This is a genomic window from Neoroseomonas alkaliterrae (assembly GCF_014199195.1).
Taxonomy (GTDB): domain Bacteria; phylum Pseudomonadota; class Alphaproteobacteria; order Acetobacterales; family Acetobacteraceae; genus Neoroseomonas; species Neoroseomonas alkaliterrae.
This window is the reverse complement of record NZ_JACIJE010000007.1, coordinates 1-53,473: the sequence shown is the minus strand read 5'-3', so window position 1 is coordinate 53,473 and position 53,473 is coordinate 1. Positions and strand designations below refer to the sequence as shown.

Annotated in this window: 56 protein-coding genes; 31 read left to right on the top strand and 25 right to left on the bottom strand. The window is 74.9% G+C overall.

Going from position 1 to position 53,473, the window contains the following annotated elements; genetic code table 11:
- Window positions 1–11 precede the first annotated feature (11 nt).
- Entirely contained in the window at window positions 12–704 is a 693-nt protein-coding gene (locus FHS88_RS12965) for a TIGR04283 family arsenosugar biosynthesis glycosyltransferase (RefSeq protein ID WP_184485311.1), read from the bottom strand.
- Window positions 705–821: 117 nt separating this feature from the next.
- On the opposite strand from FHS88_RS12965, the gene FHS88_RS12960 reads away from it, so the two are divergent.
- Entirely contained in the window at window positions 822–1,973 is a 1,152-nt protein-coding gene (locus tag FHS88_RS12960) for a PA0069 family radical SAM protein (protein ID WP_184485309.1), read from the top strand.
- A 326-nt stretch (window positions 1,974–2,299) separates the two neighbouring features.
- Here FHS88_RS12960 and FHS88_RS12955 read toward each other — a convergent pair whose 3' ends face one another.
- The 3 genes from FHS88_RS12955 to FHS88_RS12945 form a co-directional block, all read right to left on the bottom strand.
- Window positions 2,300–3,814 carry a hypothetical protein gene (locus tag FHS88_RS12955; protein ID WP_184485307.1) on the bottom strand — a complete coding sequence of 505 codons (1,515 nt, stop codon included), beginning with the start codon at window positions 3,812–3,814 and terminating at the stop codon, window positions 2,300–2,302.
- Window positions 3,815–4,075: 261 nt separating this feature from the next.
- Window positions 4,076–4,615, bottom strand: coding sequence for a molybdenum cofactor biosynthesis protein B (gene moaB, locus FHS88_RS12950; RefSeq protein WP_184485305.1), 540 nt, complete (start codon window positions 4,613–4,615; stop codon window positions 4,076–4,078).
- Between the two features lie 107 nt (window positions 4,616–4,722).
- Window positions 4,723–5,529, bottom strand: coding sequence for a creatininase family protein (locus FHS88_RS12945; protein ID WP_184485303.1), 807 nt, complete (start codon window positions 5,527–5,529; stop codon window positions 4,723–4,725).
- A 72-nt stretch (window positions 5,530–5,601) separates the two neighbouring features.
- On the opposite strand from FHS88_RS12945, the gene FHS88_RS12940 reads away from it, so the two are divergent.
- Complete coding sequence (locus FHS88_RS12940; RefSeq protein WP_184485301.1) at window positions 5,602–6,558, top strand: sterol desaturase family protein; 957 nt, start codon at window positions 5,602–5,604, stop codon at window positions 6,556–6,558.
- Between the two features lie 117 nt (window positions 6,559–6,675).
- Here FHS88_RS12940 and FHS88_RS12935 read toward each other — a convergent pair whose 3' ends face one another.
- Together FHS88_RS12935 and FHS88_RS12930 are read right to left on the bottom strand one after the other, a co-directional pair.
- Entirely contained in the window at window positions 6,676–8,328 is a 1,653-nt protein-coding gene (locus FHS88_RS12935; protein WP_246419907.1) for a lytic transglycosylase domain-containing protein, read from the bottom strand.
- A 290-nt stretch (window positions 8,329–8,618) separates the two neighbouring features.
- Complete coding sequence (locus tag FHS88_RS12930; protein ID WP_184485297.1) at window positions 8,619–9,446, bottom strand: uracil-DNA glycosylase; 828 nt, start codon at window positions 9,444–9,446, stop codon at window positions 8,619–8,621.
- Between the two features lie 85 nt (window positions 9,447–9,531).
- Between FHS88_RS12930 and FHS88_RS12925 the strand changes: the two genes are divergently transcribed.
- The 3 genes from FHS88_RS12925 to FHS88_RS12915 all read left to right on the top strand — a co-directional run bounded on the left by FHS88_RS12925 (window position 9,532) and on the right by FHS88_RS12915 (window position 12,205).
- On the top strand, window positions 9,532–11,160 hold the full coding sequence (locus FHS88_RS12925; RefSeq protein WP_184485295.1) for an electron transfer flavoprotein-ubiquinone oxidoreductase: 1,629 nt from the start codon (window positions 9,532–9,534) through the stop codon (window positions 11,158–11,160).
- Between the two features lie 175 nt (window positions 11,161–11,335).
- Entirely contained in the window at window positions 11,336–11,566 is a 231-nt protein-coding gene (locus FHS88_RS12920) for a hypothetical protein (protein ID WP_184485293.1), read from the top strand.
- A 30-nt stretch (window positions 11,567–11,596) separates the two neighbouring features.
- Window positions 11,597–12,205, top strand: a complete 609-nt coding sequence (locus FHS88_RS12915; protein WP_184485292.1) for a glutathione S-transferase family protein — start codon at window positions 11,597–11,599, stop codon at window positions 12,203–12,205.
- A 73-nt stretch (window positions 12,206–12,278) separates the two neighbouring features.
- On the opposite strand, the gene FHS88_RS12910 is transcribed toward FHS88_RS12915, so the two are convergent.
- Window positions 12,279–12,902, bottom strand: coding sequence for a Tat pathway signal protein (locus tag FHS88_RS12910; protein WP_184485290.1), 624 nt, complete (start codon window positions 12,900–12,902; stop codon window positions 12,279–12,281).
- A 160-nt stretch (window positions 12,903–13,062) separates the two neighbouring features.
- Here FHS88_RS12910 and FHS88_RS12905 point away from each other — a divergent pair, with 160 nt between their 5' ends.
- Window positions 13,063–13,701 (top strand): NeuD/PglB/VioB family sugar acetyltransferase, encoded by a 639-nt coding sequence (locus tag FHS88_RS12905; RefSeq protein ID WP_184485288.1) that lies wholly within the window; start codon window positions 13,063–13,065, stop codon window positions 13,699–13,701.
- 58 nt (window positions 13,702–13,759) lie between these two features.
- Here FHS88_RS12905 and FHS88_RS12900 read toward each other — a convergent pair whose 3' ends face one another.
- Both FHS88_RS12900 and FHS88_RS12895 read right to left on the bottom strand, forming a co-directional pair.
- Entirely contained in the window at window positions 13,760–14,647 is an 888-nt protein-coding gene (locus tag FHS88_RS12900) for a fumarylacetoacetate hydrolase family protein (protein WP_221244418.1), read from the bottom strand.
- Between the two features lie 72 nt (window positions 14,648–14,719).
- Window positions 14,720–15,691 (bottom strand): M14 family metallopeptidase, encoded by a 972-nt coding sequence (locus FHS88_RS12895; protein WP_338146559.1) that lies wholly within the window; start codon window positions 15,689–15,691, stop codon window positions 14,720–14,722.
- Between the two features lie 156 nt (window positions 15,692–15,847).
- Here FHS88_RS12895 and FHS88_RS12890 point away from each other — a divergent pair, with 156 nt between their 5' ends.
- A complete protein-coding gene (locus tag FHS88_RS12890) occupies window positions 15,848–16,255 on the top strand; it encodes a CDGSH iron-sulfur domain-containing protein (RefSeq protein WP_184485286.1) in 408 nt (135 codons plus the stop codon).
- Between the two features lie 40 nt (window positions 16,256–16,295).
- Here the strand turns inward: FHS88_RS12890 and FHS88_RS12885 are convergent, their stop codons facing one another.
- Window positions 16,296–17,141: an MBL fold metallo-hydrolase gene (locus FHS88_RS12885; protein WP_184485284.1), complete on the bottom strand. Its 846-nt coding sequence runs from the start codon at window positions 17,139–17,141 to the stop codon at window positions 16,296–16,298.
- On the bottom strand, window positions 17,138–17,872 hold the full coding sequence (locus FHS88_RS12880) for a DsbA family protein (protein ID WP_184485282.1): 735 nt from the start codon (window positions 17,870–17,872) through the stop codon (window positions 17,138–17,140). Before FHS88_RS12880 ends, FHS88_RS12885 begins: the two co-directional genes overlap by 4 nt.
- Window positions 17,873–18,258: 386 nt before the next feature.
- On the opposite strand from FHS88_RS12880, the gene FHS88_RS12875 reads away from it, so the two are divergent.
- Both FHS88_RS12875 and FHS88_RS12870 read left to right on the top strand, forming a co-directional pair.
- Entirely contained in the window at window positions 18,259–19,659 is a 1,401-nt protein-coding gene (locus FHS88_RS12875; protein WP_184485280.1) for a gamma-glutamyltransferase, read from the top strand.
- Complete coding sequence (locus tag FHS88_RS12870) at window positions 19,659–20,822, top strand: pyridoxal phosphate-dependent aminotransferase (RefSeq protein WP_184485277.1); 1,164 nt, start codon at window positions 19,659–19,661, stop codon at window positions 20,820–20,822. Before FHS88_RS12875 ends, FHS88_RS12870 begins: the two co-directional genes overlap by 1 nt.
- 66 nt (window positions 20,823–20,888) lie before the next feature.
- Here the strand turns inward: FHS88_RS12870 and FHS88_RS12865 are convergent, their stop codons facing one another.
- Window positions 20,889–21,779: an MBL fold metallo-hydrolase gene (locus FHS88_RS12865; RefSeq protein WP_184485275.1), complete on the bottom strand. Its 891-nt coding sequence runs from the start codon at window positions 21,777–21,779 to the stop codon at window positions 20,889–20,891.
- An 87-nt stretch (window positions 21,780–21,866) separates the two neighbouring features.
- Here FHS88_RS12865 and FHS88_RS12860 point away from each other — a divergent pair, with 87 nt between their 5' ends.
- The 5 genes from FHS88_RS12860 to FHS88_RS21095 all read left to right on the top strand — a co-directional run bounded on the left by FHS88_RS12860 (window position 21,867) and on the right by FHS88_RS21095 (window position 25,689).
- Window positions 21,867–22,193: an ArsR/SmtB family transcription factor gene (locus tag FHS88_RS12860; protein WP_184485273.1), complete on the top strand. Its 327-nt coding sequence runs from the start codon at window positions 21,867–21,869 to the stop codon at window positions 22,191–22,193.
- A gap of 18 nt (window positions 22,194–22,211) precedes the next feature.
- Window positions 22,212–22,751 carry a rhodanese family protein gene (locus FHS88_RS12855; RefSeq protein WP_221244417.1) on the top strand — a complete coding sequence of 180 codons (540 nt, stop codon included), beginning with the start codon at window positions 22,212–22,214 and terminating at the stop codon, window positions 22,749–22,751.
- Window positions 22,752–22,825: 74 nt separating this feature from the next.
- The gene (locus FHS88_RS12850) at window positions 22,826–23,611 is read left to right on the top strand and encodes a sulfite exporter TauE/SafE family protein (RefSeq protein WP_184485691.1); all 786 of its coding nucleotides are present in this window, start codon (window positions 22,826–22,828) and stop codon (window positions 23,609–23,611) included.
- 129 nt (window positions 23,612–23,740) lie between these two features.
- The gene (locus tag FHS88_RS12845; protein WP_184485271.1) at window positions 23,741–24,472 is read left to right on the top strand and encodes an ArsR/SmtB family transcription factor; all 732 of its coding nucleotides are present in this window, start codon (window positions 23,741–23,743) and stop codon (window positions 24,470–24,472) included.
- A complete protein-coding gene (locus FHS88_RS21095; protein ID WP_184485269.1) occupies window positions 24,469–25,689 on the top strand; it encodes an MFS transporter in 1,221 nt (406 codons plus the stop codon). The genes FHS88_RS12845 and FHS88_RS21095 overlap by 4 nt, the downstream gene beginning before the upstream one ends.
- 46 nt (window positions 25,690–25,735) lie before the next feature.
- On the opposite strand, the gene FHS88_RS12835 is transcribed toward FHS88_RS21095, so the two are convergent.
- Window positions 25,736–26,812 carry an NAD(P)H-dependent flavin oxidoreductase gene (locus tag FHS88_RS12835; RefSeq protein WP_184485267.1) on the bottom strand — a complete coding sequence of 359 codons (1,077 nt, stop codon included), beginning with the start codon at window positions 26,810–26,812 and terminating at the stop codon, window positions 25,736–25,738.
- An 88-nt stretch (window positions 26,813–26,900) separates the two neighbouring features.
- Here FHS88_RS12835 and FHS88_RS12830 point away from each other — a divergent pair, with 88 nt between their 5' ends.
- The 3 genes from FHS88_RS12830 to FHS88_RS12820 all read left to right on the top strand — a co-directional run bounded on the left by FHS88_RS12830 (window position 26,901) and on the right by FHS88_RS12820 (window position 29,328).
- Window positions 26,901–27,524, top strand: coding sequence for a ribonuclease HII (locus FHS88_RS12830; RefSeq protein ID WP_184485265.1), 624 nt, complete (start codon window positions 26,901–26,903; stop codon window positions 27,522–27,524).
- A 102-nt stretch (window positions 27,525–27,626) separates the two neighbouring features.
- Window positions 27,627–28,718: a DNA methyltransferase gene (locus FHS88_RS12825; RefSeq protein ID WP_184485263.1), complete on the top strand. Its 1,092-nt coding sequence runs from the start codon at window positions 27,627–27,629 to the stop codon at window positions 28,716–28,718.
- 16 nt (window positions 28,719–28,734) lie between these two features.
- Complete coding sequence (locus FHS88_RS12820; RefSeq protein ID WP_184485261.1) at window positions 28,735–29,328, top strand: hypothetical protein; 594 nt, start codon at window positions 28,735–28,737, stop codon at window positions 29,326–29,328.
- 143 nt (window positions 29,329–29,471) lie between these two features.
- On the opposite strand, the gene FHS88_RS12815 is transcribed toward FHS88_RS12820, so the two are convergent.
- A complete protein-coding gene (locus tag FHS88_RS12815; RefSeq protein ID WP_184485259.1) occupies window positions 29,472–30,632 on the bottom strand; it encodes a glycosyltransferase family 87 protein in 1,161 nt (386 codons plus the stop codon).
- On the bottom strand, window positions 30,632–31,687 hold the full coding sequence (locus FHS88_RS12810; protein ID WP_184485257.1) for an NUDIX domain-containing protein: 1,056 nt from the start codon (window positions 31,685–31,687) through the stop codon (window positions 30,632–30,634). The genes FHS88_RS12815 and FHS88_RS12810 overlap by 1 nt, the downstream gene beginning before the upstream one ends.
- Here FHS88_RS12810 and FHS88_RS12805 point away from each other — a divergent pair.
- From FHS88_RS12805 to FHS88_RS12760, 10 genes are all read left to right on the top strand, one after another.
- Window positions 31,681–32,145, top strand: a complete 465-nt coding sequence (locus FHS88_RS12805; protein WP_184485255.1) for a DUF721 domain-containing protein — start codon at window positions 31,681–31,683, stop codon at window positions 32,143–32,145. The two genes, FHS88_RS12810 and FHS88_RS12805, sit on opposite strands and share 7 nt — an antisense overlap.
- Before the next feature lie 101 nt (window positions 32,146–32,246).
- Complete coding sequence (locus FHS88_RS12800) at window positions 32,247–32,843, top strand: DsbA family protein (RefSeq protein ID WP_246419905.1); 597 nt, start codon at window positions 32,247–32,249, stop codon at window positions 32,841–32,843.
- Window positions 32,840–36,937 (top strand): chromosome segregation SMC family protein, encoded by a 4,098-nt coding sequence (locus tag FHS88_RS12795; protein WP_338146558.1) that lies wholly within the window; start codon window positions 32,840–32,842, stop codon window positions 36,935–36,937. The genes FHS88_RS12800 and FHS88_RS12795 overlap by 4 nt, the downstream gene beginning before the upstream one ends.
- Window positions 36,938–37,052: 115 nt before the next feature.
- Window positions 37,053–37,352 carry an AtpZ/AtpI family protein gene (locus FHS88_RS12790; protein WP_184485251.1) on the top strand — a complete coding sequence of 100 codons (300 nt, stop codon included), beginning with the start codon at window positions 37,053–37,055 and terminating at the stop codon, window positions 37,350–37,352.
- 18 nt (window positions 37,353–37,370) lie between these two features.
- Complete coding sequence (locus tag FHS88_RS12785) at window positions 37,371–38,126, top strand: F0F1 ATP synthase subunit A (protein WP_184485249.1); 756 nt, start codon at window positions 37,371–37,373, stop codon at window positions 38,124–38,126.
- A 70-nt stretch (window positions 38,127–38,196) separates the two neighbouring features.
- Window positions 38,197–38,421: an ATP synthase subunit C family protein gene (locus tag FHS88_RS12780; protein WP_027284881.1), complete on the top strand. Its 225-nt coding sequence runs from the start codon at window positions 38,197–38,199 to the stop codon at window positions 38,419–38,421.
- 95 nt (window positions 38,422–38,516) lie between these two features.
- Window positions 38,517–39,119, top strand: coding sequence for a F0F1 ATP synthase subunit B family protein (locus FHS88_RS12775; RefSeq protein ID WP_184485247.1), 603 nt, complete (start codon window positions 38,517–38,519; stop codon window positions 39,117–39,119).
- Window positions 39,116–39,604: a F0F1 ATP synthase subunit B family protein gene (locus tag FHS88_RS12770; RefSeq protein ID WP_184485245.1), complete on the top strand. Its 489-nt coding sequence runs from the start codon at window positions 39,116–39,118 to the stop codon at window positions 39,602–39,604. The genes FHS88_RS12775 and FHS88_RS12770 overlap by 4 nt, the downstream gene beginning before the upstream one ends.
- A 143-nt stretch (window positions 39,605–39,747) precedes the next feature.
- Window positions 39,748–41,331, top strand: coding sequence for an ABC transporter substrate-binding protein (locus FHS88_RS12765; protein ID WP_184485243.1), 1,584 nt, complete (start codon window positions 39,748–39,750; stop codon window positions 41,329–41,331).
- Between the two features lie 211 nt (window positions 41,332–41,542).
- Window positions 41,543–41,875, top strand: coding sequence for a carboxymuconolactone decarboxylase family protein (locus tag FHS88_RS12760; RefSeq protein ID WP_338146572.1), 333 nt, complete (start codon window positions 41,543–41,545; stop codon window positions 41,873–41,875).
- Here FHS88_RS12760 and FHS88_RS12755 read toward each other — a convergent pair.
- From FHS88_RS12755 to FHS88_RS12710, 10 genes are all read right to left on the bottom strand, one after another.
- The gene (locus FHS88_RS12755; protein WP_184485239.1) at window positions 41,872–42,753 is read right to left on the bottom strand and encodes a polyphosphate kinase 2 family protein; all 882 of its coding nucleotides are present in this window, start codon (window positions 42,751–42,753) and stop codon (window positions 41,872–41,874) included. The genes FHS88_RS12760 and FHS88_RS12755 overlap by 4 nt on opposite strands.
- Window positions 42,750–43,982 (bottom strand): MFS transporter, encoded by a 1,233-nt coding sequence (locus FHS88_RS12750; protein WP_184485237.1) that lies wholly within the window; start codon window positions 43,980–43,982, stop codon window positions 42,750–42,752. The genes FHS88_RS12755 and FHS88_RS12750 overlap by 4 nt, the downstream gene beginning before the upstream one ends.
- Window positions 43,982–44,851, bottom strand: coding sequence for an endonuclease/exonuclease/phosphatase family protein (locus FHS88_RS12745; RefSeq protein WP_184485235.1), 870 nt, complete (start codon window positions 44,849–44,851; stop codon window positions 43,982–43,984). Before FHS88_RS12745 ends, FHS88_RS12750 begins: the two co-directional genes overlap by 1 nt.
- 8 nt (window positions 44,852–44,859) lie before the next feature.
- On the bottom strand, window positions 44,860–46,857 hold the full coding sequence (locus FHS88_RS12740; protein WP_184485233.1) for a DNA/RNA helicase domain-containing protein: 1,998 nt from the start codon (window positions 46,855–46,857) through the stop codon (window positions 44,860–44,862).
- A complete protein-coding gene (locus FHS88_RS12735; RefSeq protein ID WP_184485231.1) occupies window positions 46,854–47,732 on the bottom strand; it encodes an EamA family transporter in 879 nt (292 codons plus the stop codon). The genes FHS88_RS12740 and FHS88_RS12735 overlap by 4 nt, the downstream gene beginning before the upstream one ends.
- Window positions 47,733–47,741: 9 nt before the next feature.
- Window positions 47,742–48,116 carry an MGMT family protein gene (locus tag FHS88_RS12730; RefSeq protein ID WP_184485229.1) on the bottom strand — a complete coding sequence of 125 codons (375 nt, stop codon included), beginning with the start codon at window positions 48,114–48,116 and terminating at the stop codon, window positions 47,742–47,744.
- A gap of 41 nt (window positions 48,117–48,157) precedes the next feature.
- Window positions 48,158–49,324: a GNAT family N-acetyltransferase gene (locus FHS88_RS12725; protein WP_184485227.1), complete on the bottom strand. Its 1,167-nt coding sequence runs from the start codon at window positions 49,322–49,324 to the stop codon at window positions 48,158–48,160.
- Between the two features lie 52 nt (window positions 49,325–49,376).
- Window positions 49,377–49,667, bottom strand: coding sequence for a hypothetical protein (locus tag FHS88_RS12720; protein WP_184485225.1), 291 nt, complete (start codon window positions 49,665–49,667; stop codon window positions 49,377–49,379).
- Window positions 49,668–49,826: 159 nt separating this feature from the next.
- Window positions 49,827–50,291, bottom strand: coding sequence for a RidA family protein (locus tag FHS88_RS12715; RefSeq protein WP_184485223.1), 465 nt, complete (start codon window positions 50,289–50,291; stop codon window positions 49,827–49,829).
- Window positions 50,292–50,335: 44 nt separating this feature from the next.
- Window positions 50,336–51,835 (bottom strand): TSCPD domain-containing protein, encoded by a 1,500-nt coding sequence (locus FHS88_RS12710; protein WP_184485221.1) that lies wholly within the window; start codon window positions 51,833–51,835, stop codon window positions 50,336–50,338.
- A 168-nt stretch (window positions 51,836–52,003) separates the two neighbouring features.
- Between FHS88_RS12710 and FHS88_RS12705 the strand changes: the two genes are divergently transcribed.
- The 4 genes from FHS88_RS12705 to FHS88_RS12690 all read left to right on the top strand — a co-directional run.
- Window positions 52,004–52,363 carry an NADH-ubiquinone oxidoreductase subunit NDUFA12 family protein gene (locus tag FHS88_RS12705; protein ID WP_184485219.1) on the top strand — a complete coding sequence of 120 codons (360 nt, stop codon included), beginning with the start codon at window positions 52,004–52,006 and terminating at the stop codon, window positions 52,361–52,363.
- A gap of 19 nt (window positions 52,364–52,382) precedes the next feature.
- On the top strand, window positions 52,383–52,895 hold the full coding sequence (mlaD, locus tag FHS88_RS12700) for an outer membrane lipid asymmetry maintenance protein MlaD (RefSeq protein WP_184485217.1): 513 nt from the start codon (window positions 52,383–52,385) through the stop codon (window positions 52,893–52,895).
- Entirely contained in the window at window positions 52,892–53,125 is a 234-nt protein-coding gene (locus FHS88_RS12695) for a hypothetical protein (protein ID WP_184485215.1), read from the top strand. Before mlaD ends, FHS88_RS12695 begins: the two co-directional genes overlap by 4 nt.
- Window positions 53,122–53,473, top strand: a 352-nt coding sequence (locus tag FHS88_RS12690; protein ID WP_184485213.1) for a DUF2155 domain-containing protein, incomplete at its 3' end; no start/stop codon positions are given. The genes FHS88_RS12695 and FHS88_RS12690, both read left to right, overlap by 4 nt.

The following is a 53,473-nucleotide window of genomic DNA, read 5'->3' as shown; positions in this document are numbered from 1 at the left end:
GCGCGGCGCGCCTATCGCCGCCCGCGCGCGTAGAGGCGGGCGATGCGCTCCGGCGGCATGCCGGCGAACCACAGGGCGAGGCAGGAGAGGTTGCGGGCCGAGCGCGCAAGCCAGCCTTCCCGCCGCCAGCGCTCGGCGGAGGTGACGAAGGGCGGATCGAGCGCGGCAAGGCGCCCGCGGCCGATGCGCCGCACCAGGTCCACATCCTCCATGATCGGGATGTGCCGGTAGCCGCCGAGCCTGTCGAGGAAGCGGCGCGCGATCAGCAGCCCCTGGTCGCCATAGGGCAGGCCGAGGGCGCGGCAGCGCCAGGCGACGGCGCGTTCGAGGCGGCGCGCGGCGGGGCTCGCATCGTCGAGGGCGAAGCGGAAATGCGCCGCGCGCGCGGCGTTGGCGGGCTCGGCGATGAAGCGCGCGGCGGCCTCGGCCCAGCCGGGGCCGGGGATGGTGTCGGCATGGATCACGAGCAGCCAGGGCGCGGTGGCGGCGGCGGTGCCGGCGGCGATCTGGCTGCCACGGCCGCGCGGGGCGGCAAGGAGGCGGGCGCCGGCGGCCGTGGCGATGGCTGGCGTGGCATCGCTGGAGCCGCCATCGGCGACGACGATCTCCGCCACCTGGCCGCTCAGTGCATCGAGGGTGCGGCCGAGGCCCGAGGCGGCGTTGAGCGTCGGGATGACGGCGGCGAGTTCGCTCTGCGTTCTCATTCTGCCCAGGATCGCGTTAAGGACCGATTAACCACGCGTTCCCATTCTGTTCTTGACGCGGCGGCCGGCCCCGGGCCAGAGTGCCGGGGAACATACAGCGAACACGGGACCAGCGCCATGCCCGACGGCACGCCCCATCGCCTCCCGCCCGGCTCCGAGGCCTTCGCCATGCCCTCGCCCGCCCGCAAGGGCCGCGGCGCCGGGCTGAACCCGCCCATCCGCTTCGAATCCTCCGCCCGCCACGCCTTCGACGACGGCTGGGGCACGCTGGAGGCCGCCTTCGCCGACCTGCCCCCCTTGCCCACCACGCTCACGCCCGACAAGTCGAAATCCGCCCTCGCCTGGAACGACAGCCCCGATATCGGCTTCGACCGCGCGGTGAATCCCTATCGCGGCTGCGAGCATGGCTGCGTCTACTGCTACGCTCGGCCGTCGCATGCCTATCTCGGCCTCTCCCCCGGTCTCGACTTCGAGACGCGGCTGCTCTTCAAGCCCGATGTCGCGGCGCTGCTGGAGAAGGAGCTCCGCAAGCCCGGCTACGTGGCGAGGCCGATCGCGCTCGGCTCGAACACCGATCCCTACCAGCCCGTCGAGCGGACGCTGAAGCTCACCCGCGCCGTGCTCGAGCTGCTCGACCGCTTCGAGCATCCGGTGACGATCGTGACGAAATCCGCCGGCGTGCTGCGCGACATGGACATCCTCGGCGCCATGGCGAAGCGCAACCTGGTGCGCGTGTGCCTGTCCGTGACCACGCTCGACCCCCGCCTCGCGCGCATCATGGAACCCCGCGCCGCCACGCCCGAGAGGCGGATCGCGGCGATCCGGCAGCTCGCCGATGCCGGCATCCCCACCGCCGTGCTGGCCGCGCCCATGATCCCGGGCGTGAACGATGCGGAGCTCGAGTCCATCCTCGAGCGCTGCGCCGCCGCCGGGGCCGGCAGCGCCGGCTACGTGCTGCTGCGCCTGCCGCACGAGATCAAGCAGCTCTTCGAGGATTGGCTCGCCCGCCACATGCCCGAGCGCGCGGCGCGCGTGCTCTCCCTGATCCGCCAGACGCGCGGGGGCGCGCTCTACGACAGCCGCTTCGGCATCCGCCAGAAGGGCACCGGCGCCTACGCCGACCTGCTGGCGCAGCGCTTCGCCATCGCCGCGCGCCGGCTGGGCCTCGAGCGCCGCGGCGGCGGGGTTGCGGCGCTGGACTGCTCGCGGTTCCGGGTGCCGCCGGCGGAGGGCAGGGCGGCGCAGACGGCGCAGCTGGCGCTGTTCTGACCGGGGGCGCCTCGGCGGGCATCGCCGCGCTGCATCCGCGGCGATGGCATGTCGGCGGGCGCCGCGGGCCCGGCGCCTTGGCATGCAGGCGGGCGCGGGACCGCGGTTCTCGCTCCCTGGACTCGGGCGCGGCCGGGCGCGGAAGCGAAGACGGATGCGCGGCGGAGCGGCGGTTTCTCGTTGTCCGTCGGGGCGGTCATGGCGCCGGTATCGGCAGGCATCCCTGCGGAGGCCTCACGCCAGCGCGGGGCGCGCGGCGCGGCCCCGCGCGGAACCAGAGCCTGATGCCCTGCGGACAGCAAGGTTGATCCTTCGTCCGCAGGATATCAGTCGGCGCCCGATCGCCGCAGGCAATGCAGCACCAGCCCCTTCGGTATCGTGAGGATGGTCCTTTCCCATCCCGCAAGGGGCCGTTCGAGGGCGGTGGCAACCGGCCCCGGACCGTCGGGGCGCGCATAGGGCAGCAGAACCAGCGAACGGGATGCCGCGAGATGGGCATCCAGCGCCTCCGGCCCGATGACGGTGTAGCCGGCGATCCCCGCCATCGCCCAATCAGAAGCGAAGCCGGGCTGGCCTGGCCCGCGCACCAGGAACCGCTCGGGCGGAGCGGGGTGATAGAAGGCGAGGAACAGCAGTTGCAGCGACCCGTCGGCGAGAACCGGCCCGTCGCAGGCTTCCCCCGGCCCGATGCTGCGGGCCGCGAGGCGGTTGTCCTGAACGGGATGCCAGGTGGCGGTCCAGCCGCGCGTCTGCTGCAGCACGACCATGGCGAGGAACAGCATCGGCAGGACCACGGGGAGCCGGACCTTCCGCCCGGCCGGCGCGAGCGCCGCGGCTGCGAGCCCGAGGCAGAACGGCGCCATCAGGACGGTCGCGATGCGCGGGTGCAGGAGCAGGTTGTTCACGCCAAGGATCGCCCCGAGCAGGACGAACCCGCCCGCGGTGGAGGCCAGCACGAGCGCGGCGGCCCGCGGCATGCAGAGAAGGCCGGCCACGGCGAGCGCCAGGAGCGGTGCCGACAGCGCGAGGCGGGCCCCGAGGCCGAGATCGAAGCGCGCGAGGCTCTCGCCGCTCGCAAGCGCGATGAAGAAGCGCATCACGTCGTAGCGGCTCTGCGGGGCGAACTCGCCGATGGCGGTGCTGCGCGCGATCGTGACGTAGGCCAGAAGCTGCGGCACGCTCACCGCGAGGACGATCAGACCGCACACACCGACCAGGAGGACCGAGCGCCAGCCGCGCAGCACCGCCTGCACCGCGAGGCAGAGACCGCACAGCGCCGCGAAGATCACGGACATCGCGTGCGTGTGGACGAGCAGGATCGCGACGAGTCCGAACAGCGCCAGGAGGACGGCCTCGTATCGCCACGGATGTCCATCGCCCTCCGCGGTTCCGCGCCGGAGCGGCGCGAGCACATAGGCCAGCGTCAGCACCAGCGCGACCGCCTGCACGAGCCCCGATAGCACCACGGGCCGCGCCACCCCCCCGAGCAGGACCGAGAATGGCAGCAGGGCCGCGAGAATCCCCGCGAGGAGCCCGAGCGCCTGTCCGCGAATCATCCATCCGGCAAGGAAGGTGCATCCGGCCGCGAGGGCCATGGCGAGGGCGGAGGGCGCGCGCAGCGCGGCTTCGCCTTCCCCGACCAGGCGGATCCAGACACGGAGAAGAAGATAATAGAGCGGAGGATTGCCCTCGAGGACCGGACCCTCGCGCCAAAGAAAAGCAGGGTCGCTTCTTGACCACAGGAGCGAGAACAACTCGTCGAAATACAGCGGGTAGAAGGAAATCCCGAAAAATCGGATGACGATCGCTGAAACGGTGACGATGGCGAACAGAGACAACATGCGGCCCCGGAGGGTTGCGGGCGGCCACAGCGTTCCTTGTCCGGGGTTCATCGCACCGGCACCGCGCGGCAACCTTGCTTCGCGCCGCCGGAGCGCAGGCTGGATGCGCGGATCGCGCCCTGCCGGCACGGCGAGGGGCTACGCGTGCGCCTGACGACCTGACCTCTCGATGCGGGGCGAACCCCGGATCGGGGAACTCGGCACGGCGCGCGTGTCATCGGCGCCAGCCGCCGGCCCGCAAGGCCGCTCCCCGCACCGCCTCTACGCCGCCTTCAGGTGCTCCTTCAGCCGCGGCATCAGCTCCACGAGATTGCAGGGCCGGTGGCGGCTGTCGAGTTGCCAGCGCAGGATGTCGTCCCAGGCATCCTTGCAGGCCCCGGTCGAGCCCGGCAGCGCGAAGAGGTAGGTGCCCTCCGCCACCCCGCCGATCGCGCGGGACTGCATCGTGGAGGTGCCGATCTTCTGGTAGCTGAGCATCCGGAAGAGCTCGCCGAAGCCCTCGATCTCCTTCTCCAGCACGCGCTTGAAGGCCTCGGGCGTCACGTCGCGGCCGGTGATGCCGGTCCCGCCGGTGGTGATGACGCAATCCACCCCCGGATCGGCGATCCAGCGGCGGAGGATGGCCTCGATCGCATCCGCCTCGTCGCGCACGATCTCGCGCGCGACGCAGCGGTGGCCGCCGGCCTCGATGCGCTCCTGCAGGGTCTGGCCTGAGCGGTCGGTGCTCATGTCGCGCGTGTCGCTCACGGTCAGCACCGCGATGTTGACAGGCAGGAAGGGCAGGGATTCGTCGATCGGCATGGCGGCTGCCTCCTTCGGGCGCTGCTCCACGATGGTCCCGGGGCGGCCCCGGCGCAACAGGCCGGGGCGCCGCGGCGTGGCGCGGCGCATCGCGCCAGCCCCCGCCGCTACCGCCCGCGCTCGGCGCGGATCTGCGCCAACGCCGCGGCGATGCGGATGGCCAGCAGCGCCTCCCCGCGCCCGGCCGAGGCGCGCGCCGGGTCGCCGCTCGCGCCGAGCCGCGGCAGCTCGGCCGGGTCGGGCGGCAGGCGCGAGAGGTCCACGCCGGGCGGATGGATCGCCATCAGTTCCGAGGTGTCGCCGATGCCGGCATGGCTGCCGATGCTGGCCGCGGTCTCGCCCCGGGCGCGCAGCCAGGCATCCTGCTCGGCGATGGCGCCATACCAGCGCGAGACGGCGATCACCCGCACCCCCTCGCGCCGCCATTCGGCCGAGAGCCTGGTGGCGAGGCGTTCCTGCGGCCGCTGGCTCGCCCCGTTCTCGGCCAGCAGGCAGATGGTGCGGAAGCCCGCCGCGCGCAGGCTGCGCGCCACCCCTTCGAGCATGGCGGCGAAGGCCTCCTCGCTCACGCCGAGCGTGCCGGGGAAGCGCAGATTGCCCTCCGGCGGGTCGAGCCGGCCCTGGGGCGCGAAGGGCAGCACCGGCACCACCAGCGCGTCGCCCAGCTCGGCCGCGATCCGCCGCGCGGCATGGCGCGCGATGTGGTCGTGCTTGCCCAGGACCATGTGCGGCCCGTTCTGCTCGACACCCCCGCTCGGCACGATCACCGTGCGCCGGCCGGCGGCGATGGCGTCCCGGACCTCGATCCAGGTCATGTCCGCGATGTCGAGGCTCTCGGGCAGCCGCTGGGCCGCCGCCGGGGCTGCGAGCAGCAGGGCAAGGCCGATCATGGCCAGGGCGCGGGTCAGGTCCATGCAGTTCGCGCTTCCATCCTGGGGCCGGTTGGTCGTATCTCAATATACAAACATTGCCCGCAAGACGCGACGATGACCACCGCTTCCTACGACCCGCTGACCGCGACCTGGAACTGGCTCGCCCATCTGCCGGGGCTGCTGACGGATCCGGGCTCGCCCTTCTGGTGGCCGACCATCATCGCGGCGGGGCTCGCGCTCCTGGTGCTGGGGCTGGTCGGCCGCGCCTCGCTCGCCGAGATGCGCCGCCAGGCCATGCCCTGCGCGCCGCGCCGCTTCCTGCGGCAACTGGCGGTGGACACGGGATTCTTCGTGGTCAACTCCGCCATTCCCTTCCTCGCCGCCCCGGTGCTGCTGCTGCTGAGCGCGGCGGGGGCGACGCTCGGCGTGGTGCTGCTCGCGCCCGTCTTCGGCATGCCGGACCCGGCCGCGCGGCTCGCAACACCGCTCGCGATGCTGCTGGCCGCGCTGCTGCCCTTCATCGCGACGGATTTCTCGCTCTACTGGACGCACCGCATCTTCCACACCTTCCCGCTGCTGTGGCGCTCGCACCGCCTGCACCACGAGCCTGAGGTGCTGACGCCGGTCACCGCCTTCCGCTTCTGGCCGCACGAGCAGTTCGTGCACATCGCGGGCGGCACCTTCATGAACGGCTTCGCGCTCGGCCTCGTCGCGACGGCCTTCGGGGCGAATGTGGATCCGGTGACGCTGCTCGGCGTGAACGTGTTCACGCTGGTGTGGAACCTCGCCTTCTCCCACCTGCGCCACAGCCACGTCGCGCTGCCCTTCCCGCGCTGGCTCTCCTATGTGCTGGTCAGCCCGCACATGCACCAGGCGCATCATTCGGCGGACGTGGCGCAGCACGACAAGAACTACGCCACCGTCTTCGCGCTGTGGGACTGGATGTTCGGCACGCTCTACCTGCCCGGGAAGCACGAGCGCTTCCGCTTCGGCGTGGACGATCCCGCCCCCGCACCGGCCGCCGGGGCCGCGCCCGCGGTGGCCGACCTGCCGCCGACACCGGCGCGCTGACGGCCGGGGGCGGTCGCGCCGCCCTGCCGCACCGCGCGCGCGGCTGGCGAGGCGGCGGCGCGCGGAGCCGCCTTCCGAAGCGCGGCGGGGAACGGTGCTTGCCTTGCCCGCCGGCGGTCAGTTCAGCGCGACGCGCCGCCCCGGCGCGACCGCCGCACCCTCCCCGAAGCGCGGGAAGGCGCCGCGCGCCAGCGCCTCCAGGCTCGGCGCGGGCAGGCCGAGGCGGGAGGCGTAGATCCAGGAATAGGCCAGCACGCGCTGGACATGCTGGCGCGTCTCGGCGGACGGGATGGCCTCGATGAACAGGAACGGGTCGTCGCGGTGCCGCGCCGCGGGCAGCCAGCGTGCGAGGTTGCCCGGCCCCGCATTGTAGGCCGCGAGCAGGCGGATCAGGTCGCCGCCCACCGCCTCGTGCCGCGCGAGGTAGAGCAGGTAGCGCTGGCCGATCTCGAGCGACAGCGCCGGGTCGTGCAGGCGCTGCGCCCCCTCCCCGCGGAAGGAGGGATCGTTGGCGATGTAGGCCGCGGTCGCCGGCATCACCTGCAGCAGCCCGCGCGCCCCGGCGCGCGAGACGGCGGCGGGGTCGAAGTTCGATTCCTGCCGCGCCAGCGCATAGAGCAGCGCCGGGTCCACCTGGAAGCCCTGGGGCGGGGCGAGCCGCGGCAGCGGGAAGCGCTGCAGGTCGCGCGGGCGGCCATCGGCCCCCTGCGCCAGCCCCGCCACCTGGGCGCCGAGATGCGTCATCCCCGCGCGCGAGGTCACCGTCAGCATCGCCCGCAGCAGCGCCGCATTGCCGCGCGCGGCGGGCCAGAGGGCGCGCAGCTCGGCCTCCGCCCGCGCGGTCTCGCCGATCTGCAGCAGCGCGAGGGCGCGCCAGCCCCCGGCGGTCTCGGCCAGCGCCGCCGCGCCGCCCTCGGCCGGTTCGCCGTGCCAGGCGAAGCCGGGCGTCAGGCCGAGGGCGCGACGCGCGAGCAGCCCGTGGAAGGTGCGCGGCTCCTGCGCCGCCTGCAGCATCCAGGGCACGTAGAGGCTCGGCCGGCGCGCCCGCACCGCCGCCCGCGCCGTCCAGAAGGCGGCCGAGGCGCGCGCCGCGGCCGAGCCGCCCTCGGCCCGCGCCGCCGCCTCGAAATAGGGAAGCGCGACCTCGTAGCGGCCGAGGCCCCAGGCCGCGAGCCCGGCGGCGAAGGCGGCGCGGCCGGTGCGCTCGCGCCCGCCGCGCGCGGTCTCGCTCGCGAGGCGGAAGGCGGCCGCATCCTCGCCGCGGCGGAACAGTGCGAGCGCCACATCGGCGCGCAGCGCCGCCGCATAGGCCGGCGTCATGCCGCGGGTGCGGCGGATGAGCTCGAGCGCCCCGCGCGTATCCCCGGCGAAGGCGCGTTCGCGCACGGTGCGGTCCAGCGCCGGGTTGCGCACGAAGCCGCGGGCGGGGGGCTCGCTCTCCTCGGGCACCGCCTCGCCATCCTCGGGCAGGGCCGCATCGGGCGGGGCGGGGGGCAGGCTCGCCCCCTGCGGGCTGCGCGCGACGAGCAGCGCATGGATGCGCGGCGCGTCGGGCTGGTCGGCATGGCGTTCGAGCCAGGCGAGCAGCTCCTCCCGCCGCGGCGGGCTCGCCCCCGGGCGCAGCCAGCGGTCGGCCAGCACATGGCCATCGAGGCGCCGGTCGCGCAGCAGCGCGTGCTCGCGGATCGCGGCCTCGGCCTCGCCCTCGGCCTGCAGGCGGAAGACGCGGGCAAGCCGCGCCGCATCCGCCCCGGCGAGCGGGCGCGGCAACCCGGCCGCCCCGGCACCCGGCGCGGGAGCGGCTGGAGCGCCCGAGGCGGTCTGGTCGGCCCGTTGCGCCTTGGCCGGGAGGGGGGTCCCGAGCCAGAGGGGCGCGCCGATCGCCGCCACGAGGACGGCCGGCGCGCGCCGGGCCATGGGGCAGATCGCGCGCATGGCGACTCGCGACTACCGGTGGTTCTTCCGCGTGTGCAACTCCGATCTTCGGGATGAATCACGCGGATCGAGACCGCCCGTAACGGGATCAGCCGGTTGCGGGCGGCGGTGCAGACGGCGAATCGTCAAGCCGGCCCGCCATCGGCATCCATGCTGCGCCGCAGCAGAAGCAGATCGGCCCAGGCATCGCGCTTGGCCGCCGGGTTGCGCAACAGGAAGGCGGGGTGGAGCGTGGCCAGCGCCGGAACCTCCCCGGGGCCGTCGGCCGGCACGCGGTGCCAGCGGCCGCGCAGGCGCGTGATGCCGTCCTTCGCGCGCAGCAGCGCCTTGGCCGCGGTGCCGCCCAGCAGCACGATCCGCCGCGGCCGCGCCAGCGCGATGTGGCGCAGCACGAAGGGCAGGAACAGGGCGATCTCCCCGTCCGTCGGCGTGCGGTTGCCCGGCGGGCGCCAGGGCAGGATGTTGGTGATGTAGAAGCCGCCCTCCTCGCGCCGCAGCCCGATCGAGGCGAACATCCGGTCGAGCAACTGCCCCGAGGGGCCGACGAAGGGCCGGCCGAGCCGGTCCTCCTCCGCGCCCGGCGCCTCGCCGATCAGCATCAGACCGCTCTCCGGCGCGCCATCGGCGAAGACGAGGTTGGTCGCCGTCTCGCGCAGGGCGGACCCGTCGAAGGCGGCGATGGCCTCGCGCAGCGCGGCGAGGTCCGTCGCGGCGGCGGCGGCCTCGGCGGCGCGCCCGGTGGCGGGCGGCAGCGCGGCGATGGGCGGCATCGGCACGAGCACGGCCGGGCGGGCGGGCGGCGGCGCGCCGGGCGGGGGCGCGAGGGGCGCGGCCTCGGGCGCGGCCGCGCGCTGCGCGCTGCGCTCGGGCGGCGTCTCGGCAAGCGCCTCCGTCGCCCCCCAGTCGAGCTGCAGGGCCAGCGCCGCGAGCAGGGATGCGCGTTCCGCCTCCATCCCCGCCATATCGGGCGCGGGCGGGGTTCCGCGCAACCCGCGCTGCCGCTACATCAGCCGCGAAAGATCAGGAGATCCGGGCGCGATGGCCGAAGAACGCGAATCGATGGAGTTCGACGTGCTGATCGTCGGCGGCGGGCCCTCGGGCCTCGCGGCGGCGATCCGGCTGAAGCAGCTCAGCCCGGATGCAGCGGTCTGCCTGATCGAGAAGGGCAGCGAGATCGGCGCGCACATCCTCTCGGGCGCGGTGCTGGAGCCGCGCGCGCTCGACGAGCTGATCCCCGACTGGCGCGAGGATCCGCCGGCGCTCGCCACACCGGCCAAGGACGACCGCTTCATGTTCCTCACGGCGACGAAGGCCTGGAAGCTGCCGACGCCGCCGCAGATGCACAATCACGGCAACTACATCGTCTCCCTCGGCAATGTGTGCCGTTGGCTGGGTGCCAAGGCCGAGGCGCTCGGCGTCGAGATCTATCCGGGCTTCGCCGCCTCCGAGACCATCATCGAGGACGGCCAGGTGAAGGGCGTCGTCGCCGGCGTGATGGGCATCACGAAGGAGGGCGAGAAGGGTCCGAACTACCAGCCGGGGATGGAGCTGCGCGCGACCTACACCCTCTTCGCCGAGGGCTGCCGCGGCTCGCTGACCAAGAAGCTGTTCGAGACCTTCGGCCTGCGCGCGGGCGCGCAGCCCCAGACCTACGGCATCGGCATCAAGGAGCTGTGGGAGATCCCGAAGGAGAAGCACCAGCCGGGGCTGATCTGGCATTCCACCGGCTGGCCGCTGCCGCGCGACACCTATGGCGGCTCCTGGCTCTACATGCTGGGGGAGAACCTCGTCAGCGTGGGCTTCGTGGTCGGGCTCGACTACACCAACCCCTGGCTCTCGCCCTTCGAGGAGTTCCAGCGCTTCAAGCACCACCCGGCCGTGAAGCCCATGCTCGAAGGCGGCAAGCGCATCGCCTACGGCGCGCGCGCGCTGAACGAGGGCGGGTTCCAGTCCATCCCGAAGCTCGTCTTCCCCGGCGGCGCGATCATCGGCGATGCCGCGGGCTTCCTGAACGTGCCCAAGATCAAGGGCACGCACACCGCCATGAAGTCCGGCATGGTCGCGGCCGAGGCCATCGCCGAGGCGCTGAAGCAGGAGGCGCGCCCGGCCGTGCTCGGCGCCTATCCGGCGCTGCTCGAGGCGTCCTGGGTGTGGGAGGAGCTGCGCGCGGTGCGCAACATCCGCCCCGGCTTCGCGAAGTTCGGCTTCTGGGGCGGCATGATCAACGCCGCGGTCGAGACCTACATCCTGCGCGGCAAGTCGCCCTGGACGCTCTCGCACCACGAGGACCACGCGGTGCTGAAGAAGGCCGCGGAGGCGCCGAGGATCGAGTATCCGAAGCCGGACGGCGTGATCTCCTTCGACCGGCTCTCCTCGGTGTTCCTCTCGAACACCAACCACGAGGAGGACCAGCCGGCGCATCTGAAGCTGAAGGATCCGTCGCGCTGGAAGGTCGTGAACTTCGACACCTTCGCCAGCCCCGAGAGCCGCTACTGCCCCGCCGGCGTCTATGAGGCGGTGGGCGTGGAGGAAGGCCAGCCGCGCCTCGTGATCAACGCGCAGAACTGCGTGCACTGCAAGACCTGCGACATCAAGGACCCGACGCAGAACATCGACTGGTGCACGCCCGAGGGCGGCGGCGGGCCGAACTACATCGGGGGCATGTGAGCAGCATCTCGTCCCCCTCGGGCGCCGGCGCCGCCATGCGGCGGCCTCGCTCGCGCGCCATGCGCGGCTGCGCGGGGCGGGCCTGCCGGTCCTCGCGCGGTCGCGCTACGCGCTCCCGCATCGCGGCGCGGCCGCGATCCGCCGGGGGTGATCCTCGCGCCTGCCGGCGCGCGGGATGAGCGAGGCGCCGCTCCATCGCGCCGCGCACCCGGTGCTCGGGGTCCTGCGCGCGGGCGTGCTGCTCGGCCTGGGCTGGGTGGCGGCGGCCGCGCTCGCCTGGGAGTTGTTCGGCTTTCCCTGGGCCGTGCTGCTGCTCGTGATCTGGGTGCTGCTGCTGCGCCGCCTGCACGGCGCGGTGCAGCGCCTCGCCGAGGCCATTGCCAAGGAGACCGCGCGCCGGGGCTGATCCCGCGCGCCATCATCGAGAGGAACGACCATGCTCAGGATCCACGGCATCCCGCGCTCGCGCGCCTTCCGCTGCATCTGGGCGGCGGAGGAGGCGGGCCTGCCCTACGAGGTGGTGCCCATCGGCTTCGCCCCCGGCTTCAAGCTGGAGCGCGCCGTCGCCATCAACCCCAACAACAAGATCCCGGCGCTGGAGGATGGCGACCTCGTGCTGTTCGAGAGCCTCGCGATCAACCTGCACATCGCGAAGAAGGCCGGCGCGCCGCTGATGCCCGCGGGCGACGACGCCTCCCGCGTGCTGCAATGGACGCTCTGGACCGCTACCGAGGCCGAGCCGCATGTCATGCGCTGGTCCTACAACGCCTACCTCAAGCCGGAGGCCGAGCGGGTCGCGGCGGAGGCGGCGGCGGGCAAGGAGGCGCTCGATGCGCGCCTCGCGGTGCTCGAGAAGGAACTCGCGCAGCGGCCCTTCCTGGTGGGCGAGGGCTTCACCATCGCCGATCTCAACCTCGCCTCGGTACTCTACGGCTCCTGGATGAACGGCTACGACTACGGCCCCTTCCCCAAGGTGAAGGCCTGGCTCGACGCCTGCCTGACGCGCCCCGCGGCGCTGCGCGCGCGCCGGCAGCGGGAGGGCTGACGCGGGCGCGGCCGGATGCCTCTATGCCCGGCGGAGCAGGGCGCGTCCCTTCCCCGCCGGGCGTGAGGCGCGCTCACCGCCAGGCGTATTCGCGGATCGAGCAGGTCTCGACGTTGCGGTTCTCGAGGATGCGCCCGTCCATGAAGACGATGCGCATGTCCACCGTGCAGACGCTGCCGCGCGGCAGCGGGATGTGCAGCGCCGCGCCGGGCGGCAGGATCTGGCGCGGCCCGAGCCGGTCAGGCCCCCAGCTCCGCTCGGTGGTGAGGGAGACGTAGATCTCGCGGATCGCCTCCCCGCTCGCATTGACGAAGCGGAAGGAGGGGTTGTTCGGCATCCGCTCGCCCGGCGGGGGCGGCGGGGCGGCGGCCTGTGGCGCGTCCCGGCCGAAGGTGATGCGGCTGAGCGTGCAGGCATGCACGCCGAGATGCCCGTCCTCCGAGCCGTCGGCGAAGCGGACGCGGATGTCGAGGTAGCAGTCGGAGAAGGTCGGCTCGACCCAGACCTGCATGCCCGGTGCGATGGGGCCGCGCGTCAGGATGTTCGGCCCCCAGTCGCTCACGCGCGAGGGCGAGACCTGCGCGGCGACGATCGGCAGGTCGGTGTTGTTCTGCAGCCAGAAGCGGTTCTGCGCCGAGGCCGGCGCGGCGGCGGCGATCAGCCCCAGCAGCAGGGCCAGGGTGGCGAGTCTGCGCATTCCGTCCCTCCTGGTCGGCGGCACGGTGATTCTAGCGCAGGACCATGGCCGGAGTGTTGCCGCGCCGGTCAATGCGCATCCGCGCCTGCGCCGGACGGCCGCGGGCCGGGCTCAGCCGCGCCGGTTCCGGCCCGCGCGAACGCGCACTACCCTCGCGCCCATGACGGCGCAGGCGATTCTCGTTCTCGGCGCGGGCGGGCACGGCAAGGCGGTGCTGGACCTGCTGCTCGCCCATCCCGGGTGGCGGCCGGCCGCCGTGCTCGACGCCGCGCCGCGCGCGGCGGCCCTTCTCGGCGTGCCGCTGCGCGGGGACGAGACGCTGCTGCCGCTGCTCGCGCAGGAGGGCATCGCCGCGGCGCATCCGGCGATCGGCGACAACGCGCAGCGCCTCGCCGCCGCCGCGCGCCTCGCCGCCGCGGGCTTCGCGCTGCCGGCGCTGGCCCATCCCGCGGCGCTGATCGGCCACGGGGCGCGCCTCGCGGAGGGCGCGCTGGTGATGGCGCGCGCCGTGATCGGCGCGGAGGCGGAGGTCGGGCGGCTCGCGCTCGTGAACACCGGGGCCATCGTCGAGCATGACTGCGTGCTCGGCGAAGCCGCGCATGTCGCGCCGGGCGCGGTGCTGGCCGGCGGCGTGCGGATCGGGGCGGGCGCGCTGATCGGCGCGGGCGCGGTCATCAGGCCGGGGGTTGCGGTCGGCGCGGGGGCGGTGGTCGCGGCCGGCGCGGCGGTGGTCGCGGATGTCGCGCCGGGTGCCGCGGTCGGGGGCGTGCCGGCGCGGCCCCTGCCCGGGCCGGGCTGAGGCCCGGCCGGCCGCGCGCCACGGCGTGGGGCGAAGGCGATGCCTTCGCCCGCCGGGGTCAGGCCCCGATCGTGTTGGTCAGCGTGCCGATCCCCTCGATGGTCAGTTCCATCACGTCGCCGGGCTTCAGCGTCTGCGGCGGCTGCATGGCGTAGCCCACGCCCTCGGGCGTGCCGGTCAGGATCACGTCGCCGGGCAGCAGCGTGAAGCCGGCGGAGAGCTGGTGGATGATCTCGGCGACGTCGAAGATCATCTTCGAGGTGCGCGAGGCCTGCCGCTGCTCGCCATTGATCTTCAGCCCGATGGCGAGGTCCGAGGCGTCCAGATCCTCGCGCGGGACGATCACCGGCCCGAGCGGGCAGGAACGGTCGAGCGACTTGCCCTTGAACCACTGCCCGTGGCGGCGCTGCAGGTCGCGGCCCGTGACGTCGTTGCCGATGGTCCAGCCGAAGACGTGTTCCAGCGCGCGCTCCTTCGGGATGTCGGCGCCCGCGCGGCCGATCACGGCGACCAGTTCCACCTCGTAGTCGAGCCACTTCGTCACCCCGGCATGCGACGGCACGGTGGCACCCGGCGCCACCACCGTATCGGCGGCCTTGGTGAAGAACTGCGGGTATTTCGGCACCTCGGACTGGGTGATGCCGCGGGTGCGGTCGCCCTCGGCCACATGGTCCATGTAGTTGCGCCCGACGCAGAAGACGTTGCGGCGCGGGCGCGGGATCGGCGCCTGCAGCGCGACGGCCGCGAGCGGCAGCACCGCCCCGGCCGGCGGGTCGGCGGCGAGCGCGCGGACCTCGGCCAGCGCCGCCGGCCCCGCCTCGATCAGCGCGATCATGTCGCGCGCCGGCGGCATCGCCGCCCCGAGGTCGAGCACGCGCCCGCCATCCAGCAGCACGCCCGCACGGCTTCCGGCCGCATCGGCGAAGGTGATCAGTCGCAGGCCCATGGTTTCCCCCTCGAAGGCGATGCGCCACGCAAGCGCGCGCCGAAGCGGGTGGCAAGCCCCCTCCCCGCGCCCTCAGCCGAGGAAGCGCGCGAGCCGCACCGCCGTATGGCCGCGCGGCACGAGCGGCATGGGCATCACGAGCAGGCAGTCCTCGTGCGGGGTGCGGATCTCCTCCTCCCCGTCCATCGCGATCAGCGCGTTGGGCGGGCCGATCACCTCGCCGCCGCGGAACTCGCGCAGGAAGGCGAAGTCGCGGCTGTTCGCCGTGACGGTGCGCGTGACGAGCGCGCGGCGCACCGGCCCGCGCGGCGCGCCGGGCCGCAGCGGATCCTCCGGCCGCGCCTGGCCGGCATGGCGCAGCAGCCGCGCCGCGGCCTGCTCCATCGTCTCGACCGTGGCCGGTTCCCAATGCGCGCCGGCCTCGACCAGCACGGCGGCTGCCGGCCCCTCGCCGGCGAAGCGCGGGAAGTCGATCAGCCGCCTGCCGCCCAGATGCCCGGCATCGCTGACCACGACCGGCGGCACGCCGATCGCGCAGCCGAGCAGCGCGCCCTTCTCCGGCACGCCCGCGAGGATCAGCGGATCGGACGGCCAGAGCATCGAATGCATGTCGGCGAGCAGGTCCACCGTCTCGATGACGGGCCGCAACTCCCGCGCGCGCCGCAATTCGGCCGAGCGGCGCCGCCCGTCGAGCACGCCGGGGTCCCAGACGCGGTTGAGGTCCTCGTCGAGGAAGCGCGAGGCGGTCGGGTCCGCCGGGTCGAAACGCGCATAGGCCTCGAGGTTGCCGAAGACGAGCGTCAGCCGCCCGCGCGCGGGCAGGATGCCCGCCTCCAGCCAGCGGTCGAGCAGGACCGCCCCGGCGATCTCGTTGCCGTGGATGATGCCGGTGATCGCCACATGCGGCCCCGGCGCCTCGGCCGCGAAGGTCCAGACGCCGGGAATGCCGGCATTGCCCGGCAGCCAGCGGCGCAGGTCGGGTGCGGCGATGTTCACCGGCACCTCGGGCGGCCGCATGGCGCGCAGCCCCGCCTCGCCGCTCACGCGCCGCCTCCTCGCCGTCCGGCGCGCGGCCGCAGGGGACCGCACGCCACCGGCCTCCACGGCCCTGGATGGGTGCTCGCGCTCGACATGTGCCTCCTGGTTGCAGTCTATACGGGTGACGCACCCCGTCTATCCGTCACCCGCCCCGGAGGCCCCATGGACACGCCCGTCGCCACCGCCCGCGTCCTCAAGGACGGACCGCTCGAACTGCGGGGTTCGCTGCTCCTCAATGGCGAGCCCTGCGGCGAGGAGGCCTGGCTCTGCCGCTGCGGCGCCTCGGCGAACAAGCCGTGGTGTGACGGAAGTCACAAGACCGCCGCCTGCGTCCTGACCGGCGAGCCGCCGCGGCGGGAGGGGCGCGAACTGCCCCCGGACGGCGGGCCGCTCAACCTCGAGCCGCAGCCCAACGGCCCGGTCAAGGCGACCGGCCCGGTGATGATCCTGAGCGACGGCGGGGAGGTCACGGACCGCGCGGCGCAGGTCTTCCTCTGCCGCTGCGGCGCCTCGGCGAGGCAGCCTTATTGCGACGGCAGCCACAAGCGCACGGGCTTCTCCGCGCCATAGCCGCGGCGCGCGATGCGCGCGCGGATCAACGCCCCGCCAGTCAGCCCCCCGGCGGAAATCCGCCCGGCGCCTCGTGCTCCGGCGGCGCGGCGAGCGCGTCGAGGTAGCGCGCCACGCTGCGCGCCACCGCCTCCTTGCCGCCCTCGGCGATCACACGGTCCCACCAGCCGCCGTAGATCGCCTCGAAATCCAGCGCGGCGAGCCGCGCGCCGATGCGCGCGACCTCGGCACCCGGCAGCGGCACCCAGTTGGGGAAGGACCACATGAAGGAGAGGTGCCTGCGGTCCGGCGCGACCGCGGCGATGTCCCCGGTCAGGATCGCCCCCGCCCCGCGCGCGAGATGCATGATCGTGCCGCCGGGGAAATGCCCGCCGAGGCGATGCAGGCTGACCCCGGGCAGGATGTCGTGCCGCTCGCCCTCCCAGAAGCGCAGCGCCGGGTCGGGGCGCATCACCCATCGCCGGTCCGCGGCATGCAGCAGCACGGGGCAGCCGAAGGCATGCGCCCATTCCACCATCGCCGTGTAGAAATGCGGATGGCTGATCGCGATCGCGGCGATGCCGCCGATGCCCTTGACCAGCGCCACCGTCGCGGGGTCGAGCAGCGCGACGCAATCCCACAGGACGTTGCCCGCCGGGGTGCGGACCAGCAGCGCGCGCTGGCCGATCGCGAAGTCGGGGAAGACGCCGCAGCCGAGGATGCCGGGCGCGACCTCCCGCCAGCCGATCGCGTGCCGGCGCGCGAGCGCCTCCATCGTCGTCCATTGCTGGCCGGCGGCGGGAACCCATTGGCGCGGATCCTCGCAGATCGGGCAGGCGGCGGGCGGCGCGGCCGAGGGCGCGTGCTGGGTGCCGCAGGTGGCGCAGATGAAGGCCGTGGCGCTCATCGCCGGCGCTGCCGCTGCTCCGCGATGAGCTGCTCGAGCTGCGCCATGGGCAGCACGCCTGGGATCAGCGTCTCCCCGATCACGAGCGCGGGCGTGCCCTCGATCCTGAGCGCGCGGGCGAGCGCGATGTTGGCCTCGATCCGGCGCTGGATGGCGGGGTCGTCCATCTCGCGGCGCATCCGCGCATGGTCGATGCCGAGCCGCTCGGCGGCGGCGCGGATCACCGCGTCGGTCGGCTCGCCGCGCACGGACATCAGCGCGTCGAACAGCTCGACATACTTGCCCTGGCGCTGGGCGGCGAGCAGCGCGCGCGCCGCGACCACGCTCTGCGGCCCCAGGATGGGCAGGTCCTTCATCACGATGCGCAGCTCGCGGTCGCGCCGCAGCAGCCCGGCGAGCTCGCCATGCAGCCGCTTGCAGTAGGGGCAGCGCACGTCGAAGAACTCGACGATGGTGACATCGCCGCGCGGGTTGCCGCGCACCGGCGATTCGGGGTCGTTGAACAGCGCCTCCCGGTTCGCCGCGATGGCCGCGCGCTGGGCGCCGCTGCGCTCGCGCTCCTCCGCCTCCTGGATGGCCTGGAAGGCGTCGCGCAGGATGCTCGGGTCGCGGCGCAGCGCCTCGCGCAGGATGGTGACGATCTCCTGCCGCTGGGCCTCGGAGAAGGACTGCGCCATGGCCCGGCCGCCGAACAGCAGCCCCGCCCCGGCGAGGAGGAAGCTCCGCCTCATCGGCCTCTCCCCGGCAGGCGGCGGGATGGTCTGGGGCGGTGTCGCTTCGTCATGGTCTCTCCCGGCGCCGGCGCGCCCCTGGCCCGGCCCGGGGCGCGGGCAGGGCGGTGTGGTGACGCGGCGCGCCTTCGGCCGCGGGCCGCGGTGCCTGCCAGCATGCGCGCTGGCGCCGCCCCGCTCAACCGCGCAGCGCCGGCGCCCCGCGATCCATGCCGCCGGTTGCCCGCCCCGGCGAAGGCGTCTATGGCCGAGGGCCTGAGCAGCGCGACGCGGGCGCCGAGGGGCTCCGGCCGGCCTTCGGGCCCCGGAGCCCCCGGCCCGCATCGCGCAGGGATGACCACGCGCCGCGCGCCCCTCCGCGCGGCAGGGAGGCGACGGCCGGCGGCATGACCACGCGCATCACGAGCACCCCTGGCGACGCCCCGCCGCCCCGGCCCGCGGCCGCCCCCGCACGGGCGCGGCTGCGCCTCGCCGCGCTGCTGGCGGCCGCGGCGCTGCTGCCGGCCTGCTCCACGCTCGGCTCGCTCAATCCCTTCGCCGCGCGCGAGCCGCGCGCGCCCCTCGGCACGCCGGGCCATGTCACGGGCTTCGTGGGCGGCGCGGTCGCCGAGGAGCCGCGCGCGGCGATCGTCGCGCGCGAGATCCTCTCGGCCGGCGGCTCGGCGGTGGATGCGGCGGTGGCCGGCGCCTTCGCGCTGACGGTGACGATGCCCTCGCGCGCCGGGCTCGGCGGCGGCGGCGTGTGCCTCGCCTACACCGCCGCGCGGCGGGAGGTGACGGCGATCTCCTTCCCCGCCGGCGCGCGGGCGGGGCTGCCGCAGGGCGTCGATCGCCCGGCGGCGGTGCCGATGATGGCGCGCGGTCTGTTCCTGCTGCACACCCGCGGCGGCAGGCTGCGCTTCGAGCAACTCATCCGCCCGGCCGAGGATCTCGCCCGCTTCGGCACCGAGATCAGCCGCGCCTTCGCCGAGGACCTCGCCGCCGTGGCCGCGCCGCTGCTGCAGGACCCGCAGGCGCGGCGCGTCTTCGGCGCCCCGGGCGGCGGCCCGCTGCGAGCGGGCGAGCGCATGACGCAGCTCGACCTCGGCGCCACCCTCGCGCAGCTCCGCGCGGGCGGCGTGGGGGAGATGTACCAGGGCGGGCTCGCAGGCCGGCTCGAGGCCGGCTCCCTTCTCGCCGGCGGCGGCCTGACCGCGGCCGAGCTGCGCGCCGCGCGGGCCGAGGTGCTGGAGCCGGTCCGCATCCCGGCCGGTGCGGACATCGCCTTCTTCCCGCCGGCCTCGGCCGATGGCGGGGCGGGCACGGCTGCGGCCTTCCAGGCGGCGATGGCGGGGCAGGCGCTGCCGCTCTCCTCCGGCATGGTGGGCGCGAGCGCGGGGCTGCTGACGATGGACCCGCAAGGCAACGCGGTCGCCTGCGCCTTCTCGATGAACAACCTCTTCGGCACCGGACGGGTGGTGCCGGAGACCGGCATCCTGCTCGCCGCCGCGCCGAACATGGGGGCGGTGCCGCCCGCCCCGCTCGCGGTGGCGCTTGCGACCAACCGCGACCTCAGGCTGTTCCGCGCCGCGGCCTCGGGCTCGGGCCAGCAGGCGGCCGGCGCGGCGGCGGCCGGGGCGCTCGCGGCGGCGCTGCGGCGCGCGGGGGATCCCTTCGGCGGCATCCCCGAACCGGGCCGCGGGCTCGTCATCTCCTGCCCGGCCTATGCGCCGGGGGGCAACGCCTCCTGCATCGGCGCCGCCGACCCGCGCGGCGCGGGGGTGGCGATCGGGTCCTTCGGGCGGTGATGAAGGTCGGCCGGGCGGCGGATGCGCCGCCCTTCCTGGTGATGGACGTGATCGCGGCGGCCAATGCGCGCGCCGCGGCCCTGCCGCCGGGCGCGCCGGGCATCATCCGCATGGAGGTCGGCCAGCCCGGCACCGGCGCCCCGCGCGGGGCGGCCGAGGCGGCGATCCGCGCCCTCTCGGCCGGCGCGCCCATGGGCTACACGGAGGCCTTCGGCCTGCGCTCCCTGCGCGCGCGCATCGCCCGTCACTATGCCGAGCACTACGGCGTGGCGGTGACCGAGGCGCGCATCGCGGTGACGGTCGGCGCCTCGGGGGCGTTCCCGCTCGCCTTCCTCGCCGCCTTCGATCCCGGCGACCGCGTGGCCATGGCCGCGCCCTTCTACCCGCCCTATGCGAACATCCTGACCGCGCTCGGGATGCGGCCCGTGCTGCTGCCCTGCGACGCCGCGACGCGCTTCCAGCCGACGCTCGCGATGCTGGAGAGGATGGACCCGCGCCCCGAGGGCCTGATCGTCGCGAGCCCCTGCAACCCCGCGGGCACCATGCTCGCGCCCGGGGAGCTCGCGGCCATCGCGCGCTGGTGCCACGCCAGCGGCGTGCGGCTGATCAGCGACGAGATCTATCACGGCCTGACCTGGGGCACGGTGGCCGAGAGCACGGCCGCGGCCTTCAGCGACAGCGCGGTGGTGGTCAACTCCTTCTCGAAATACTGGTCCATGACCGGCTGGCGCATCGGCTGGCTGGTGCTGCCCGAGGACCTGGTCCGCCCGGTCGAGTGCCTCGCGCAGAACATGTTCATCAGCGCCCCGCACATCGCCCAGGTGGCGGCCGAGGCCGCGATGGACTGCACCGAGGAGCTGGAGGCCAACAAGGCCGCCTATGCCCGCAGCCGCGCCGCGCTGCTCGAAGGGCTGCCCAAGGCGGGCTTCACCAGCATCGCGGCCGCCGACGGCGCCTTCTACCTCTGGTGCGACGTGGGGCACCTGACCAACGACAGCGCGCGCTTCTGCGCCGAGATGCTGGAACACGCCGGCATCGCCGCGACCACCGGCCTCGACTTCGACCGCGAGCGCGGCAGCCGCTTCCTGCGCCTCTCCTATTGCGGGCGGGAGGAGGAGATGGCCGAGGCGCCGGCCCGCCTCGCCGCCTGGCTCGGGCGGTAGGCGGGCGCGGCGGGGCCTCTCCGTCAGGGCTCGCGCGGCCGGGCGAAGGGCCTCGCCCGGCGGCCATCAGGCGCCGGGCGCGACCGCGGCCGGGTTCTTCGCCCGCACCGGCACGCGCAGGTAGCGCACGCCGTTCTCCTCGGCCTCGGGGAAGCGGCCGGCGCGGATGTTCACCTGGATCGAGGGCAGCAGCAGCAGGGGCGCGGCGAGGTCCTTGTCGCGCGTCGTGCGGAAGGCGACGAACTCCTCCTCCGTGATGCCGTCCTTCACATGCGGGTTGTGCGCGCGCTGCTCGGCCACGGTGGACTGCCAGGCATAGGTGTCGCGCCCGGGCGCCTTGTAGTCGTGGCACATCCACAGCCGCGTCTCGGGCGGCAGGGCGAGCAGGCGCTTGATGGAACGGTAGAGCATGCGCGCATCCCCGCCCGGGAAATCCGCCCGCGCGGTGCCGTAATCGTGCATGAAGAGCGTGTCGCCCACGAAGACGTCATCGCCGATGCGGTAGGCCACGCAGGCCGGTGTGTGGCCGGGGGTGTGGATCACCTCGACCTCGAGGCTGCCGATGGCGAAGCGCTCGCCGTCCTTGAACAGCCGGTCGAAGTCGCCGCCCTCGGGCTTGAGGTCCTGCGCGTCGAAGACGGGGCGGAAGATGCGCTGCACCTCGCGGATGTGCTCGCCGATGCCGATCGGCGCGCCGGTCTTCGCCTTGATGTAGGGCGCGGCCGTCAGGTGGTCGGCATGGGCGTGGGTCTCGAGCACGTGGCGGATCGCCACCCCCTCCTGCGCCGCGGCGGCGAGGATGCGGTCGGCGAAGGCGGTATCCGCGGTGCCCGAGCGGTTGTCCCAGTCGAGCACGGGGTCGATCACCGCCCCTTCCTTCGTGGCAGGGTCCCAGACCAGGTAGGAGACGGTGTTGGTCGGCTCGTCGAAGAAGGCGCGGATCTCGGGCTTGGTCATGGCGTGTTCCCTGGCTGTCGTTTCAGGCTTGCCTTTCATATAAGACTTCTCTAAATAAGTGCAACTGAATAGAAGGACCGGACCATCATGACCGCCGTCACCAGCCCCGACGGCCTTGCCGAGCTCCGCGAGAATGCCGGTTCGGCGGCGCGGCTGCTGCATCTTCTCGGCAACGAGAACCGCCTCGTCCTGCTCTGCCATCTCGCGCAGCGCGGGGAGATGACGGTGAACGCGCTCGCCGCCGCCCTCGGGCTGTCGCAGCCGGCGCTCTCGCAGCACCTCGCGCGGCTGCGCGAGGAGGGGCTGGTGGCCACGCGGCGGGAGGCGCAGGCGGTGCATTACCGCCTGGCCGATCCGCGCGTCGTGGCGGTGATGGGCCTCCTTCACGACCTCTACTGCGCCCCGCGCGCCTGATTGCCGGAGAGACGGATCATGCTGAAGACCATAACCCCCGAGGAAGCCGCCCGCCTGCTGCGCGAGGAGTGCGCCACGCTCGTGGATGTGCGCGAGCCCGACGAGCACGCCCGCGCGCGCATCCCCGGAGCGCGCAACCTGCCGCTCTCCCGCCTCGAGGAGGCCGAGCTCGCGCTGCACGAGGGCAAGCCCGTGCTGTTCCACTGCCGCTCCGGCGCGCGCACGGCGGGCCATGCCGCGCGCCTCGCCGCCAAGGCGGGCGCGTGCGAGGCCTATGTCGTCGAGGGCGGGCTCGATGCCTGGAAGCGGGCCGGCCTGCCGGTCGCCGAGGATCGCCGCCAGCCGCTCGAGCTGATGCGCCAGGTGCAGATCGCGGCGGGTTCGATGGTGGTGGCGGGCGTGCTGCTCGGCGTGCTGGCCTCGCCCTGGTTCCTCGCGCTCGCGGGCTTCGTCGGCGCGGGGCTGGTCTTCGCGGGTGTCACGGGCACCTGCGGCCTCGCGCGCGTGCTGCGCATGATGCCCTGGAACCGCGCTGCCGCCCTGCCCGCCGCCGGCTGAGCCCGGCCTTTCCGCTGCCCTCGTGAGCGCGCCGCGGCCCGGCTGCCGCGGCGCGCGGGATGGTGCATGCCATGATGACGCTCACCGCCCTCCAGACGGGCCTCGGCGCCGCGGCCGGGGGGCTGGTCGGCTTCTCCCTCGGCCTTGTCGGCGGCGGCGGCTCGATCCTCGCCGTGCCGCTGCTCGTCTATCTCGTCGGCGTGCCGCTGCCGCATGTCGCCATCGGCACCAGCGCCGTCGCGGTGGCGGCGAATGCGCTGGCCGGGCTCGTCAATCACGCGCGGGCGGGCAATGTGCGCTGGCCCTGCGCCTCGGTCTTCGCCGGGGCGGGCGTGATCGGCGCGCTGGGCGGCGCGCGGCTCGGCAAGATGGTGGACGGGCAGGCGCTGCTCGCCGCCTTCGCGGTGATGATGGCCGTGGTCGCGGTGCTGATGCTGCGCCGGCGCGAACCGGGCGAGGACCGGCGCGTGCGCCTCGGCCGGGACAACGCGCCGATGCTGGTGGCGACCGGCCTCGCGGTGGGCGGCCTGTCGGGCTTCTTCGGCATCGGCGGCGGCTTCCTGATCGTGCCGGGGCTGATCCTCGCCACCGGCATGCCGATGCTGCAGGCGGTCGGCACCTCGCTCGTCGCGGTCACCGCCTTCGGCCTTGCCACCGCCGGCAGCTACGCCGCGGCCGGGCTGGTGGACTGGCGGCTGGCCTCGATCTTCGTGGGTGGCGGCGTCATCGGCAGCATCGCCGGCACCTGGGCCGGGCGGCGGCTCGCGGCGCGGCGCGGCCTGCTGACCAAGGTGTTCGGCGGGCTGATCCTGCTGGTCGCGGCCTATGTGCTGGCGCGCAGCCTCGGCGTGATGGGCTGAGGGCGGGCCGCTTGCGGCGGATCAACGGCGCGGCGCGCCGGATTCGCCCGGCCTGACGCGCAAGGGCCGCAGTCCGGCGCTTCGCCCGGGGCCGAAGCCTCGGCGGCCGATCGGCGCTAGCCTGCGGCCATGACCGACCCCACCGCCCCCGGCCCGCTCGCCGCCACCGCCGCGCTGATGGCCGACCCGGCGCGGGCGCGCATGCTCGCCGCCCTGATGTCGGGCGAGGCGCTGACCGCGGGCGAGCTCGCCCGCATCGCCGGCGTGACGGCGGCGACGGCGAGCGGCCACCTCGCGCGCATGGCCGATGGCGGGCTGCTCGCCGTGCATGCCCAGGGCCGGCACCGCTACCACCGCCTGGCGTCGGAGGAGGTGGCGGCGGCGATCGAGACGCTCGGCGGCCTCGCCGCGCGCATCGCCCCGGCCCGGGCCTGGACGCATGGCGAGGCGGCGCGCGAGGCCCGGCTGTGCTGGAACCACCTGGCCGGGCGGCTCGGCGTCGCGCTGCATGCGCGGCTGGTCGCCGAGGGCTGGCTGACGCCCGCGCCGGGCGGCTGGGACGCGACGGCGGAAGGCCGCGCGCGGCTCGCCGCCACCGGCGTGGCGATCGGCGAGGCGGAGCGGTCCCCGCGCTTCGCCGCGCATCGCTGCATCGCGCGCGACTGCATGGACTGGTCCGAGCGCCGCCCGCATCTCGCCGGCGGGCTGGGGCGGGAGATCGCGCGCGCCTGGCTCGGCCGCGGCTGGCTGCGCCGGCTGCCCGCCGTAGGCGAGGGCGACCTCCTCGCCCGCCGCCGCATCGCCGTCACGCCCGAGGGCGCGCGCGGCCTGCGGGAGAGCCTCGGCCTCGCGACCGCATGAGCGCCGCCGCCGCGCTGATGCTCGCGCTTGCGGCCATGACGGGGCTCAGCCAGTTCCACCGCGCGGCGCTCGGCGTCATCGCGCCGGAGGTGACGGCGGAACTCGCCCTGAGCCCGGCCCTGCTGGGCGCGGCGAACGGGATGTTCTTCGCCGCGCTGCTGGCCGCGCAGATCCCCGTGGGCATCGCGCTCGACCGCATCGGGCCGCGGCGCGTCGTGGCGGGGCTGACAGGCCTCGCGGTGGCGGGCGCGGCCTGGCAGGCCTTCGCGACGGACGGGCCGGGGCTGCTGGCGGCGCGCTTCCTGCTTGGCCTCGGCTCGGCGGCGTCCTTCATGGCGGCGGTGGTGCTCTGCGCGCGCTGGCATCAGGGGGCGGAGATGACGGCGGCGCTCAGCCGCGTCTTCGCCATCTCGCAGGCGGGCATCCTGCTGGCCGGCGCGCCGCTCGGGGCGGCGGCGGGGCTGCTCGGCTGGCGGGCGGCGCTCGGCGCCTCGGCGCTGCTGACCGGGGCCTGCGGCATCCTGTGGTGGCGGCTGGTGCGGGACGACCCGCCCGGCCGCCCTGCCCCGCCGCGCAAGGCCGAGACGCTGCGCGAGGCGCTGGCGGGCCAGGCCTCGATCTGGCGCCTGCCCGGCCTGCCGCGGGTGCTCGCGATGCACCTCGTGGGCTATGCGGCGGCGGCGACGGTGCTGGGGCTCTGGGCGGGGCCGTATCTCGCCGATGTGCATGGGCTCGATGCGGCGGGGCGGGGCTGGGCGCTGGCGGCAATGGGGCTGGCCATGCCGGTGGGGCTGCTGGCCATCGGTCCGCTCGAACGCCGCATCGGCTCGCGGCGGCCGATCGTGGCCTGGGGCGCGGGGCTGGCGGCGGGCGTGCTCCTCGGCCTCGCGCTGCTGCCGGGCGCGCCGCTCGGCCTGGCGTTGGCGCTGCTCGTGCTGCTGGTGCTGTTCTCGGCCTTCCCGGTGCTGGTGGTGGCCGAGGCGCGGTCCCTGTTCCCGGACCACCTCATCGGGCGCGGGGCGACGACGGTGAACCTCGCGCAGGTTCTGGGCTCGGCGCTGCTGCCGCTGCTGGTGGGGGCGGTGGTGGGGCTGTTCCCGGAAGTCGCGGGGGCGCGGCCGGAAGCGGCCTATCGGGCGGGTTTCGCAGTGCTGGGGGCGGCGCTGCTGGCCGGGCTGGCCGGCTGGCTGCTGCTGCCGCGCGGGGCGGGGCGGTGAACGGGCGCGGGCGCGGAAGGCCGGGGGCGTTCGCTCCGACCTTCCCTCACGGCAGCAGCGCCCGCGCCTCCTGCCACAGCCGCGCGGCCAGCGTCCCGGCCGGTTCCGCCGCGGCAAGGCGCGCCCCCTGCCCGGCCCACATCTGCATCGCATCCGGGTTGCCGGCCTTCTCGGCCGCCGCGCGCACCGGGCCGAAGAGGGCGCGCTGCACGGGATAGGGCGCGGGCGGCGGCGCGCCGGCCGCGGCCGCGGCGCGCACCACCGCATTGCCGATCCCGCGCCCGAGCCGGCCGGAGAAGACGCGCGTCAGCATCGTGCCTTCCGGCTCCGCTGCGCCGATCGCCTCGGCCCAGGCGGGGTGGATCGCCGCTTCCGGGCAGCGCAGGAAGCCGGTGCCGATCTGCACCGCGCTCGCCCCAAGCGTGAGCGCCGCGGCGATGCCGCGCGCATCCGCGATGCCGCCGGTGGCGATCACCGGCACCTCCAGCGCATCCGCGAGGCGCGGGATCAGCGCGAGGCCGCCGGTCAATTGCGCCTCGGCCGCCGCCGCGTCGAAGGCGCCGCGATGCCCGCCGGCCTCCGCACCCTGGGCCACGATCGCATCCGCCCCGGCTTCCACCGCCTCCCGCGCCTCGGCCAGCGTGGTCGCGGTGGCGAACCAGGCGATGCCGCGCGCCTTGGCCTCGGCGACCATCCATTCGGGGAAGACGCCCATGATCGAGGAGATCACGGCCGGCCGCACGTCGAGGATGGCGCGGCATTGCGCCTCGAAATCCGGCAGGAAGGGCGGTTCGGGAATGGCCGGGCGCGGGCCGTGGCGGGCGAGGAACTCGGCCATCGCGGCCTCCCGCGCCGTGTCGCGCGCGGGCGGCGGGTCGGGGATCCAGAGATTGGCCTGGAATCCGCCATTCGACGCCGCGCGGAAGGCGCGCGCCCAGTCCGCGATCGCCTCCGGCGTCATCATCAGCGCGCCCACCGCGCCCATCCCGCCGGCCGAGGCGATGGCGGCCGAGAGCGCGGGGGCCGGCACGCCGGCCATGGGCGCGAGCAGGATGGGAAGCCTGAGGCCGAAGCGGGCGCAGAAGGCCTCCGCGCGCATGGTCTGGGGGCCGCTGCCGTTCATCCGCCTGGTGCTCCGCCGTGCCGGTCTGGTGCAGCCTACCGCCGCCGCGCGCACCCGTGAAACCGGGGGGCGTGGTAGGCTCCGCGCGATGAGTCGCGCGCGCCCCGACCTCACCCTCGAAGCCGGCCACGGCCTTGTCGCCGGCGTGGACGAAGCCGGGCGCGGGCCGCTCGCCGGGCCGGTGGTCGCGGCGGCGGTGGCCTTCCTGCGCGCCCCGCCGGCGGCGCTCGTCGCGCTGCTCGACGATTCCAAGCGCCTGAGCGCGGCGCGGCGCGCGGCCGCCGCGGCCGCGCTGCGCGAGGCCGCGCGCGAGGGCGTGCTCGCCGCCGCCATCGCCGCCGCCTCGGCCGCCGAGATCGGGCGGCTCGACATCCTGCGCGCGACCCATCTCGCCATGGCGCGCGCCGTCGCGCGCCTGCCCGCGCGGCCGGACCTCGCGCTGGTGGACGGCAACCAGCCGCCGCGCCTGCCCTGCCCCACGCGCTGCGTGGTGGGCGGGGACGGGATCTCGCTGTCCATCGCCGCGGCCTCGATCCTCGCGAAGGTCACGCGCGACAGGGCCATGGCGCGGCTCGATGCGCGCTGGCCGGGCTACGGCTTCGCGCGCCATGCCGGATACCCGACGGCCGCGCATCGCGAGGCGCTGGCGAGGCTCGGGCCCTGTCCGCACCACCGCCGCGGCTTCGGCCCGGTGGACGCGCTGTTGCGCTGAGCACGCGCGGCAGGCGCCGCGCCCGCCGCAAGCGAATGGTTGACCCGCCGAGTCGCACAAGCGATTCTGCGGCCTTCGCGTCGGGGGACGGGGTTTCGCGGAGTGGGGACGCAGATCGATCTGCCGCTCGACCAGGTTCTGGTCGGGGATTGCATCGCGTGGCTGAAGCACCTGCCGCCGGCGAGCGTGCACGCCATCTTCGCCGACCCGCCCTACAACCTGCAGCTCAAGGGCACGCTGCGCCGGCCCGATGATTCGCTGGTGGACGGCGTGGACGATGAATGGGACCGCTTCGCGGACCTGCCCGCCTACGACGCCTTCACGCGCGAATGGCTCGCCGAATGCCGGCGCGTGCTCCGCAAGGACGGCACCATCTGGGTGATGGGCGCCTATCACAACGTGTTCCGGCTCGGCACCGCGCTGCAGGATCTCGGCTACTGGATCCTCAACGACGTGATCTGGCGCAAGTCGAACCCGATGCCGAACTTCCGCGGCCGCCGCTTCACCAACGCGCATGAGACGCTGATCTGGGCCGCGCGCAGCCCCGATTCCCGCTACCGCTTCAACTACGCGGCCATGAAGGCGCTCAACGACGACCTGCAGATGCGCAGCGACTGGCTGATCCCGCTCTGCACCGGCGGGGAGAGGCTGCGCGACGCCAAGGGCGCGAAACTGCATCCGACGCAGAAGCCCGAGGCGCTGCTCCATCGCGTCATCCTCGCCTGCACTGCGCCGGGGGAGGTGATCCTCGACCCCTTCCTCGGCTCCGGCACCACCGCGGCGGTGGCGCGGCGCCTCGGCCGCCGCTTCATCGGCATCGAGCGCGAGCAGACCTACGCCGAGGCCGCGATGGCGCGCATCGCCGCGACCGAACCCGCGCCCGAGGAGGCCGCCGCCGCCCTGCCCTCGCGCAAGGAGCAGCCGCGCATCCCCTTCGGCACGCTGGTCGAGCACGGCCTCGTGCCCGCCGGGGCGAAGCTCTACGACCGGCAGAGGCGCTTCGAGGCGGTGGTCGGCGCCGACGGCACGCTGCGCTGCGGCCTCGCGACCGGCTCGATCCACAAGGTCGGCGCGGCGGTGCAGGAGGCGCCCTCCTGCAATGGCTGGCTGTTCTGGCACATCGAGGGCCGCGACGGGCGGCTGCGCGTGCTCGACGAACTGCGCGAAGCCTGGCTGCGCGCCACGGCAGGCTGAGAAGGGAAAGCCGAGCATGAGCGAAACCGGACCCGGCGCGCCCGCCACGCCCCCGCCGCCGCCGATGCCGGCCGGGCCGCCTCCGGACGCGGCGCCGCCCCGCAGCCTCACCGGGGAGATCATCGGCCAGGCGCCCTACATCCTGATGCTGGCCGGCGCCTTCGGCGGCGTCGCCTATGCCGCCTTCTCGACGGCGCCGAGCGCGCTCTACTGGAAGATCCTGACGCCCTGCTTCGGCCTGCTCTGCGTGGTCGCCGGCTGGGCCGGCGCGCCGGACCGCGGCGGGCGCATTCGCCTCGTCTGGACCCAGGCGGCGCATTGGGCGGCCTTCCTGATCGCCATGCTGCTGCTGTTCCGGCCCGAGGTGCAGGCGGTGATGCCCGGCCGCTCGACCGAGATCGGGCTGCTGCTGCTGCTCGCCCTCGGCACCTTCGTCGCGGGGGTGCATGCGGGATCCTGGCGGATCGTGGCGGTCGGCGCACTGCTCGCCGTCTCCGTCCCGCTGCTCGCCTTCGTGCAGCAGACGGCGCTGCTGATCGTCGCGGCGCTGGTGCTGGCCGGCGCGACGGCCGCGGCCTTCCTCTGGACGGCGGCGCGGGCCCGGGGCTGAACGGCCGCTCCGCCCCGTGAGCCCCCGTGCCGGCGCCCCGCTCGCGGGGCGGGCGTTCGGTGCCGCGGGCGAGGCCCCCGCATGGTGGCAAGGCCAGTGGCGGCGCGCGGGGCCTCCGCCTTCGCGGCGTGCTGCGCGGAAGATCAGGCCGCGCGCAGCCGCCGCAGCACCAGCAGCAGCAGCATCGCCGCCGGCAGCGGCCCGAGGCTGATCCCGGCATGGATGCCGAGGCCGAGCGAGACGCCCGGCAGCAGCCAGGCCAGCGCGACGCCGGCCTTCTCCCAGGGCAGGAAGCCGCCGCGCCGCCCCTCCCCCGCCAGGAAGGCCAGCGGCACCAGCAGCAGCACCAGGTCGTAGGAGAAGACGAAGGGGGTGACGAGCGGCGCGCCGGCGGCGATCGCCGCGGCCTCGGCCCGCCCGCCGGGGCGGCGGCGCAGCGACCACGCCACCGCCGCCACCGCGGCCAGCGCCACCGCCGCCTGCAAGGCGGTCGCGACGCCGCGCGGGATGCCGAAGGTCAGCGCCATGGCCTGCACGCTCTGCAGCTTCCAGGCCTCGAGATCCCCGCTCGCCATCGCCGCGCCGGCATCGGGCAGCCGCGCGAGGAAGGCCCACCACGCCTCCGGCCCGAAGGCGAGCAGCGAGAGCGCGACCCAGCCGAGCCCCGTGGCCGTGGCCCAGGCCAGCACCGCCCAGCGCCGCGCGGCGAGCAGCGCCGGGATCACCAGCAGCCCCAGTTGCGGCTTGAAGGCGAGGGTCGCGAGCGCCGCGCCGCCCAGCGCCGGCCGCCGGTCCAGCGCGAGGCCGGCGGCGGCGAGCAGTGCCGCGGTCAGGAAGGCGTTCTGGCCGTGCGTCGCGTTGATCACCGAGGCCGGGGCCAGCAGCGCGAGCATCACCGCGACCCAGCCGCCGCCCGGCACCCAGGCGCGCAGCGCGGCGAGCAGCGCGCCCGCGGTCGCCGCCACCCAGGCGGCGAAGGCCGGCAGCAGCGGCAGCAGGCCGAGCGGCAGGCAGATCAGCAGGTAGGTCGGCGGATAGAAGAAGGCGTAGTAGCGCCCGGGCGTGCCCTGCGCGGCGGTCTGCGCGAGCGCATGGGCGGCGCGGTCCCACGCCGCCTCGGGCCGGCCCTCCAGCGCCAGCCGCGCGGCGGCGAAGAAGGAGAGGAAATCGGCATCGCCCGGCGGCATGTCCCGCCAGCCGAGCAGGCCGACCACGGTGTCGCCCAGCACCCACAGGGCGAAGACCGCGTAGCCGAGGCCATAGGCCCGCACGCGCTCGGCGTTCAGCCAGGCGGCCTCGCGCATCAGGGGGCCTCCGCGGCGAGGGCGAGCAGGCGGCGCATGACCGAGGGCACGGCCGCCGCCGCCGCCGCGGGCTCGCGCCATTCGCCCCCGGGCGGTGGCCCGCCCGGGTGGCGGGCGGCGTAGAGGACCATCTCGAGCTCGAAATGCGTGAAGCCGTGCCGCGCGACGCCGGGCAGCCGGCGCCAGGGCGCGGCGAGCGGGGCATGGGGCAGCGCCTCGGCCTCGGGCCAGGGTTCGTCGCGCCAGGGCGTGCCGGGCAGTTCGAGCATCCCGCCGAGCAGCCCGCGCGCCGGGCGCCGCCGCAGCAGGATGCGCCCTTCCTCGTCCGTCAGCAGGAAATGCGCGCCGTGGCGCAGCGGGCGGGCGCGCCTGGCCGCCTTGCGCGGCAGGTCGGCGGCGATGCCCGCGGCCCGCGCGGCGCAGCCCGCCTGCCAGGGGCAGAGCGCGCAGGCGGGCCTGCGCGGGGTGCAGAGCGTGGCGCCGAGGTCGAACAGGCCTTGCGCGAAATCCCCCGGCCGGGCGCGGGCGGCGGGCTCGGCCATGAAGGCGGCGGCGAGCGCCGAAAGCCGGGCCTTGGCGGCGGGCAGCGGCGTCTCGACCGCGTGCAGCCGGGCCATCACCCGCTCGACATTGCCATCCACCGGCACCACCGGCGCGTCGAAGGCGATGGCCGCGACCGCCGCCGCCGTGTAGCGCCCGATGCCGGGCAGGGCGGAAAGGCCCGCCGTGTCGGACGGGAAGCCGCCCGCCGCCGCGACCGCCCGCGCGCAGGCATGAAGGTTGCGCGCCCGGGCGTAGTAGCCGAGGCCGGCCCATTCCTCCGCCACCTCCTCCCAGTCCGCCGCCGCCAGCGCCTCGACCGAGGGGAAGCGCGCGAGAAAGCGCGCATAGCGCGGCCCGACCGCGGCGACGGTGGTCTGCTGGAGCATCACCTCCGAGAGCCAGATGCGGTATGGATCGCGTGCCTGCCCGGGGGCCGCGCGCCAGGGCAGGTCCCGCCGGTGCCGGTCGTACCAGGCGAGGAGATCGGCGGCGGAGGGGGCACGGTATGGCACGGAACGAGGACCAGCGGCGCTTCCTGGGCGGGCCGAGGCCGCTCGGCGCCCTGGTGCCCGCCCTCACACGCCCCGCCTTCAAGCGCAAGAGCCCCGCCGGGGCGCAGATCTTGGCGGACTGGCCGGCGCTGGTCGGGCCTGCCATCGCCGCGGTGTCGCAGCCGCTGCGCCTCGCCCAGGGCACGCTGACGCTCGCCTGTTCCGGGCCGGTGGCGATGGAGCTGCAGCACCTCGCCCCGCAGCTCGCAGGGCGGATCAATGCGGCGCTGGGGCGGGTGGCGGTGGAACGGTTCCGATTCGTCCAGCAGCCGCCGCGCGCCGCCGCCCCGCCGGCGCGGCGCGAATCCGCCCCGCAGCCCCTGCCGGCACGGGTCGAATCGGCGCTCGATGGGGTCGGCTCCCCCGAGTTGCGCGCGGCGCTGGCAAGAATGGCCCGCGGCGTCTATCGGAACGGATAGCCGGCGGTCCCGAGTCCCGGTCCCGCCGCGGATCACCATATCCGTCCCGGCCGCCGCCCCCCATCCTCCGACGGCGGCCGGAACGAGGGAGAGAATGGATGATGACGCAGCGTCGAACCCTGCTCGCGGCTGCCGGCGGCCTCCTGGCCGCGGGCCCGGCGCTGGCGCAGCAGGCCGATCCGCGGATGGGCCTGCGCGCCATGGGCGATGCCTCGGCGCCGGTCACGGTGCTGGAGTTCTTCTCCCTCACCTGCAGCCATTGCGGCGCCTTCCATCGCGACACCTGGCCGCGGGTGCGGGCGGAACTGGTGCAGACGGGCCGGGTGCGGATGGTCTGGCGCGATTTCCCGCTCGACCAGGTGGCGCTGCGCGCGCACGCGGTCGCCCGCGCCTTCCCCGAGGACCGCTACGAGGCGTTCCTGACCGCCCTCTTCACCACCCAGGACCGCTGGGCCTATGCCCGCGGCGCCGACCACAAGGCGGAGATCGGCAAGATCGCGGCCATGGCCGGCATGGCCCCCGCCGCCTTCGAGGCCGCCTGGGCGGATGACGACCTCGCCCGCGCCATCATCCTCGAGGCGCAGGCCGGTGGGCGCGAGTTCAACGTGCAGGCGACGCCGACCTTCGTCTTCGGCCGCCGTGTCGTCAGCGGCAATATCGGCTTCGACCGCTTCGCCCGCGAGGCCGCGACGCCGTGACGGCGGACGGGTCGCTGCCCCCGCCCTCCCACGAGCCGGGGGAGGAGGAGGAAGGCGCGCCGCGCAGCGAGGCCCAGCGCCTCGCGGCGGTGCGCGCGACCCTCTCGCGCATCCGCATCGCCGGGTTCAAGTCCTTCGCCGAGGCGACGACCGTCGAGGTCCTGCCCGGCCTGACCGGCATCGTCGGCCCGAATGGCTGCGGCAAGTCCAACGTCGTCGAGGCGCTGCGCTGGGCGATGGGCGAGACCTCCGCCAAGGCCATGCGCGGGGGCGAGATGGACGACGTCATCTTCGCCGGCACCGCGACGCGGCCCGGGCGCAACCTCGCCGAGGTCACGCTGCAGCTCGAGGACGCCGAGGGCCTCGCCCCGCCGCCCAACCACGAGCAGCCGGAACTCGAGATCGTCCGCCGCATCACCCGCGGCCAGGGCAGCGCCTTCCGCGTGAACGGCCGCGAGGTGCGCGCGCGCGACGTGCAGACCATGTTCGCCGATATCGGCTCGGGCGCGCGGGCCTCGGCCATGGTCAGCCAGGGCCGCGTCGCGGCGCTGATCGGCGCCAAGCCCGAGGAACGCCGCTCGGTGCTCGAGGAGGCGGCCGGCATCGCCGGGCTGCGCGCCCGCCGGCACGAGGCGGAACTGAAGCTGCGCCAGGCCGAGACCAATCTCGCCCGCGCCGAGGACCTGCTCGGCCAGCTCGAGGCCCAGCGCCAGGGGCTGCAGCGCCAGGCGCGGCAGGCCAACCGCTACCGCAATCTCTCGGGCCTGGTGCGGCAGGCCGAGGGCGAATGGCTCGCCATCCTGGCCGCCCGCGCCGATGCCGCGCAGCGCCTGGCCGACCAGCAATTCGCCGAGGCCCGCGCCGCCGTGCGGGCCGCCGAGGCCGAGGCCGAGCGCGCCGCCATTGCCGCTTTCGAGGCCGAGCAGGCCATCCCCGCCCCCCGCGCTGCCGAGGCGGAGGCGCGCACCGCGCTCGAGCGCCGCCGCGTCGAGACCGAGGGGCTCGAGGCCGAGGAACGCCGCGCCCGCGAGGCGCTGGAGGCGGCAGAGGCGCGCCTCGCGCAACTGCGGCGCGACCTCGCCCATGCCGAGGGCGTGCTGCGCGATGCCGATGCGGCGCGCGAGCGGCTTGCGCAGGAGGCCGAGGCGCTGGAGGCGGTCGAGCGCGGCCTGCCCGGCCGCCGCGAGGCCGCCGAGGCCGCCCTTGCCGCCGCCGAGGCCGCCGCGCGCGAGGCCGAGCGCGCCGCCGAATCCGCCACCGAGCAGGCCGCCGAGGCCGCCGCCCGCGCCCAGGCCGCCGCCGAGGCGCGCATGGCCGCCGAGGCCCGGCTGGCGCGCGCGCGGGAGGGGCATGCGCGCCTCGCCGCCGAGCGCGACGCCGCCGCCCTCGCCCGCATCCCCGCCGAGGCCCGCGCCGAGGCCGCCGCCGAGGTCGCCGCCGCCGAGGCCGCGCTGGAGGCCGCGCGCATCGCCCTCGAACAGGCCGAGGCGGCCCGCGCCGCCGCCGCCGAGACCCAGGCCGCCGCCCGCCGCGCCGCCGCCGAGGCCGCAGCCGAGGCCGCCCGCGCCGAGGCCGCCCGCGCCGCGGCCGAGGAACGCCTCGCGCGCATCGCCGCCCAGCACGAGGCGACCGCGCGCGAGCGCGACGCCGCCGCGGCCGAGATCATCCCCGAAGCCGAGCGCGCCGCCGCCGCCGCCGCGCTCGCCGCGGCGGGCGAGGCGGTGGAGCAGGCGGGTGCCGCGCTCGAGAAGGCCGAGGCGCTGCGCGCCTGGGCCGCCGCCGCCCATGCCGAGGCCGGCCGCGCCGCCGCCGCTGCCGCCGCCGAGCGCGCCCGCGCGAGCGCGGAGGTCGCCGCGCTGGCCGAGATGCTGAGCGCCCGCGAACCGGGCGCGGCCGCGCCGGTGCTCGATGCCGTCGGCGTGCCGGCGGGCCTCGAGGCGGCGCTCGGCGCGGCGCTGGGCGAGGCGCTGGAAAGCCCCGCCGAGGAAGGCGCGCCGCGCTTCTGGCGCGCCCTGCCGCCGCTCGAATCCGCCGCCCCTCTCCCCGGCGGGGCGGTGCCGCTCTCGCGGCTGGTCGAGGCGCCGGCCGCGCTCGCCCGCGCGCTCTCGCAGGTGGGGCTTTTGCCGAAAGGGGCCGACGGCGCGGCGCTGCAGGCCGCGCTCCGCCCCGGCCAGGCCCTGGTGACCGAGGATGGCGCGCTGTGGCGCTGGGACGGGCACACCCACCGCGCCGGCGCGCCGACGCCGGGCGCGGTGCGGCTTGCCCAGCGCAACGCGCTGCGCGCGGCCGAGGCGCGCCTCGACAGGGCGGAGGCCGAGGCCGCCGCCGCCGAGGCCGCCCGCGCCGCGGCCGCCGCCGGCGAGGAGGAGGCGCGCGCCGCCGAGGAGGCCGCGCGCGCCGGACGCGCCCGCGCCGAGGCCGCGCTCGCCGCGGCGCGCGAGCAGGAGGCGGCGCTGTCCGCCCGCCACGCGCGGGCCGAGAGCCGCCTCGCCGCCATCGAGCCGCAGCTCGCGCGCCTGCTGACCGAGCGCGCCGAGGCCGAGGCCGCGAAGGAGGCCGCCTGGGCCGCCATCGCCGCCCTGCCCGACCTGCCCGCGCTGCGCCGCGCCGCCGAGGAGGCCGCCGCCGCCGAGACCCGCGCCCAGGCCGCCGAGCACGCCGCGCGCGAGGCGCGCCGCACCGCCGAGGCGACGCTGCGCGGCGCCCGCCAGCACGAGGCGACGCTCGCCGCCCGCGCCGCCGAGGCCGAGAGCCGGCTCGCCGCGCTGGAGCCGCAACTGCTCCGCCTCGCGGCCGAACTGGCCGAGGCCGAGGCCGTCGAGGCCGAGACGCGCGCGGCCGAGACGGCGCTGCCCGACCTCGAGGCGCTGCGCGCCGCGGTCGCGGCCGCGCGCGACAGGCTCGCCGCCGCCCGCGCCGCCGAGGTGCAGGCGCGCAGCGACATCGCGGCGCTGGCCGCCGAGGCCGGCCGCGTCGCCTCCCGCCGGGCCGCGGTGGCCGAGGAAGCCGCGCTGTGGACGACGCGCGGCGCGGATGCCGAGGCGCGCGTGGTGGAACTGCGCCGCCGCGGCGCGGAGGCCGAGGCGGAGCGCGGCTCGCTCGCCGGCGCCCCCGAGGCCGCCGCGGCGCGGCGCGCGGCCGCCGCCGCCCTGCTCGCCGAGGCCGAGGCCGCGCATGCCGCCGCGGCGGGCGCGCTGGCCGAGGCCGAGGCCCGGCTGCGCCGAGCGGCCGAGGAGCGCCGCCGCGCCGATGCCGCCTTCGCCGCCGCCCGCGAGGGGCAGGTGCGCGCCGAGGGCGCCTTCGAGGCCGCCGCCACCGCGGCCGAGGCGGTCGCCACGCGAATCGCCGAACGGCTGGGCGAGGGCGCCGAGCTGCCCGCGCCGCCGGAGGAACTCTCCGACGCCGCCGAGGAGAAGGCGCGGCGCAAGGTCGAGCGCCTCGCGCGCGAGCGGGAGGAGATGGGCCCGGTCAACCTGCGCGCCGAGATCGAGGTGGCCGAGATCGAGGAACGCATCCGCCAGATCACCGCCGACCGCGACGAGGTGAGTGCCGCGATCGCCAAGCTGCGCGGCTCCATCGGGCACCTCAACCGCGAGGGGCGGGAGCGGCTGCGCGAGGTCTTCGACCGCGTGGATGCGGAGTTCCGCACGCTGTTCACGCGCCTGTTCGGCGGCGGGCGGGCGCATCTCGCGCTGGTGGGCTCCGATGATCCGCTGGAGGCGGGGCTCGAGATCTATGCCGAGCCGCCGGGCAAGCGGCTCGCCACGCTCTCGCTGCTCTCGGGCGGGGAGCAGGCGCTGACGGCGCTCTCGCTCATCTTCGCGGTGTTCCGCTGCCACCCCGCCCCCGTCTGCGTGCTGGACGAGGTGGACGCGCCGCTCGACGACGCGAATGTGGAGCGGCTGTGCGACCTGCTCGACGCCATGGCGGCCGAGGCGGGCACGCGCTTCCTGGTGGTGACGCACCACCCGCTGACCATGGCGCGGATGCACCGCCTCTATGGCGTCACCATGCAGGAACGCGGCGTGTCGCGGCTGCTGAGCGTGGATCTCGGCCAGGCGGTGCAGATGGCCGAGGGGCCGGTCGCGGCCTGAGCCGCGCCGGGCGGTGGCTTTCCGCCTTGCTGCAACGCCGCATAGGCTTGACAGCCCGGGGGGCTGACCGTAAAGCGCCGCCTGCCTTCCGGCGGGGTTCCGCCAGGGAGCGAAGGTGAACGAGCGCGACAGTTTCGAGGAGCGGTTGCGGCAGGCCAGGGCCCGCGAGGGCCTGGACAAGCCCGTGAAGGGCGGGCCCGCGCCGCAGAGCCCCTGGGGCTTCGGTCTGCGCGCGGGGGTCGAGGTGGTCTCGGCCCTGGTCGTCGGCGTCGGTCTGGGCTTCGCGCTCGACCGCTGGCTCGGGACTTGGCCTTGGCTCTTCCTGGTGTTCTTCGTCCTGGGCAGCGTGGCCGGGGTCTTGAACGTGTATCGCCTGTTCAACCCGCGTCCGCGTTCGCGCGCGCGAGACGAGTGACGGACGGGAGATCTGCCGGTGGCTGTCGAAGGCAAGACGATCGACGCTCTGAGCCAGTTCGAGTTGTCGCCGGTGGGCGGCGTGTTCGGCTGGGCGGTCTCCTTCAGCCAGTCGAACCTGTTCATGGTCATCGCCGTGGTGCTGACCTTCTGGCTGATGAAGGCGACGGCGGACCGCGGCGCGATGGTGCCGGGGCGCCTGCAGGCGCTGGGCGAATCGGCCTACGAGTTCGTGGCGGGGATGGTGCGCGACCAGGTCGGCGACGAGGGCAAGAAGTACTTCCCCTTCGTCTTCTCGATCTTCATGTTCGTGCTGTTCGGCAACCTGCTCGGCATGCTGCCCTACGCCTTCACCTACACCTCCCACATCATGGTGACGCTGACGCTCGCCGTTGTGGTCTGGGTGGCGGTGACCGTGATCGCGCTGAAGCGCCACGGCATGCACTTCTTCTCCTACTTCTTCCCCGAGGGCGCGCCGGTGTGGCTGGCGCCGATCATCATCCCGGTCGAGGTGATCTCCTACCTCTCGCGCATGGTGAGCCTCTCGGTGCGCCTCTTCGCGAACATGGTCGCGGGCCACGTCATGTTGAAGGTGTTCGCCACCTTCGTCGTGCTGCTCGGCGGCCTCGGCGCCATCGGCCCCTTCGTGGCCGCGATGCCGCTCGCGGTGAATGTCGCCCTCGTGGGCTTCGAGTTCCTGGTCGCGTTCCTGCAGGCTTACGTCTTCGCGATCCTGACCAGCATCTACCTGCACGACGCGGTGCACCTGCACTGACCCGCCATGTGACCGGGGTGCATCTGCGCACGCGTACGTTCAGAACCTCCATGCAAGGAAGGATTTGATCATGGAAGTCGCCGCCGCGAAGGCCCTCGGGGCCGGTATCGCCGTCATCGCCCTCTTCGGCGTTGGTCTCGGCATCGGCAACATCTTCTCCTCGCTGATCAACAGCGTGGCGCGCAACCCGGCGGCCCGTGACGCGGTCTTCCCGATCGGCATCCTGGGCTTCGCGCTGACGGAAGCCGTGGCGCTCTTCGCGCTGCTGATCGCCTTCCTCATCCTGTTCGCCTGATGCCGCTGCCCCGCCCGCCCATCCGGGCGCGGCGGGGCGTGCGGGCCTGCCCGGGCGGCCTTTCATCCGGGCATCGAGGCGAGGAGAGAACGGCGATGCGCCGAGTGACGTTGCTGGCGGCCCTGGCCGCCATCCTGCCCGCCGCGGCGATGGCCGCGAGCACGAGCAGCGTGCCCGTCGAGGGCATGCCCCAGCTCGCCTTCGGCCACCCCGAGCAGGGCCGGCTGCTGGTCGGCCAGGTGGTGTGGCAGCTCATCATCTTCGCCGCGCTGATCTACCTGATGTCCCGCGTGGTACTGCCGCGCGTCGGTGCGGTGATCGAGAACCGCCAGGCGCGCATCGCCGCCGACCTCGAGGCCGCGCAGGCGGCCAAGACCGAGGCCGATGCCGCGATGGCCGCCCATCGCGCCGCGACGGAGGAGGCCCGCGCCGCCGCCCGCGCGCAGGTGGCCGCCGCGCTGCAGGCGGCCCAGGCCGAGACGGATGCGAAGGCGGACGCGCTCACCGCGCGGCTGAACGCGCAGATCGCCGAGGCCGAGGCGCGCATCGAGGCCGCCCGCGCCGCCGCGATGGGCGCGCTGCGCGGGGTCGCGGCCGACACGGCGGAGGCGCTGGTGAGCAAGCTCGTCGGCCGGGCCGACCGCGCCGCCATCGAGGCGGCGGTCGGGCGTGAACTCGCCGCGCGCGGGAGGGCATGATGTCTGATCCGAAGTTCTGGGTCGCCGTCTCCTTCGTCCTGTTCTTCGCCCTGCTGGGCAAGAAGCTGTGGGCGGTGGCGACTTCGGCGCTCGACGCCAAGGCCGCGGGCATCCGCCGCCAGCTCGACGAGGCGGCCGAGCTGCGCGCCCAGGCCGAGCAGATGATGCAGGCCGCCGAGGCCGAGCGTCAGGCCGCCGCCCGCGAGGCGGAGGAGCTGCTCGCCCGCGCCCGCGCCGAGGCCGAGCGCATCGCCGAGGCCGCCGCGGCCGAGGCCGAGGCCGCCGCGAAGCGCCGCGAGCGCATGGCGCTCGACCGCATCGCCGCCGCCGAGGCAAGCGCGGTGGCCGATGTGCGCATTGCCGCGGCCGACATCGCCGCCGCGGCGGCGCGCGCGGTGCTGCGCGAGGGGATTGACGCGGCCGCGGATGCGGCGCTGGTCGAACAGAGCCTCGCGGAACTGCCCAAGGCGCTGCGCGCCGCCTGACTTCCCGCAGCACGCGAAACAGGACGGGGCGCTACCCGCAGGGGTGGCGCCCCGTTGCGTTTTGCGCGCATGTCTGGTGCGCTCTTTTCGTGATGCGCGAAACGGGCTAACGCTGTTTTCACGATAAACTCACGGAGCCGCCGATGCCGCGCCGATCGCTTCTCGCCGCCGCAGCCCTGTTCGCCGGGACCACCCTCGCCGCGCAGGCCAATACCTTCCGCTGGGCCAATGACGGCGACGTCAACTCGATGGATCCCTACGCGCGGAACGAGACCTTCCTCCTCTCCTTCAACGCCAACATCTACGAGCCGCTGGTGCGGCGGAACCGGCAGCTCGCCGTCGAGCCGGCGCTCGCCGCGCGCTGGGAACAGCCCTCCCCCACCGTCTGGCGCTTCCATTTGCGCGAGGGCGTGCGCTTCTCGGACGGCACGCCGCTGAGCGCCGACGACGTGCTCTTCTCCTTCGAGCGGGCGCGGGGGCCGGGCTCGAACATCACCGCCTATTTCGCCTCGGTGAAGGAGGCGCGGGTCGTCTCCCCCTCCGTCATCGAGTTCGAGACGCATCGCCCCAACCCGATCTTCGTCGAGGAGATCACCGGCTGGGGCATCATGTCCCGCGCCTGGGCCGAGCGGAACAGCGCCCAGCGCGTCGCGGACCTGACCCAGCGGGCGGAGAACTTCGCCACCCGCAACGCCATGGGCACCGGCCCCTTCGTGCTCGTCAGCCGCGAGCCCGACCGGCGCACCGTCCTCGCCCCCAACCCCGCCTGGTGGGACCGGCCGGAGCACAATCTCACCCGCGTCGAGTTCAACGTCATCGCCAATGACGCGACGCGCGTCGCCGCGCTGATCAGCGGCGAGGTGGACATGGTCTATACCGTGCCGCCCCAGGACACCGACCGCCTTTCGCGCAGCCCCGGCATCCGCATCCACCAGCAGGCCGAGCTGCGGACCATCTATCTCGGCATGGACCAGAGCCGCGAGGAGCTGCTGAAGTCCGACGTGCGCGGCCGCAACCCCTTCCGCGACGTGCGCGTGCGCCGGGCGATGCAGCTCGCCATCGACAACGAGGCGATCGCGCGCACCGTCATGCGCGGCCAGGCGCGCCCGACCGCGCTGATGATCGGCCCGGGCGTGAATGGCCACACCGAGGAGCTGGATCGCGCGCTCCGCGTGCGGCCGAACCCCGAGGAGGCGCGCCGCCTGCTCGCCGAGGCCGGCTACCCCAACGGCTTCCAGGTCGGCATGGACTGCCCCAACGACCGCTACGTGAACGACGAGGCGATCTGCACCGCCGTGGTCGCCATGCTCGCGCGCGTCGGCATCCGCGTGCAGCTCAACGCGCAGACGCGCGCGCGCTATTTCGCGGAGATCCTGGGGCCGCGCTACAACACCTCGTTCTTCATGCTCGGCTGGACGCCGCCGACCTACGACGCGCACAACGCGCTGTTCAACCTGATGGGCACGCGCGACGGCACGCGCGGGGTGTTCAACTCCGGCGGCTATTCGAACCCGCGCTTCGATGCGCTGGTCGAGCAGATCGCCACCGAGACCGACCGCGCCCGGCGGCAGGAGCTGATCAACCAGGCGATGCGGATCCATGCCGAGGATGTCGGGCACATCCCGCTGCACCAGCAGGTGGTGATCTGGGCGGCGCGGCAGAACATCACGCTGCAGCAGCTCGCGGACAACTACTTCCCGCTGCGCTTCGTGCGCGTGGGGCAGTAGGCCGGGCGCGGAGGCCCCCGGCAGCCCGGCAGGGGCCGGGGGGCCTGGTTCAAGTCGTGATCGCCTGGCTTCGGCCGTGAAGCGCAGTGGAGCCGGTCAGCGCCCGGGCCGGCCGGGTGGCGCCGCACCCGATCCGGCGCGATGATGGACGGGCACGGGGGATCGGCCCCGCGCCCGATTCGTCGTTGCAGGGGATCGCCCGATGAGCGCCATCAAGGACTGGCCCGCCTATTCCGCCGCGCTGCGCGAGCGCGGCAAGGAGCTCGGGCAGCTTCACCCCGAGATCGTGAAGGGCTTCGTCGCGCTGTCGAACGGCGCGGCGAAGACGCAGCACCTCGATGCCAAGACGCGGGAGTTCATCGCCCTGGCGGTGGCGATCACCACGAAATGCGAGGGCTGCATGGACGCGCATGTGCGCAAGGCGCTGGCCGCAGGCGCGACGAAGGAGGAGATCGCGGAGGCGCTCGGCGTCGCGATCGCGCTGAATGCGGGCGCGGCCTTCACCTATGCGCTGCATGCGCTGGACAGGGTAAACGAGGGCTAGACCAACGCCTTCCTCGCCACCTCCAGCGCCGCCTTCTGCGCCTTCGTCACCTTGGGGTAGTGCAGGTCGAGCGCCTCCAGCGCCTCGATGATCGCGGCCACCACCACCAGCCGCGTGAACCACTTGGTGTCCGCCGGCACCACGAACCATGGCGCGTGCCTCGCCGCCGTGCCGCGGATCGCGGCCTCGTAGGCCTTCATGTAGGCGTCCCAGTGCGCCCGCTCGGCGACGTCGTTCGCCGAGAACTTCCAGTTCTTCGCCGGCTCCTCGATGCGCGAGAGGAAGCGGCGCTTCTGCTCCTCCTTGCTGACATTGAGGAAGAACTTGAGCACCACCGTGCCCTGCCGGGCGAGGTAGCGTTCATAGGCCGCGATGTCCTCGAGCCGCTCCTCCCAGATGGCCTTGCCCACCAGCCGCGGCGGCAGCTTCTGGCCCTCGAGGAATTGCGGATGCACGCGCACCACCAGCACCTCCTCGTACCAGGAGCGGTTGTGGATGCCGATGCGCCCGCGCTCGGGCAGGGCGGTGGAATGGCGCCAGAGGAAGTCGTGGTCGAGCTCCATGGCGTTGGGCGCCTTGAAGGAATGCACCTGGCAGCCCTGCGGGTTGACGCCCGAGAAGACGTGCTTGATCGCCCCGTCCTTCCCGGCCGCGTCCATCGCCTGGAAGATGCACAGCAGCGACCAGCGGTCCTGCGCGTAGAGCATGTCCTGCAGTTCCGCGAGCCGCTCCACGCCCTTCTGCAGCAGCTCGGCCGCGTGGTTCTTCTCGAGGTCCAGCCCGCCCGTGTCGGCGGGGTCGCAGTCCCGCAACCGGAAGCCCTTGCCCGCGGTGACGCGGTAGCGGTCCAGGATCCTCTCGGTGCGCTTGGTGATCATGCGGCCCTCCCCCTCGGCGCCACCACGATCCATGCTGCGGCGAGCGCCTGCAACAGGAACGTCACGCCGAGCGCCACCGCATAGCCGGCCGGGTTCCAGCCCCCTGCCGCCGTGCGCGGCCAGAGGTCGAGGATGGCGCCGATCCCGGTCTGCAGGACGAACACCAGCACCAGCATCGAGAAGTTGATCGCGGTCGCGACCCGCCCCTGCAGCTCCGGCGGGAAGCCCTGCCCCACCGCCGCATAGCCCGCAACGCCGACCGAGCCGCAGAAGGAGAAGAGGAACCAGATCGGCGCCACGTTCCAGAAGCCCGAGGGCGCGGCGATCAGCGCCGCCTGCGCCGCGAGCACGCCGGCGATGCCGAGATAGGGCACGAACATCGGCGAGAAGCCGCGCGCCTGCGCGAAGGAGGCCGCCTGCCCGGTCACGAGGCTGCCGGTGACCATCCCGAGCGCGTAGATCAGCAGCCCTACCGCGCGCAGCCCGTCATCGAGCCCGCCCACGTCGCGCAGCCACGGCCCCGCCCACAGCCCCTGGAAGGTGAAGTTGAGCGCTGAGAGCACCATGATCGCCGGCAGGAAGCGCAGGAAGGGCCGGTCGCGGAAGATGCGGCCGAACTCCGCCATCTCGCTGCCGATGCTGCGCCGCTGCGGCATGGCGGCGGCGGGCCGGTCGGGCACCGAGGCGCGGATCCAGGCCGCCGCCGCCACCGACAGCACCGCCAGCACCACGAAGATGCCGCGCCAGCCCAGGACCGGGATCGCCGACTGCACCGGCACGGTGGCCGCCATGCCGCCCATGCCGGCGAGGAACAGGCCCGCGCCGGTGACCGCCGCCACGCGCTCCTTCGGATACCATTGCGAATTGGCCTTGAGCATCGCCATCAGCCCGGCCGCGAGGCCGAAGCCGCAGACGATGCGCGCCAGCGCGAGCGTGACGACATCCGGCGCGGCCGCGCTCATCAGGAAGCCCACGGCCGAGAGGATCGCGAGGCTGCTCTGCACCCGGCGCGGGCCGTAGAGGTCGAGGGCGATGCCGATCGGCAGCTGGGCCGCGGCGTAGGCCGCGAAGAAGCAGGCGGCCAGCAGCCCGAGTTCCGAGGCGGAAAGCCCGAACTCGATGGCGAGCAGCGGCCCGATCGTCGCCACCATCCCGCGATTGCACTGGTTGAGGAAGTTGATCGCCGCGAGCGGCAGCGTGATGCGGGCGAAGCCGGGCGCGGTGCTCATCAGCGCGCGTCGAGCCGCACGCTGATCGGGCAATGGTCGGACAGCACGTCGCGCAGCGCCGGGTCGCGCTCGGCATAGACCAGCACGCGGAAACTGTCGCGCACGAGCCAGCCGCGCGCGGGGCCGCCGAGCAGGATGTGGTCTATGAAGGGCCGCGCCCCGCCGTCGCGCGCCCAGCACGGGTCCGCGAAGCCCTGGTTCACGCGCAGCAGCGGCGCCGCCTCGTTCAGCATGGCGAGGAAGTCGTCGTTGCGGTCCATGCGGCGGTTGAAGTCGCCGAGGATGGCGAAGGCGATGCCCTCGCGCCGCCGCTCCGCGATCCAGCCCGCGAGCACTTCCGCCTGCTGGCCGAGGCGCTGGCATTCGAAGGTGTTCGGCTGGCGGACGGAACTGAAGGAACAGCCGGCGCCGAGATGCACCGAGAGCAGGCGCAGCGGCGGCCCGCCCGGCCGGCGGACGGTGATGTCGGCCCCGCGCCGCAGGGAACGCCGCGCCGTCGGCGCGGTGTCGAGGCCCATCAGGTCCGGGTTGCGCGTGACCTCGAGCTCGCGCCGCCAGGCGAAGCCCGCGCGCTGGATGTCGGTCTCGGCGGGGAAGTGGAAGTCGTAGGCGCGCTGGTCGAAGACGCGCGCCGCGGCGAGCGGACCGTCCACCTCCTGCAGCGCCACGACATCGGCCGCGAGCCTTTCGGCATAGGCGCGCAGCCGCGCGAAATCGGCCTCGCTGCGCGGGCGGAGGCGGGGCGGCAGGTCGGGATGGCCGGCCGGCCGCGTGTTCAGCCAGGCGATGTTCCAGGAGGCGAGCTTGATCTCCTGCGCCGCCGCGGGCAGGGCGAGAAGCGCGAGGAGGGCGATCAGCAGGGGGCGCATGGAGGCCTTCATAGCAGCGTCGGGGCTGCGGCGCGCCTGGGCGCCGCGGAGGTCAGCGGGCGCGCACCGCAGGCCAGGAGGAATGCCGCGACGGCGTCATAGGCCGCCGCATCGCGCGTCGGGTCATGGAACGGATCGTCGGCTGCACTCCCGCGCGGGACCCAGACCACCGTCTCGCCGCGCGCGCGCGTCAGCAGCACGCGATAGGTGTTCACCACGTAATGCGCCTCGCTGCGTTCCGCCTGCCAGCGCGTGCCGGCGAAGCGGCGCGCAGCCCAGGCGCCGTCACGCCAGACCAGATCGCCGCCCCACGCCAGGCCCGCCACGTCGAGCTCGAGCCCCTGGCAGGCGTATTCGCTCGCTGCGGCTTCCAGCGCATCGCTGGCGCGCACGTCCGGCCAGACGTTGAGGAACCAGTCCGCGACATCTTCGGCCGGCACCTCGGCGGCGAGCCCATCGCCGCGCAAACGCTTGGCACCCGAGGACCGCAGCAGCCCCGCGCGCCGGCGCCCGCGCGCGAAGCCGCGCAGCGCCGCGCGCACCACATCGAGGTCGCGCGACAGGTACACGGGGAACTCCACCGCGCCGCGCGCGATCGCCGCGGCGCCGGCGGAATCGCCGGCCAGCACCGCCTCCACCCAGCCCGCCACCGAGGCGTCGCGCACCGCGCGCAAAGGCACCGTCAGGTCGAGCGCAGGGTCGATCGCGAGCCACGGTGGCGCGCCATCGGCCAGGCGCTGCAGCGGGTCCGCCGCCTCCAGCACGCGCCGCGCGGCCAGCGCGCCCCAGCGCGGATCGGCGGCGATCACGCGGCCCCATTCGCGCAGGCCGGCCTCGCCGGTGTTGATCTCCTGCCCGTTGCCGATCAGCGCCACCACCACCGCCCAGCCGGGATGCCGGCCCATGATGTCGAGCGTCTGCGCCGGCTCGCTCATGGTCAGCCTCCCCGGTCGGTTCTGGGTGCCGCGGCGCGCCTTGGCCTCGTCCCAGGCGCGCTGCGCCTCGTCGAAGACGATGATGCGCTCGGGCGGCGCGCCGGCGCCGGGGGCTGCGCCGTCCTCGAGGAAGCGGTGCACGTTCTGGATCGCCGCCTTCACCTCGCGCAGCGCCTGCGCCTTGGCGGTGCGGTACCGAGCGACCGCATCGCGCGCCAGCGCCTCGCGCAGCACCGCGACCAGCGGCGCATTGCCGGTCAGGAAGGCCGCGCCGTCCTGCCGCGCCGCGCCGAACACCGCGTTCAGCCCGCACAGCGTCTTGCCCGCGCCGGGAATCCCGGTGACGAAGACCACGCGCTTGGCATGGTCGCGCCGCGCCTGCGCCACCGCGCGGGCGATCGCCTCGGAGGTCTCGCGCAGGTTCGCGGCATCCGCGCGCGCGGCGGCGATCTCGGCCACGCCATGCCGCGCGAACAGCATGGTCGCTGCCTCGACGATGCCCGGCACCGGGCGATAGGGCGCGTTGAGCCAGGCGGCACCGTCCAGGGGCGAGGACGGTGCAGCCGACTGCACCCAGCCGAACAGCGCCGCCAGCCCATCCGGCCCGCAGACGATCGGCGGCAGAACGCCGTGCCAGAGCAGCGGCGCCTGACGCGGCGGCGCGAAGCCAGCAACGCCGCCGCTCACCAGCACCGGGAGGATCGGATGGGCGCGGCTGCCGGCATGGAAGTCCCGGAGGTCCAGGGCGTAATCCTCGGCCTCGGCCAGCGCGGCGGGAGAGGCATCGGTCTGCTTGAACTCCAGCACGAGGATCGCGCGATCGGTCAGCACCACCGCATCCGCGCGTTTCTCGAGGCGCATCAGGTCGTATTCCAGCGCCACGGTCCAGGCGGCGCCGCCGGCCGCGCGCAACGCATCGCGCAGCGCGGCGATCGCGCCTTGCCAGGCCACCTGCTGCTCCGGCATGCCGGGATGCCCGCGCGTCGCCTGCGCGGCGGCGAGCAGGCCTGCGGTCACCGCCGGCTCCTCGGCCAGCAGGTCCGCGCCGCTGCGCGCCAGCCACGCCCTCATCCGCTGCCCCCCCGCCGCGGCCAGGTCGCCACCGCCACGCTGCCCATCATCAGCACGAAGCCGGCCGCATGCGTCGTCGTGAAGGGCTCGCCGAGCAGGCTCACCGCCACCAACGCCGCGGTCCCCGGCAGGAAGGCCGTGAACACGCCGGCCATGCCCGCCGGCACGCGCTTCAGCCCCGCATACCACAGCAGCAGGCACAGCACGCTCGCGGTCAGGGAATGGAACACCAGCAGCGCCGCGAGCGACGCATCCGCCAGCGCCGCCACCGCGCCGAAGCCGGGGGCGGCGAAGGGCAGCAGCACGAGCGCGGAGAAGCCCTGCATCCACAGGCTTGCGGTCACCACCGGCACGCGCCCGGCGATCCGCCGCGCCAGCAGCACATAGGCCGCCTCCCCCAGCACCCCGCCGAAGACGAGCAGGTTGCCGAGCAGCGACCCGCCCTCCCCGCCCGCCGCGCGCGCCACCGTGATCGCCGCCATGCCGCCCGCGGCGAGTGCCACCGCCGCCCATTGCCGCGCCGGCAGCCTCTCGCGCAGCAGCACCGCGCCGCCGATCGCGACCACGGCCGGCAGCGTGGCCAGCACCAGCCCGCCCTCGAGCGCCGTGGTCAGCCGAAGCCCGGCGAGCAGGCCGGCATTGTAGATCGCGGTGCCGAACAGCGCCTGCAGGGCCAGGTTGCGCGCCACGTCGCGCGGCACGCGCACCGGCCCATCCATCCGGCGCGCCAGCGGCCAGAGCACCGCCATCGCCAGCACGCAGCGCAGGAAGGCGATCAGCGCGATCGGCAGAGCCTCCGCCAGCAGCTTCGCCACCGCGACATTCGCGCCGACCAGCGCCATGGAGAGGGCGAGTTGCAGATAGGCGAGGCGCACCCGCGAAGCCTATCGCGGGACGCCGTGCGCTCCTACCGCTTCCGCCGGCGCATCGGCCGGGCGCGTCTGCACCGGCACGCCATGCGGGAGCGCCGCCACATGCACGCGCCGCGCCTGGAAGCCGGCGATACGTCCGCCGGGACTGGACACCGCGCCCTCGGCCGCCAGCACCGCCCGCCGTACCATGTCATCCGGGCCGGCCTTCGGCGTGCCCAGCGCCCCATCGGCCGCCACGGCGCGATGCCAGGGCAGCGTTGCCGCCACGATCGGGGCAAGCATCGCAAGGACAGGCGCGCCATGCCGCGGCGTGATGTCGCGATGCGCGCCCGCATCCGCGCGGCTCACCACGCGCCCAGCCGGCACCCTCGCCACGATCCGCGGCACGTCGCCCGTGATGCGCGCGAGGAAGGGCGGCTCGCCACGCCCTACGCCTCCTCTGCCTGACGGAAGGGCGAGAGGGTCGCCAAGGCCACCATCTCCCGCCGCATCGCCGGGCGCTCGCGTTCCAGGAAGTCCGCGACCGCGCGCGAGAGGCCCGGATGCGCGATCCAGTGCGCGGAATAGGTCGGCACCGGCAGATAGCCGCGCTGGATCTTGTGCTCGCCCTGCGCGCCGGCCTCCACGCGCGGGATGCCGTGCGCGATCGCGAAGTCCATGGCCATGTAGTAGCAGAGCTCGAAATGCAGGAAGGGCACGTCCACCACCGCGCCCCAGTTGCGGCCGTAGATCGCCTCCCGCCCCACCAGGTTCAGCGCGCCGGCCACCGGCTCGCCGTCGCGCTCGGCCACCATCAGCACCACGGCATCGCCCAGGCGCTCGCCCAGCATCGGCCAGAAGCGCCTGGTCAGGTAGGCGCTGCGGCCCCATTTCTTGTCCGTGGTGCTGCGGTAGAAGCGATGGAAGGCCTCCCAGTGGCGCGGCGTGATCTCGGCCCCGCGCAGGCAGCGCAGCGTGAGGCCCGCGGCCTGCACGTCGCGGCGCTCGCGCCGCAGGGCCTTGCGCTTGCGCGAGGCGAGCGCACCGAGGAAATCCTCGAAGCAGCCATAGCCGGGATTGTGCCAGTGGAACTGGGTGCCGAGGCGCTGCAGCCATCCTGCCTCGCCCAGCGCCTCCCATTCGGCCGCGGTGCAGAAGGTGGCATGGACCGAGGATGCGCCGACGGCCTCACAGGCCTGCACCAGCGCCTGCGCCAGCGCGGCCGGGGGCACCCCCGCCCCGGGCCGCAGCAGCAGGCGCGGGCCGGGCACCGGGCTGAAGGGCACGGCCACCTGCAGCTTCGGGTAGTAGCGCCCGCCCGCGCGCTCCAGCGCGTCGGCCCAGCCATGATCGAAGACGTATTCGCCCTGGGAATGGGATTTCGCGTAGCAGGGCGCGCAGGCGACGAGCCTGCCGGCCTCGTCGCGCAGGGCCGCGTGCTGCGGCAGCCAGCCGCGTTCGGGCACCGCGCTGCCGCTGTCCTCGAGCGCGGAGAGGAAGGCATGGCCGACGAAGGGGTTGTCGCCCCCCGCGCAGGCATCCCACTCCGCAGCCGGGATGTCGGAGATGCTGCGATGCAGCGTCAGTGTCAGGGGCGCCGGGCCGTCATCGGGCATGGGCCCAATGTCGCGCGCCCGGCGCGGCGCGCAAGGCGTGCCGGGCGCGGCCTCAGCCGCCCGGCGCGCGGTAGAGGCTGACGGCACCGAGCAGCATCGTCACGCCGCCTGTCAGGCCCATGAACTGCGCCAGCGCCTCGGGCGCCAGGGCCGGCAGCCCGCCCGGCAGCGCGACGGGCATCTCCGCCATCCCGAAGCCGAGCCAGGCGCCCGCCAGCGCCGCCGTGAAGCCGACCAGCAGCGCGGCGATGCCGAGCAAGGCCGTCCAGCGATCCGCAGCGACGGCGTCCTCGGTCTCCGCGACGACCTCGGCACCCTCGTTCCACATGGTGAGATCAGACATGTCGTGCTCCCCTCCTGCCCGACGGGGAGATATCACTCGATCGAGAGCAAGCTTCGCAACGGGTTATCGGACGTTTTTAACGCGCGTGTGGTTTCTGCCACAGATTCAACCCGCCAGGGCGGCGGAATCGGCGTGTTCCTTGCTGCGCCGCAGCATGACTCACGCGAGTTCGAACATCCCCTCCACCTCGACCGCGGCATCGGCCGGCAACGAAGGCACGCCGATCGTGCTGCGCGCGTGGCGGCCGGCCTCCCCGAATACCTCCACCGCGACGTCCGAGGCCCCGTTCATCACCGCCGCATGCTGTGTGAAGGAAGGCGGGGCGGCGATGAAGCCGCCGAGGCGCACCACGCGCTTGACCTGGTCGAGATCCCCCGCCGCCGCCTTGAGCTGCGCGAGCAGGTTGACGAAGCACAGCCGCGCCGCGGCCTTGCCCTCCTCCGCCGAGACGGCCTCGCCCACCTTGCCCGCGTAGGCCACGGCCCCGTCGCGCAGCGGGATCTGGCCCGAGATCACCACCAGCTTCCCGGTCACGACGTAGGGCACGTAGTTGGCGATCGGCGCCGCGGGCACGGGCAGGGTGATGCCGAGTTCCTTCAGGCGCTGCTCGATGCGTCCGGCCATGGCGGGCGTTCCTCTCTCCGGCGGGTCGTTCGGGGCGTGCGGCCTCAGGCCGCGTGGCGGAAGGGCCGGCGCCGCGGCGCGGGCTGGGCCGGCAGGTCGAGCGGCAGCAGCGGCGGCTGCGGGGCGGCGGCGGGCGCGCGCGTCTCCTCCTCGGCCGGGTCCGGCAGGTCGCCGCGGCCGAGATAGTCGAGCGCGAGGCGGCGGAAGGCCCAGTCGAGCACCGAGGTGGCGCGGCGGATGCCGGGGTCGCCCTCCACCATCCCGCCCGCGCCCGGGGCATAGGCGAAGGCCTCCACGAAGGCATCGAGCGGCACGCCATGGGCGAGGCCGAGCGAGACCGCCTGCGCCACCGCCTCGTGCAGCGCGCGCGAGGCCGCGCCCTCCCGCGGGAGGGAGAAGGCGATCTCGCGCAGCCCGCCGCGGTCGTCCTCGGTGGCGCGCAGCGCGAGGCGCATGCCGCCGATGGCCACGCGCCAGGTGCGCGCGGCCGCGCTCGCGACCGGGCGCGGGGGCGCGCGGCGCGGCGCCTGCGGCGCGGCGGGCATGGCGAGCGGGCCGGGGGGCGCGGCGTCGAGGAAGGGCAGGACCGCCGCCTCCATCGCCGCGCGGGCCTCGGGCGGCGGCGGGGCGAGCAGCAGCGCCGCCTCCGGCCCGGCGCGCAGCGCGGCGCGCGTCGGGCGCAGCGCGTAGCGGCCGTTCTCGTCCCGGGCGGGGCGCAGGGGGCCGGATGCGGGCGCGAGGCCGGCGGTCTCGGCGCCGAGCAGCGCCTCGACGGCATCGGCCGGGGCCAGCGCGACGCAGCCGAGGTGGCGCAGGCCGGGCGAGGCCGCGGCTTCGTCGAGCGCGGCCCGCGCCGCCGCGGCAAGCCCGGGCACAGCCGTCGCCGCGGGCGGCTCCGGCCAGATCAGCGCGACCGGGTGCAGCGCGCCGTGGCGGGCCGCGAGGCGGCCGGATTCCGCCTCGGCCGCGCCGCGCGTCAGGGCCGCGACGGCGGCCGCGACCGCCTGTGCCTCCGCCCCGCCATAGGGGATGCGGAAGGCGGCCAGCAGCCCCGCGAGGTCGGCGAAGCCGAGCCGCAGCCGCGGCGCGCGGCCATGGCCGAGGATGTCGAGCACCCGCACGCCCAGCGCCGCCGCCTCGGCATAGGCGCGCGCGTCGAAGCCGCCGCCGGGCTCGAGGAAGGCCGGCAGGTTGAGCACGAAGCGCGGTTCCTCGCGCCGGTCGCGCCAGACCTCCGCCCCGGGCGCGCCGCGGCGCGCGAGCAGCAGGGCGCGGAGCGCCTCGGCCATGGCGTCGGCCTCCTCGGGGCTATCGAGCAGGCCGAGGCGGCGGCCGCGGGCGGTCACGCGGCGGATCCAGCCCTCGGCGAGGCGCGGCAGCAGCACCGGGCCGGAGCCCGGCGCGAGGGCGGCGAGCGCCTCGGCCGCCCCGCCGTCCCAGGCGGCGGGAAGGGCGACGGGCCGGAGGGGGGAATCGGGATCGGCGCCCGCGCGCTCCCGCCGGAGCGCGACACCGTCCCAGAGCGTGCCGGTGATGCCTGCCATGGCCCGGATGCTAGGCGGCCAAGGGCGGAAGCGGAAGGCGCATCTTGTGGCATTCGGCTGCCCGACCCCCAATATCCTGTGGATAGACGCGCCGCCCGCCCGGCTTTGCGCGCGCGCCCTCTCTGTGGCATCAGGGCTTCCTTCCGGGATGCTCCCAGGGACGCCGCGATGGCCTTGTTCGACGACCTCTTCATCCGCCTGACCAGCCGCAAGGTCGGCCGCGACCGCTTCGGCAACACCTATTGGGAGGCGCGGTCGCGCAAGGATGCCTACGGCCGCCCGCTGCGCCGCGTGACCTATGCCGGCGTGCCCGAGGCCTCGGCCGTGCCGCCGGAATGGTGGGGCTGGCTGCACCACACCACCGATCGCCCGCTGCCCGAGGATGCGCCCCGCCGTCCCTGGCAGAAGGAGCACCGCCCCAACATGACCGGCACGCGCGAGGCCTGGCGCCCGCCCGGTCACGATGCCGCAGGCGGACGCCGCCAGCCCTCGCCCGGCGACTACGAGGCCTGGACGCCGGGGCGCTGAGCCCCGACATCCCCATCCCATGCAGAAGCGCAGCCTTGCCGAGTTGCTCACCGGCGCCGTCGTCCTCGTGGTGGCGGCGACCTTCCTCGTCTATGCGGTGACCGGCAGCGGCCGCTCCCTCGCTGGCGGGCCGGCCATCTCGCTCACCGCCCGCTTCGACCGCATCGACGGCCTCGGGCCCGGGGCCGATGTGCGGCTCGCCGGGGTGAAGGTCGGGCAGGTGACCAGCCAGCGCATAGACCCCGAGACCTTCCTCGCGGTGCTGACGCTGCGCGTGGACGCCTCGCTGCGCCTGCCCTCGGACACCTCGGCCGAGATCCAGAGCGAGGGGCTGCTCGGCGGGAAATATGTCGCGCTGGTGCCCGGCGGCTCCGACCGCATCCTGCGCGACGGGCAGGAGATCACCATCACCCAGAGCGCGGTCAGCCTCGAGAGCCTGCTCGGCCGCTTCATCTTCAGCGTCACCGAGATGAACCAGGGCCGGGGCGGGGAACAGGCGCCGGCGGCGCAGCCGCCCGCCAGCCCGCGATGAGCGCGGCGCCGGACCCCGCCGCGCCGCCCGCCGTCTGGCCGGGCGCCGACGGGCAGCCGATCTCCTGCCGCGAGAAGCTCAAGGTGCTCGCCGAGAACCACGCCGAGGTGCGCCAGGTCCTGCAGGACGCCTTCGAGGATGCGGTGCTGATGGGCGTGGACGAGGCGGCGATGCGGCGCATCCTCGCCGGCATCGTGGAGGGGCTCGCGAGCCCGAGGCGCGGGCGATGAGGTGCGCGGCGCTCCTCGTCCTGCTGCTGGCCGCTGCCCCGGCCGCCGCGCAGGAATGGGTGCCGATGCGCAGCGCCCGGCTGCAGGCGCTCGACAAGGTGACGGCGCGGATCACCATCCTCGATGCCCGCGTCGGCCAGCCGGCGAGTTTCGGCACGCTGACGGTCAACCTGCGCGCCTGCCACGGGCGCGGCCCGGACGAGGTGCCCGACGCCGCCGCCTGGATGGAGATCACCGACAGCCGCGCGCCGCCCGGCAGCCCGCCGGCCTTCCGCGGCTGGATGTTCGCCAATGCCCCCGGCGTGAACATGCTCGAGCACCCGGTCTACGACATCCGCGTGCTGGAGT

What these genes read in the sequence shown, in the direction of transcription:
- FHS88_RS12965 (WP_184485311.1), bottom strand. Translation starts at nt 704, where the DNA reads ATGAGAACGCAGAGCGAACTCGCCGCCGTCATCCCGACGCTCAACGCC.
- FHS88_RS12960 (WP_184485309.1), top strand. Translation starts at nt 822, where the DNA reads ATGCCCGACGGCACGCCCCATCGCCTCCCGCCCGGCTCCGAGGCCTTC.
- FHS88_RS12955 (WP_184485307.1), bottom strand. Translation starts at nt 3,814, where the DNA reads ATGTTGTCTCTGTTCGCCATCGTCACCGTTTCAGCGATCGTCATCCGA.
- moaB (WP_184485305.1), bottom strand. Translation starts at nt 4,615, where the DNA reads ATGCCGATCGACGAATCCCTGCCCTTCCTGCCTGTCAACATCGCGGTG.
- FHS88_RS12945 (WP_184485303.1), bottom strand. Translation starts at nt 5,529, where the DNA reads ATGGACCTGACCCGCGCCCTGGCCATGATCGGCCTTGCCCTGCTGCTC.
- FHS88_RS12940 (WP_184485301.1), top strand. Translation starts at nt 5,602, where the DNA reads ATGACCACCGCTTCCTACGACCCGCTGACCGCGACCTGGAACTGGCTC.
- FHS88_RS12930 (WP_184485297.1), bottom strand. Translation starts at nt 9,446, where the DNA reads ATGGAGGCGGAACGCGCATCCCTGCTCGCGGCGCTGGCCCTGCAGCTC.
- FHS88_RS12925 (WP_184485295.1), top strand. Translation starts at nt 9,532, where the DNA reads ATGGCCGAAGAACGCGAATCGATGGAGTTCGACGTGCTGATCGTCGGC.
- FHS88_RS12920 (WP_184485293.1), top strand. Translation starts at nt 11,336, where the DNA reads ATGAGCGAGGCGCCGCTCCATCGCGCCGCGCACCCGGTGCTCGGGGTC.
- FHS88_RS12915 (WP_184485292.1), top strand. Translation starts at nt 11,597, where the DNA reads ATGCTCAGGATCCACGGCATCCCGCGCTCGCGCGCCTTCCGCTGCATC.
- FHS88_RS12910 (WP_184485290.1), bottom strand. Translation starts at nt 12,902, where the DNA reads ATGCGCAGACTCGCCACCCTGGCCCTGCTGCTGGGGCTGATCGCCGCC.
- FHS88_RS12905 (WP_184485288.1), top strand. Translation starts at nt 13,063, where the DNA reads ATGACGGCGCAGGCGATTCTCGTTCTCGGCGCGGGCGGGCACGGCAAG.
- FHS88_RS12900 (WP_221244418.1), bottom strand. Translation starts at nt 14,647, where the DNA reads ATGGGCCTGCGACTGATCACCTTCGCCGATGCGGCCGGAAGCCGTGCG.
- FHS88_RS12890 (WP_184485286.1), top strand. Translation starts at nt 15,848, where the DNA reads ATGGACACGCCCGTCGCCACCGCCCGCGTCCTCAAGGACGGACCGCTC.
- FHS88_RS12885 (WP_184485284.1), bottom strand. Translation starts at nt 17,141, where the DNA reads ATGAGCGCCACGGCCTTCATCTGCGCCACCTGCGGCACCCAGCACGCG.
- FHS88_RS12880 (WP_184485282.1), bottom strand. Translation starts at nt 17,872, where the DNA reads ATGAGGCGGAGCTTCCTCCTCGCCGGGGCGGGGCTGCTGTTCGGCGGC.
- FHS88_RS12875 (WP_184485280.1), top strand. Translation starts at nt 18,259, where the DNA reads ATGACCACGCGCATCACGAGCACCCCTGGCGACGCCCCGCCGCCCCGG.
- FHS88_RS12870 (WP_184485277.1), top strand. Translation starts at nt 19,659, where the DNA reads ATGAAGGTCGGCCGGGCGGCGGATGCGCCGCCCTTCCTGGTGATGGAC.
- FHS88_RS12865 (WP_184485275.1), bottom strand. Translation starts at nt 21,779, where the DNA reads ATGACCAAGCCCGAGATCCGCGCCTTCTTCGACGAGCCGACCAACACC.
- FHS88_RS12860 (WP_184485273.1), top strand. Translation starts at nt 21,867, where the DNA reads ATGACCGCCGTCACCAGCCCCGACGGCCTTGCCGAGCTCCGCGAGAAT.
- FHS88_RS12855 (WP_221244417.1), top strand. Translation starts at nt 22,212, where the DNA reads ATGCTGAAGACCATAACCCCCGAGGAAGCCGCCCGCCTGCTGCGCGAG.
- FHS88_RS12850 (WP_184485691.1), top strand. Translation starts at nt 22,826, where the DNA reads ATGACGCTCACCGCCCTCCAGACGGGCCTCGGCGCCGCGGCCGGGGGG.
- FHS88_RS12845 (WP_184485271.1), top strand. Translation starts at nt 23,741, where the DNA reads ATGACCGACCCCACCGCCCCCGGCCCGCTCGCCGCCACCGCCGCGCTG.
- FHS88_RS21095 (WP_184485269.1), top strand. Translation starts at nt 24,469, where the DNA reads ATGAGCGCCGCCGCCGCGCTGATGCTCGCGCTTGCGGCCATGACGGGG.
- FHS88_RS12835 (WP_184485267.1), bottom strand. Translation starts at nt 26,812, where the DNA reads ATGAACGGCAGCGGCCCCCAGACCATGCGCGCGGAGGCCTTCTGCGCC.
- FHS88_RS12830 (WP_184485265.1), top strand. Translation starts at nt 26,901, where the DNA reads ATGAGTCGCGCGCGCCCCGACCTCACCCTCGAAGCCGGCCACGGCCTT.
- FHS88_RS12820 (WP_184485261.1), top strand. Translation starts at nt 28,735, where the DNA reads ATGAGCGAAACCGGACCCGGCGCGCCCGCCACGCCCCCGCCGCCGCCG.
- FHS88_RS12815 (WP_184485259.1), bottom strand. Translation starts at nt 30,632, where the DNA reads ATGCGCGAGGCCGCCTGGCTGAACGCCGAGCGCGTGCGGGCCTATGGC.
- FHS88_RS12805 (WP_184485255.1), top strand. Translation starts at nt 31,681, where the DNA reads ATGGCACGGAACGAGGACCAGCGGCGCTTCCTGGGCGGGCCGAGGCCG.
- FHS88_RS12800 (WP_246419905.1), top strand. Translation starts at nt 32,247, where the DNA reads ATGACGCAGCGTCGAACCCTGCTCGCGGCTGCCGGCGGCCTCCTGGCC.
- FHS88_RS12780 (WP_027284881.1), top strand. Translation starts at nt 38,197, where the DNA reads ATGGAAGTCGCCGCCGCGAAGGCCCTCGGGGCCGGTATCGCCGTCATC.
- FHS88_RS12775 (WP_184485247.1), top strand. Translation starts at nt 38,517, where the DNA reads ATGCGCCGAGTGACGTTGCTGGCGGCCCTGGCCGCCATCCTGCCCGCC.
- FHS88_RS12770 (WP_184485245.1), top strand. Translation starts at nt 39,116, where the DNA reads ATGATGTCTGATCCGAAGTTCTGGGTCGCCGTCTCCTTCGTCCTGTTC.
- FHS88_RS12765 (WP_184485243.1), top strand. Translation starts at nt 39,748, where the DNA reads ATGCCGCGCCGATCGCTTCTCGCCGCCGCAGCCCTGTTCGCCGGGACC.
- FHS88_RS12755 (WP_184485239.1), bottom strand. Translation starts at nt 42,753, where the DNA reads ATGATCACCAAGCGCACCGAGAGGATCCTGGACCGCTACCGCGTCACC.
- FHS88_RS12750 (WP_184485237.1), bottom strand. Translation starts at nt 43,982, where the DNA reads ATGAGCACCGCGCCCGGCTTCGCCCGCATCACGCTGCCGCTCGCGGCG.
- FHS88_RS12745 (WP_184485235.1), bottom strand. Translation starts at nt 44,851, where the DNA reads ATGCGCCCCCTGCTGATCGCCCTCCTCGCGCTTCTCGCCCTGCCCGCG.
- FHS88_RS12740 (WP_184485233.1), bottom strand. Translation starts at nt 46,857, where the DNA reads ATGAGGGCGTGGCTGGCGCGCAGCGGCGCGGACCTGCTGGCCGAGGAG.
- FHS88_RS12725 (WP_184485227.1), bottom strand. Translation starts at nt 49,324, where the DNA reads ATGCCCGATGACGGCCCGGCGCCCCTGACACTGACGCTGCATCGCAGC.
- FHS88_RS12720 (WP_184485225.1), bottom strand. Translation starts at nt 49,667, where the DNA reads ATGTCTGATCTCACCATGTGGAACGAGGGTGCCGAGGTCGTCGCGGAG.
- FHS88_RS12715 (WP_184485223.1), bottom strand. Translation starts at nt 50,291, where the DNA reads ATGGCCGGACGCATCGAGCAGCGCCTGAAGGAACTCGGCATCACCCTG.
- FHS88_RS12710 (WP_184485221.1), bottom strand. Translation starts at nt 51,835, where the DNA reads ATGGCAGGCATCACCGGCACGCTCTGGGACGGTGTCGCGCTCCGGCGG.
- FHS88_RS12705 (WP_184485219.1), top strand. Translation starts at nt 52,004, where the DNA reads ATGGCCTTGTTCGACGACCTCTTCATCCGCCTGACCAGCCGCAAGGTC.
- mlaD (WP_184485217.1), top strand. Translation starts at nt 52,383, where the DNA reads ATGCAGAAGCGCAGCCTTGCCGAGTTGCTCACCGGCGCCGTCGTCCTC.
- FHS88_RS12695 (WP_184485215.1), top strand. Translation starts at nt 52,892, where the DNA reads ATGAGCGCGGCGCCGGACCCCGCCGCGCCGCCCGCCGTCTGGCCGGGC.